This window comes from Weizmannia agrestimuris (assembly GCF_943193165.1).
Lineage (GTDB): Bacteria > Bacillota > Bacilli > Bacillales > Bacillaceae_C > Weizmannia > Weizmannia faecalis.
Genome location: NZ_CALPDC010000019.1, coordinates 1 through 51,550, shown reverse-complemented (window position 1 = coordinate 51,550; position 51,550 = coordinate 1). Strand labels below are relative to the sequence as shown.

General features: G+C 48.5%; 47 protein-coding genes, 3 pseudogenes, 1 CRISPR repeat array and 2 riboswitches. Of the genes and pseudogenes, 13 read left to right on the top strand and 37 right to left on the bottom strand.

What is annotated here, in order from left to right:
• Nucleotides 1–357 precede the first annotated feature (357 nt).
• The 5 genes from NFR98_RS09175 to mvk form a co-directional block, all read right to left on the bottom strand.
• Nucleotides 358–549, bottom strand: coding sequence for a hypothetical protein (locus NFR98_RS09175; RefSeq protein ID WP_017550691.1), 192 nt, complete (start codon nucleotides 547–549; stop codon nucleotides 358–360).
• Between the two features lie 195 nt (nucleotides 550–744).
• On the bottom strand, nucleotides 745–1,389 hold the full coding sequence (locus NFR98_RS09170; protein WP_251459983.1) for an SDR family oxidoreductase: 645 nt from the start codon (nucleotides 1,387–1,389) through the stop codon (nucleotides 745–747).
• A 147-nt stretch (nucleotides 1,390–1,536) separates the two neighbouring features.
• Nucleotides 1,537–2,637, bottom strand: a complete 1,101-nt coding sequence (locus NFR98_RS09165) for a phosphomevalonate kinase (protein ID WP_251459981.1) — start codon at nucleotides 2,635–2,637, stop codon at nucleotides 1,537–1,539.
• A gap of 342 nt (nucleotides 2,638–2,979) precedes the next feature.
• On the bottom strand, nucleotides 2,980–3,960 hold the full coding sequence (mvaD, locus tag NFR98_RS09160) for a diphosphomevalonate decarboxylase (RefSeq protein WP_061577367.1): 981 nt from the start codon (nucleotides 3,958–3,960) through the stop codon (nucleotides 2,980–2,982).
• A 342-nt stretch (nucleotides 3,961–4,302) separates the two neighbouring features.
• On the bottom strand, nucleotides 4,303–5,247 hold the full coding sequence (gene mvk, locus NFR98_RS09155; protein WP_225620944.1) for a mevalonate kinase: 945 nt from the start codon (nucleotides 5,245–5,247) through the stop codon (nucleotides 4,303–4,305).
• Between the two features lie 609 nt (nucleotides 5,248–5,856).
• On the opposite strand from mvk, the gene NFR98_RS09150 reads away from it, so the two are divergent.
• The 3 genes from NFR98_RS09150 to NFR98_RS09140 all read left to right on the top strand — a co-directional run bounded on the left by NFR98_RS09150 (nucleotide 5,857) and on the right by NFR98_RS09140 (nucleotide 10,062).
• Entirely contained in the window at nucleotides 5,857–6,513 is a 657-nt protein-coding gene (locus NFR98_RS09150) for a hypothetical protein (protein ID WP_017550697.1), read from the top strand.
• 477 nt (nucleotides 6,514–6,990) lie between these two features.
• Nucleotides 6,991–8,826, top strand: coding sequence for a glutamine--fructose-6-phosphate transaminase (isomerizing) (gene glmS / locus NFR98_RS09145; protein ID WP_026684856.1), 1,836 nt, complete (start codon nucleotides 6,991–6,993; stop codon nucleotides 8,824–8,826).
• Nucleotides 8,827–9,120: 294 nt separating this feature from the next.
• Nucleotides 9,121–10,062, top strand: coding sequence for a cation diffusion facilitator family transporter (locus tag NFR98_RS09140; RefSeq protein WP_026684857.1), 942 nt, complete (start codon nucleotides 9,121–9,123; stop codon nucleotides 10,060–10,062).
• On the opposite strand, the gene NFR98_RS15815 is transcribed toward NFR98_RS09140, so the two are convergent.
• Together NFR98_RS15815 and NFR98_RS09130 are read right to left on the bottom strand one after the other, a co-directional pair.
• Nucleotides 10,054–10,344, bottom strand: coding sequence for a hypothetical protein (locus NFR98_RS15815; RefSeq protein WP_326241710.1), 291 nt, complete (start codon nucleotides 10,342–10,344; stop codon nucleotides 10,054–10,056). The two genes, NFR98_RS09140 and NFR98_RS15815, sit on opposite strands and share 9 nt — an antisense overlap.
• A gap of 478 nt (nucleotides 10,345–10,822) precedes the next feature.
• Nucleotides 10,823–11,716 (bottom strand): NERD domain-containing protein, encoded by an 894-nt coding sequence (locus NFR98_RS09130; RefSeq protein ID WP_026685148.1) that lies wholly within the window; start codon nucleotides 11,714–11,716, stop codon nucleotides 10,823–10,825.
• Between the two features lie 220 nt (nucleotides 11,717–11,936).
• On the opposite strand from NFR98_RS09130, the gene NFR98_RS09125 reads away from it, so the two are divergent.
• Complete coding sequence (locus NFR98_RS09125; RefSeq protein ID WP_026685147.1) at nucleotides 11,937–12,866, top strand: DMT family transporter; 930 nt, start codon at nucleotides 11,937–11,939, stop codon at nucleotides 12,864–12,866.
• Nucleotides 12,867–12,990: 124 nt separating this feature from the next.
• Nucleotides 12,991–13,215: a hypothetical protein gene (locus NFR98_RS09120; protein WP_026685146.1), complete on the top strand. Its 225-nt coding sequence runs from the start codon at nucleotides 12,991–12,993 to the stop codon at nucleotides 13,213–13,215.
• 290 nt (nucleotides 13,216–13,505) lie between these two features.
• On the opposite strand, the gene NFR98_RS09115 is transcribed toward NFR98_RS09120, so the two are convergent.
• The gene (locus tag NFR98_RS09115; RefSeq protein ID WP_026685145.1) at nucleotides 13,506–14,546 is read right to left on the bottom strand and encodes a GGDEF domain-containing protein; all 1,041 of its coding nucleotides are present in this window, start codon (nucleotides 14,544–14,546) and stop codon (nucleotides 13,506–13,508) included.
• A gap of 78 nt (nucleotides 14,547–14,624) precedes the next feature.
• Nucleotides 14,625–14,710, bottom strand: a riboswitch (cyclic di-GMP riboswitch).
• Nucleotides 14,711–15,193: 483 nt separating this feature from the next.
• Nucleotides 15,194–16,786, bottom strand: coding sequence for a long-chain-fatty-acid--CoA ligase (locus tag NFR98_RS09110; protein WP_026685144.1), 1,593 nt, complete (start codon nucleotides 16,784–16,786; stop codon nucleotides 15,194–15,196).
• A 232-nt stretch (nucleotides 16,787–17,018) separates the two neighbouring features.
• Between NFR98_RS09110 and NFR98_RS09105 the strand changes: the two genes are divergently transcribed.
• A complete protein-coding gene (locus NFR98_RS09105; protein WP_017550705.1) occupies nucleotides 17,019–18,122 on the top strand; it encodes a glycerol dehydrogenase in 1,104 nt (367 codons plus the stop codon).
• Between the two features lie 776 nt (nucleotides 18,123–18,898).
• On the opposite strand, the gene NFR98_RS09100 is transcribed toward NFR98_RS09105, so the two are convergent.
• From NFR98_RS09100 to NFR98_RS09080, 5 genes are all read right to left on the bottom strand, one after another.
• Nucleotides 18,899–19,429: a YbaK/EbsC family protein gene (locus NFR98_RS09100; RefSeq protein ID WP_017553198.1), complete on the bottom strand. Its 531-nt coding sequence runs from the start codon at nucleotides 19,427–19,429 to the stop codon at nucleotides 18,899–18,901.
• 153 nt (nucleotides 19,430–19,582) lie between these two features.
• Nucleotides 19,583–20,194, bottom strand: coding sequence for an NAD(P)-binding protein (locus NFR98_RS09095; RefSeq protein ID WP_026685143.1), 612 nt, complete (start codon nucleotides 20,192–20,194; stop codon nucleotides 19,583–19,585).
• Nucleotides 20,195–20,510: 316 nt separating this feature from the next.
• A complete protein-coding gene (locus NFR98_RS09090) occupies nucleotides 20,511–21,251 on the bottom strand; it encodes a sirohydrochlorin chelatase (RefSeq protein WP_026685142.1) in 741 nt (246 codons plus the stop codon).
• Nucleotides 21,252–21,257: 6 nt separating this feature from the next.
• The gene (cobA, locus tag NFR98_RS09085) at nucleotides 21,258–22,016 is read right to left on the bottom strand and encodes a uroporphyrinogen-III C-methyltransferase (protein ID WP_017553195.1); all 759 of its coding nucleotides are present in this window, start codon (nucleotides 22,014–22,016) and stop codon (nucleotides 21,258–21,260) included.
• Nucleotides 22,017–22,143: 127 nt separating this feature from the next.
• Complete coding sequence (locus NFR98_RS09080) at nucleotides 22,144–22,869, bottom strand: phosphoadenylyl-sulfate reductase (protein ID WP_026685141.1); 726 nt, start codon at nucleotides 22,867–22,869, stop codon at nucleotides 22,144–22,146.
• A gap of 91 nt (nucleotides 22,870–22,960) precedes the next feature.
• Nucleotides 22,961–23,065, bottom strand: a riboswitch (SAM riboswitch).
• Between the two features lie 139 nt (nucleotides 23,066–23,204).
• Between NFR98_RS09080 and NFR98_RS09075 the strand changes: the two genes are divergently transcribed.
• Nucleotides 23,205–24,635: a glycosyl hydrolase family 28-related protein gene (locus tag NFR98_RS09075; RefSeq protein ID WP_230951712.1), complete on the top strand. Its 1,431-nt coding sequence runs from the start codon at nucleotides 23,205–23,207 to the stop codon at nucleotides 24,633–24,635.
• Nucleotides 24,636–25,067: 432 nt separating this feature from the next.
• On the opposite strand, the gene NFR98_RS09070 is transcribed toward NFR98_RS09075, so the two are convergent.
• The 15 genes and pseudogenes from NFR98_RS09070 to NFR98_RS09000 all read right to left on the bottom strand — a co-directional run bounded on the left by NFR98_RS09070 (nucleotide 25,068) and on the right by NFR98_RS09000 (nucleotide 40,199).
• Entirely contained in the window at nucleotides 25,068–25,790 is a 723-nt protein-coding gene (locus NFR98_RS09070; protein ID WP_017553192.1) for an amino acid ABC transporter ATP-binding protein, read from the bottom strand.
• A complete protein-coding gene (locus tag NFR98_RS09065) occupies nucleotides 25,787–26,443 on the bottom strand; it encodes an amino acid ABC transporter permease (protein ID WP_017553191.1) in 657 nt (218 codons plus the stop codon). Before NFR98_RS09065 ends, NFR98_RS09070 begins: the two co-directional genes overlap by 4 nt.
• Nucleotides 26,444–26,535: 92 nt before the next feature.
• A complete protein-coding gene (locus NFR98_RS09060) occupies nucleotides 26,536–27,339 on the bottom strand; it encodes a basic amino acid ABC transporter substrate-binding protein (protein WP_026685138.1) in 804 nt (267 codons plus the stop codon).
• Between the two features lie 184 nt (nucleotides 27,340–27,523).
• Nucleotides 27,524–28,942: an NAD-dependent succinate-semialdehyde dehydrogenase gene (locus NFR98_RS09055; RefSeq protein WP_026685137.1), complete on the bottom strand. Its 1,419-nt coding sequence runs from the start codon at nucleotides 28,940–28,942 to the stop codon at nucleotides 27,524–27,526.
• Between the two features lie 264 nt (nucleotides 28,943–29,206).
• Nucleotides 29,207–29,631: direct repeats of the CRISPR family, unit length 30 nt; unit sequence GTTTCAATTCCTCATAGGTAAAATACTAAC.
• Nucleotides 29,632–29,969: 338 nt separating this feature from the next.
• Complete coding sequence (locus NFR98_RS09050) at nucleotides 29,970–31,028, bottom strand: phosphotransferase family protein (protein WP_017550718.1); 1,059 nt, start codon at nucleotides 31,026–31,028, stop codon at nucleotides 29,970–29,972.
• A 42-nt stretch (nucleotides 31,029–31,070) separates the two neighbouring features.
• Nucleotides 31,071–31,476, bottom strand: a pseudogene (locus NFR98_RS09045) (acyl-CoA thioesterase).
• 248 nt (nucleotides 31,477–31,724) lie between these two features.
• Nucleotides 31,725–31,937 (bottom strand): hypothetical protein, encoded by a 213-nt coding sequence (locus NFR98_RS09040; RefSeq protein WP_017550720.1) that lies wholly within the window; start codon nucleotides 31,935–31,937, stop codon nucleotides 31,725–31,727.
• 265 nt (nucleotides 31,938–32,202) lie between these two features.
• Nucleotides 32,203–32,766, bottom strand: a complete 564-nt coding sequence (locus NFR98_RS09035; RefSeq protein ID WP_017550721.1) for a TetR/AcrR family transcriptional regulator — start codon at nucleotides 32,764–32,766, stop codon at nucleotides 32,203–32,205.
• A 68-nt stretch (nucleotides 32,767–32,834) separates the two neighbouring features.
• Nucleotides 32,835–34,449 (bottom strand): annotated as a pseudogene (locus NFR98_RS09030) (long-chain-fatty-acid--CoA ligase).
• Between the two features lie 85 nt (nucleotides 34,450–34,534).
• Nucleotides 34,535–35,308, bottom strand: a complete 774-nt coding sequence (locus tag NFR98_RS09025) for an SDR family oxidoreductase (RefSeq protein ID WP_026685136.1) — start codon at nucleotides 35,306–35,308, stop codon at nucleotides 34,535–34,537.
• Nucleotides 35,286–36,530, bottom strand: a complete 1,245-nt coding sequence (locus NFR98_RS09020; RefSeq protein ID WP_251459979.1) for an acyl-CoA dehydrogenase — start codon at nucleotides 36,528–36,530, stop codon at nucleotides 35,286–35,288. Before NFR98_RS09020 ends, NFR98_RS09025 begins: the two co-directional genes overlap by 23 nt.
• Nucleotides 36,531–36,716: 186 nt before the next feature.
• Nucleotides 36,717–37,736 (bottom strand): STAS domain-containing protein, encoded by a 1,020-nt coding sequence (locus NFR98_RS09015; protein ID WP_026685134.1) that lies wholly within the window; start codon nucleotides 37,734–37,736, stop codon nucleotides 36,717–36,719.
• A 198-nt stretch (nucleotides 37,737–37,934) separates the two neighbouring features.
• The gene (locus tag NFR98_RS09010; RefSeq protein ID WP_014096371.1) at nucleotides 37,935–38,654 is read right to left on the bottom strand and encodes a YebC/PmpR family DNA-binding transcriptional regulator; all 720 of its coding nucleotides are present in this window, start codon (nucleotides 38,652–38,654) and stop codon (nucleotides 37,935–37,937) included.
• A 398-nt stretch (nucleotides 38,655–39,052) separates the two neighbouring features.
• A complete protein-coding gene (locus tag NFR98_RS09005; RefSeq protein ID WP_014096372.1) occupies nucleotides 39,053–39,640 on the bottom strand; it encodes a DUF2238 domain-containing protein in 588 nt (195 codons plus the stop codon).
• Nucleotides 39,633–40,199, bottom strand: coding sequence for a DUF2238 domain-containing protein (locus NFR98_RS09000; RefSeq protein ID WP_235430871.1), 567 nt, complete (start codon nucleotides 40,197–40,199; stop codon nucleotides 39,633–39,635). The genes NFR98_RS09005 and NFR98_RS09000 overlap by 8 nt, the downstream gene beginning before the upstream one ends.
• Before the next feature lie 1,054 nt (nucleotides 40,200–41,253).
• Here NFR98_RS09000 and NFR98_RS08995 point away from each other — a divergent pair.
• Nucleotides 41,254–41,892 (top strand): YgaN family protein, encoded by a 639-nt coding sequence (locus NFR98_RS08995; RefSeq protein WP_017550727.1) that lies wholly within the window; start codon nucleotides 41,254–41,256, stop codon nucleotides 41,890–41,892.
• A 151-nt stretch (nucleotides 41,893–42,043) separates the two neighbouring features.
• Here NFR98_RS08995 and NFR98_RS08990 read toward each other — a convergent pair whose 3' ends face one another.
• From NFR98_RS08990 to NFR98_RS08980, 3 genes are all read right to left on the bottom strand, one after another.
• On the bottom strand, nucleotides 42,044–43,081 hold the full coding sequence (locus tag NFR98_RS08990) for an NAD(P)/FAD-dependent oxidoreductase (protein WP_026685132.1): 1,038 nt from the start codon (nucleotides 43,079–43,081) through the stop codon (nucleotides 42,044–42,046).
• Nucleotides 43,082–43,112: 31 nt separating this feature from the next.
• Nucleotides 43,113–43,928 carry an ABC transporter ATP-binding protein gene (locus NFR98_RS08985; RefSeq protein WP_014096376.1) on the bottom strand — a complete coding sequence of 272 codons (816 nt, stop codon included), beginning with the start codon at nucleotides 43,926–43,928 and terminating at the stop codon, nucleotides 43,113–43,115.
• Between the two features lie 328 nt (nucleotides 43,929–44,256).
• Nucleotides 44,257–45,219, bottom strand: a complete 963-nt coding sequence (locus NFR98_RS08980) for an ABC transporter substrate-binding protein (RefSeq protein ID WP_014096377.1) — start codon at nucleotides 45,217–45,219, stop codon at nucleotides 44,257–44,259.
• A gap of 156 nt (nucleotides 45,220–45,375) precedes the next feature.
• Between NFR98_RS08980 and NFR98_RS08975 the strand changes: the two genes are divergently transcribed.
• The 5 genes from NFR98_RS08975 to NFR98_RS08955 all read left to right on the top strand — a co-directional run bounded on the left by NFR98_RS08975 (nucleotide 45,376) and on the right by NFR98_RS08955 (nucleotide 49,118).
• Nucleotides 45,376–46,422: a FecCD family ABC transporter permease gene (locus NFR98_RS08975; RefSeq protein WP_014096378.1), complete on the top strand. Its 1,047-nt coding sequence runs from the start codon at nucleotides 45,376–45,378 to the stop codon at nucleotides 46,420–46,422.
• On the top strand, nucleotides 46,422–47,447 hold the full coding sequence (locus tag NFR98_RS08970) for a FecCD family ABC transporter permease (protein WP_014096379.1): 1,026 nt from the start codon (nucleotides 46,422–46,424) through the stop codon (nucleotides 47,445–47,447). Before NFR98_RS08975 ends, NFR98_RS08970 begins: the two co-directional genes overlap by 1 nt.
• A 139-nt stretch (nucleotides 47,448–47,586) precedes the next feature.
• Nucleotides 47,587–48,369, top strand: a complete 783-nt coding sequence (locus tag NFR98_RS08965) for a TSUP family transporter (RefSeq protein ID WP_013858187.1) — start codon at nucleotides 47,587–47,589, stop codon at nucleotides 48,367–48,369.
• A 93-nt stretch (nucleotides 48,370–48,462) separates the two neighbouring features.
• The gene (locus NFR98_RS08960; RefSeq protein WP_014096380.1) at nucleotides 48,463–48,804 is read left to right on the top strand and encodes a DMT family transporter; all 342 of its coding nucleotides are present in this window, start codon (nucleotides 48,463–48,465) and stop codon (nucleotides 48,802–48,804) included.
• Complete coding sequence (locus NFR98_RS08955) at nucleotides 48,804–49,118, top strand: DMT family transporter (RefSeq protein WP_014096381.1); 315 nt, start codon at nucleotides 48,804–48,806, stop codon at nucleotides 49,116–49,118. Before NFR98_RS08960 ends, NFR98_RS08955 begins: the two co-directional genes overlap by 1 nt.
• A 13-nt stretch (nucleotides 49,119–49,131) precedes the next feature.
• Here the strand turns inward: NFR98_RS08955 and NFR98_RS08950 are convergent, their stop codons facing one another.
• The 5 genes and pseudogenes from NFR98_RS08950 to NFR98_RS08930 form a co-directional block, all read right to left on the bottom strand.
• A complete protein-coding gene (locus NFR98_RS08950; protein ID WP_302466713.1) occupies nucleotides 49,132–50,073 on the bottom strand; it encodes a DMT family transporter in 942 nt (313 codons plus the stop codon).
• Between the two features lie 131 nt (nucleotides 50,074–50,204).
• A pseudogene (locus NFR98_RS08945) lies at nucleotides 50,205–50,703 on the bottom strand (PaaI family thioesterase).
• Between the two features lie 132 nt (nucleotides 50,704–50,835).
• Nucleotides 50,836–51,099 carry an Rpn/YhgA-type helix-turn-helix domain-containing protein gene (locus NFR98_RS08940; protein ID WP_014096384.1) on the bottom strand — a complete coding sequence of 88 codons (264 nt, stop codon included), beginning with the start codon at nucleotides 51,097–51,099 and terminating at the stop codon, nucleotides 50,836–50,838.
• Entirely contained in the window at nucleotides 51,096–51,332 is a 237-nt protein-coding gene (locus NFR98_RS08935) for a hypothetical protein (RefSeq protein WP_014096385.1), read from the bottom strand. Before NFR98_RS08935 ends, NFR98_RS08940 begins: the two co-directional genes overlap by 4 nt.
• A gap of 1 nt (nucleotide 51,333) precedes the next feature.
• On the bottom strand, nucleotides 51,334–51,550 hold a 217-nt coding region (locus NFR98_RS08930; RefSeq protein ID WP_496197721.1), incomplete at its 5' end, for an Rpn/YhgA-type helix-turn-helix domain-containing protein.

Genomic DNA, 51,550 nt, shown 5'->3' with positions numbered 1-51,550 from the left:
TTGAAAAAATGCTTCTGAATTTTAAGGAACTCGAAAAAATAATTTGCTTCTTTTTCACGATTTCTTTTTTCTTTTCTAGTAACCAAAATAAAAACCCCCTCAAAACAGCCAAGTTTAATTAGGGCTTGCTGAACGAATCAAATTTTAGCTTGTATTCGACTTGTCACTAAGCCATGCCAAAATATTCGTCCAGCAAGCTCTAATTATTTAAATTATTACATATTTAGCCGCATTTTTTGGGGGGGAATAGTTAAATTATCACGAAAAATTTTTACTCCTCAGAGCTGTTTCTTATTGTACTTTTTCCGCTTCCATTATTCCCCGCAAACACATAAAACATGGGGCTATGCTTATGCATTATGACTCACCATTATGCTTTAATGGGACTATATCTCCATTAGGATATTCCTTTACCAACTTGCCGTTTTTCTCGTACACAATATAAGTGTTATTTACTTTTGCATCAATTCTTGCTCGCTCGCCAGTCATCTTGATCCATTTGTCTGCCCAAGCAAATTTTCTTTTTGGAATATGATTTTGCTCTCCCAACTAGAAACACCACCTTCATATAAATCATTGATAACAAATGGATGCTACTGCGCTTCATCCTGCATGGCAAATATTGAAGCAGGGCTTGCTGAATGCATGTATCCAGCAAGCCGAACCTTTATGAAACCCCCTTCTTCTATGAAGCAGGGGGTAAGGGGTTTTTTACAAATCGCTGCTTTTTTGATTTGCCCATTTCTATAAGCGTTTCAGCTCTTCCTCAATCGGTGTATCCCCCGAAACGAGGTCGAATGCTTTCCGGTATGTTTTCGGTTCATCGAGGCTTGCGAGAATGGTGCGTGCGACGTCTTCACGCGGAATGGTGCCGCGTTTTAAGTTTTCCGATGCTTCGATTTTTCCGGTGCCGGGATCGTTCAGCAAACCGCCCGGCCGAATGATCGTATAATTCAGCTTGGTTGACTGGAGCACGCGGTCTGCATAATGCTTGGCAACATAATACGGCTTGATGGCCTCGCTCCAGTTTTCGCGGTGGTGGGCCTGGAGCGCACTCACGATAACAAAACGGCTGATGCCTGCTTTTTCTGCCGCCTCCATCGTTTTCACCGCGCCGTCCAAATCGACAAGTAACGTTTTGTCCGCGCCTGTGTGCCCGCCGGAACCAGCGGTAAACACAATGCAATCGCATCCCTTCGCCGCTTCCGCCAGCTCATCGACAGTGCCTTCCAAATCGGATATGACCGCATCTACCCCTTTTTGCCTGAAAAATTGAACCTGTTCTTCTTTCCGCACCAAGGCGCGCGGAATATGGCGGTCACTTTTTTGTAAAAGGTCCACAAGCATTTTTCCGATCTTTCCGTTTGCGCCTGCAACAAGAACTTTCATCCAATCCATCTCCTTTCGTTTTTTTCTATTATTTCAAAAGGAGTATGGAGAAGCAAATGATTGAGAAAAGTGGGATGCAGCGTACTTGGGGTAGAACTTCCGTTGTTTCCACAGAAAAGCAAAAAATCCGCATTTTTTTGCGGATTTTTACTCCATAATGGACACACCTTGTTCTGAAATATGAAGCGCAAGCGGGATAATGCCTGAAGCTTCCCATGCTGCTTTCAAGGCGGCAGCTTTTTCCTTCCCTGCTACAAAGGCAATGCCGCAGTCTCCGCCACCCGAGCCCGATGATTTGCCGGCACCGAAACGGCTGGCAATGTCTGCCAGTTGCTTCAATGGCGCTGTTTCAATGGTGGTATGGGCTGCTGCTTCAAGTTTCTGCAAAGCACGCCGGTTTTGCCGGATGTGCTCAAATATGCCAGCCATATCTTGCTGCATGAAACTTTCCACCAGTTTATCCACGGCGGTGGTACTTTCTCGTAAAAATGCCGTGTATGTTTCCGTTGCCGCCTCCCGCAATTTGCCGATGCGCTCCACCATTGGCCCGGTTGCCACCGCTTTTCCGGTCCAACCCGCACAAAAAATGAGGCCCGGCGGCAGTACCAATTTGGAAACGGACAAATACGGCCATTTTTCTGCCAGTAATTCCGAAACTGTGCAGCCCGCTTCCAACCGGGAAAAAATCCAATCCGGCCTGAATGCGGCATATTTCAACATGCCGCCGTACACGGAAGCGGCAAGATCCGCGCCGGACCCGTTGCCCTGTGTTTTCAGATGGGCCACGGCGGCCAGTTTAAAAATGACTTCCTTCGTTTCCGGCAACCCTTGGTGGGCGTGCAAAAGGGCGGTAAGAACGGCAGAAAGAATCGCAGCACTGGAACCGAGCCCGTATTTTTGCCCTGTTGCGGGATCATCCAGTTCACTCGTTACCGTAATGTGAAGCGGGCGGAGCGGAATCGATTTTTCCATAAGCAGCTGGTTAAAAACGGCGAGCGCATTTTGGATAAACCGGAGTTTCGGGTCATCGCGGTCAAAGCGGACTTCCCCGTTCTCCACACGCCACGCTGCATGCGGAATGCCAATCTGCGGCAAAGAAAAAAGGTTTTCCGTGCTTTCTTTTACCTCTATTGTGATGTATCGGTCTACCGCGGCAACCATAGCAGGGCAACCGGGTTCAATGACCGCATATTCGCCGGCAATCATCAGTTTACCCGGCGCCTTTACTTGAAATTGCATCCCGTTCATCTCTTTCAATCCTTTTTAGGTCGGTGTACCCGTCAAATCTGCAAGCATCACATCCAATGCCTGCTGCACCGCTTTTTCGGATAGATCCCCCTGACCAACTAGCGGACGGGGGTTGCGTTTCCCGCGTCAAAACAAGTTCCATGGCACTTCCATGCTCATATTAAAAGGAATCAGCCCAGAACCCGTTACGGGCATGGTGCCGTTAAATAGCGCGAAACAGCCAGTGACGCCTAAATGGTTTTTTCAGCAACGGCTGCAGAAGGAAAAACGGCATTTTTTAAAAAGTGCATCATCTGGATGTTTTGGCGCCTTCCTGCCGGGGTTCCAGCGTTTCGAAAAGCATTAAAACGGGCCGTATTGAATGCCCGGACCTGGATGGCAAACCAGCACTTCGCGGACGGACGGGATGGCAGAAAGCGCATGATATACCGTCTCTTCATCTTTTCGTTCGCACAGCACTTTCACATTCGGGCCGGCGTCAATTGTAAAATAAGCTTCAATCCCGCGTTCGCGCAAAAGCGCCACTTCCTGCATGACATCGAGCGTTGCACTTTGCCAGTATAAAAAAGGCGGGTTGGCGCTGATCGTTGTCGCATGCATTTTTAACGCATTTGCTTCAAGCACGCGCCCAAGCATCGTAAAATCGCGCGCTGCAATCGCGGATTTTGCGGCGGCCAAATCTGTTTCCACAGTTTCGAGCCAGGCTTTATAAAACGGCGACGTGCTGACAGTCCGTTTCATCCCTTCCCTGCTCGAAACTTTTTTCTGCTTTGATTCCACCAGGCAGGATAAAATACTGAGATCCCAATCGTCTTCGCTGAGAAGCGGAACCGCGTGTGAATCGGAGCCATCCGCTTTTTCACCTTTTTGCCACTCGACGAAACCGCCGTAGATGCTGCGGCAGGCGGACCCGGAACCTTGGCGCGCCAAGATTGACAGTGTGCGCCCGTCCACCTCAAGGCCGAGCGCTTTAACAGCCGCAGCTGCAAGCGCCGCCATACCGGATGCGGAAGAGGCAAGCCCAGCAGCGATCGGCACTTCATTTTGCGATTCTATATAGGCATATCTTTTTTCTCCCGCAAATGCCCTGATCTTATCCATAAAACGAGAAATTTTCGCCGTTTCTGCATCAATGGCCGGTTTTCCGTTCAGAAAAAACACGTCCGCCTTTAAAGCGGAATCAAAAGCCACCTTTGTTGTCGTATAAAACCTGTCCAGCGTAATGGACAGGCTGCTGTTCATCGGGAGAAAAAGCTTTTCGTCCCGTTTCCCCCAGTATTTGATCAGGGCAATATTCGTATGGGCCCTCGCTGTTGCCTCCATCTTTCATCGTCCTTCCAGTAAAAATGCCTTCTTGCTTTGAAAAGGTACTTCCCTGTCAATGCTATTCTCGCTGCCGGACAAAAAGGCTGCCCTGACCAACTATCTCCAAAGGAAAATGCCGCAAACCATTTTATTGCAAGAATCAACTGACCGTGATTCCCCAGCTCAGCAGCTTCGGGGCCCCTTTGCCAGCCGCTTCAACGGAAAATGCCTTCTAATGATTCGCCCGACTTTGAAGACAAGGACAAAAAGAGCTGCCCGCTACAAGCAAAAACAGGGAGCCTCTTTTACATGAAGCATCTCCTGTTTTCGGGGCTGTGCTGCATGATTGCGGAATAACGGTCATCCTTCCAGCGAAAATTGCCATACTTGGGCGGCGCCTGCATTTTGCAGGGCTTGCGCAACTGCTAAAGCCTTTTTCCTGCTTTCGGCGAGCGAAATAATGCAACCGCCCCGGCCCGCGCCGGTCAGTTTGGCACCGAGTGCGCCGGCTGAGCGTGCTGCAGCGCACAATGCGTTAAGCCCTTCGTCGCTAACACCCAAAACGGAAAGTTGTGCATGTGCTTCATTAAATAATCGGCCGAGATGCAGTCCGTCTTTTTCAATCAATGCCCTTCCCGCTTCGTGCACGATTTCGCCTAAACGGTTGATAGCGGACTCCACCGTTTTCGGGTCAGAACCGCTTTTTTCACGGATGCTCCCGACCGCCATTGCCGTATTATGCACGCGCCCGGAATCGGCGACCACCAGATAAAACGGAAGCGAAAACGGAAGCGGCCGGGCCGCCTTCCCTTTTTCAAACCAGATCGGATCATTGCTGATGACCGCCATCATATCGATGCCACTCGGATTCCCGTGGGCAAAATTCTCAGCAATTTGGACAAACCGTTCGAGTTCCATTTTCGTTAATTGTTTTTCAAAAAAAGCATACAGCCCGCGGACAATGGCAACGGCAACAGCGGCACTCGAGCCAAGCCCGCGCCCGATCGGAATGGTCGACTCCAGTTTAATCGCCAAATTTTCGGCCGGCTTTTTTAACGTACGGAGGATTTCTTTGACACATGCTCTGATTCCGTGAAGCCTTTCCGGCGCTTTATCCAGTGCCCCTTTGTAAAACCGGCAGTCAATGGAGAGCGGGCCTTGTTTTTGGATAACTGCCGTTTCAATTTTCACATGATCGAATGGAAGCGCGATCGCCGGTTGTCCGTAAACAACAGCATGTTCCCCCGCTAAAATTAATTTTCCGTGTGCCGTCCCGGTTGCTGTATTGCCGGGAATTTTCATCATGTTTACCCCTCGCTTTCCCTTGCCAGACCGATGTGCGGTTTTCGGGAAAATTTTTTCAAAAAAAGTCCTTCATTGTGCCGGCTCCTTAAACGGTGCCATACAGAAAAAAATCTATGTTATCCAGCGGTGAATGGATCGCTGGCAAATCGTATTCCATCGAGCATCGCCACTTTTCGACAATGCCTATTTTATCGCAACAGGCCGCGTGATGCCAATGGTTGAAGCCTGTTGCATATATATGAAAATATGGGCCGGATTCCCGAAAGTTCCAAAAGAAAACCAGCCGTTGGAAATTCTAGCTTATACCGGTACTGATAGAATTGGGTTCGTGCCTTCACCTCAATGGGCAGCATCCGCTTTTTGCGAGCCGGATGTGGAAAGGTAGTTGTGCCCATTCCCGTTTCTACAGATGATGAAACGGGAGAATGCAATGTTTAAATCTGTGCCAAAAAATAACCGCTCATGGTTGTGAGGCTATCCACAAACAGAGCGATCACAGGATTACTTTCACCGTATCGTGATTCCCCGTCCATTCTATCGAAAATTGATCTTATTTGCAATAAAAGCGCAACGATTTGCATATACTGGAAATGATAAGGAGGATGTTTTGTGAAAGTCAGCGTCATACTTCCCGTTTACTATGTGCCGGAACCGGAGCTGGTGCGGGCGCGCTATTTCTTCCTGCGCAACGGAATGCCGTTTGAATTTGCGGCAACAGCAAGCGTTTCGCGCGGGTATTTGCCGGTAACGCCGGACGGCTGCTTTGATTTCCGCGCCTTTAAAGGAAAGCATGATTTCGACCATCTGCTTCCTGACGCTGTCCGCGTGCCGCCTGGGTTACAACCGAAAAAAGCGGAACTGCTTGCCGGCGACTTATGCAACCGCGCCCTTTCTTTAAAAGGGTTCGGCCAGATCGGCTATTTGCCGCCGCGCTCAAAGCAGGAAGCGGGCATCACGGTGATTTTGCAAAACCGCACCACAAAGGAGGAGCGGCGGATTCCGGCTGTGATCCGGCTGTTGCCGCAAAGAAGGATGCGCTTTGTTGCTGCCGTTGATATTGCGCTTTTAGCGGACTGGCTTGCATTACAGCAGACGGTGGATCTTTTTCTTGAGGTCAAAGCCGGCACTTTGCTGAAAAAACTCCGCCTTCATGCCGATCCGCATGCGAAACTCGGAAACTATGGCAGATGCGGGGAGCTGTCGGTCACAAAGTATGGGAATGTTTCGATCATCCCGGCTGCGACGGAGCAGCGGAAAAGAGCATGATTTCCATATTTTGGTTTGTTTTATTTCGTGCCTGCCGGGAATAGGAACAGTGCAAGGCCAATACATCTTAAAAGAAGGGACTGGTAAAGTTTTTGATGAAAGACTTGACAGCAACTTCATCTTCCGTATTTGGCACTGCATTTGTCCAGCGGGCAAGTGGGACAACCGTCCGGAACCGATATACTTTCGGTGAAGGTTCGTGTCCGCCTACTATTTGAAGCCCCGGACTTATCTGAGGCCAGGTTTGGATAAGTCCGTACTGGACGTCATCTGAATATCAGATTTGGATGAGGCAAAAGGCGCAATCCGATCGGGTTGCGCTTTTTGTCCGTGTGCTCGAATATCCCTCCTGGTATACTTTGGAAATTCTGGCATTGCTGCCTGCAGCACAATCGCTTTATTCCCCGCTCGGTTCATGTTAGCATGAAGATAGGAATACACGTGATAGAAGGAAAGCGATACGTTGAGGTGAAGAAGATGAGTGGAATCGTTGGGTACATTGGCAGACATTCGGCACAGCCGGTTCTGCTCGATTGCCTGAAAAAACTGGATTACCGGGGCTATGATTCAGCAGGCATTGCCGTCTCCGATATGAAAACCATCGGCGTCCGCAAAGAAAAGGGGCGCGTCGAAGATCTGGAAGCTTCCCTCCAGCTCGAACCGATTCCCGCCGGATGCCTTGGGATCGGCCACACAAGGTGGGCATCACACGGGATGCCGACCGTTGAAAATTCCCATCCGTTATGCGATGAAGAAGCACGTTTCTATGTTGTTCATAACGGGATCATTGAAAACTACCAGCAATTAAAAAAATTCCTTATCGCGCAGGGGCATCGTTTACAAACGGACACCGACACAGAAGTCATTCCGTATCTTCTCGCGCATTATGATACCGGCAATTTTGAAGAAACCGTGCGGATCGTCATTCCGCAATTAAAAGGTGCGTTTGCGCTTGCAATCATGGCAAAAGATCACCCGAACCAGATTATCGCCATTTCTTATGATAATCCGCTCATTATCGGCTTTGGCAGCGGGGAAGCGTATCTCTCCTCAGATATCCCGGCGCTGCTTTCGTATACAAAAGAAATTTATCCGATTAAAAACGGCGAAATGGCCATTTTGACCCAGACCAATGTGGAAATTAAGACACTTTCCGGGGAGAAAATTGTGCCGGAAAAGACATCCGTGCGCTGGAACCAAGACGAACTCAACCTGCAGGATTACGGTCACTACATGTTAAAAGAAATCATGGAGCAGCCGGAAGCAATCAAGCGCACGTTAAAAGACCGGCTGACAGAAAGCGGTGTCGTCATTCCGGAAGTGGACGATTTTTTCGCAAAGCGCAAGCTTACAGATCCGGAGAGGATCATCATTGTCGCAAGTGGCACCTCCCATCACGCCGGCATGATCGGCAAAAAGATTCTCGAAACCATGCTTGATATACCGGTTGAAGCCGCGATTGCATCTGAATTCAGATGTGAGCACGGGCGGTTGGACGAAAAAACGCTCGTCATTGCCATCAGCCAATCAGGAGAAACGGCTGATACCATTTCCGCCTTGAAAGAAGCGAAAAAGTCAGGAGCGGCGGTGATCGCGATCAGCAATTACCGGAAGAGCACGCTGGCGCGGAAATCGGATTGCGTGATTTATACGCATGCAGGCCCGGAACTGGCGGTTGCTGCAACAAAAGCCTATACAACCCAGATTACGGCGCTCGTCCTGCTTTCGATTGTTCTGGCAAAAAAACTGCACGGTTCCGGCGAAGGCCAAATCCCTGCCTTGCTCGATGCCCTTCATTCACTCGCTGATGACGTGGAAAAATGCCTGGTGATGACGCAGGATGCCATCGACCAGTTTGCACAGGTCACAAACGACCAGGAGCATCTATTCCTGATTGGCCGCGGGCTCGATTATGTCCTGGCGCTTGAAGGGGCGCTCAAACTCCAGGAAGTCGCCTATCTCCATGCGGATGCCTACGCGGCAGGAGAAATGAAACACGGCACAATGGCTTTGATCACGCCAGGTGTTCCGGTCATTGCCCTTGCCACCCAGGAACATTTGCGCGACAAGGCCATAAACAATATTAAAGAAGTAAAGGCACGTGATGCATATGTCGTCGGGATTACGACCACGGGAGATGACGAAGTGAGCGCCGTCGTGGACGAAGTGCTCTACATTCCGGAAGCACACCCCTTTCTCATGCCGGTCCTGGCCGCCATCCCGCTGCAGCTGCTTGCTTATTATGCCGGCATCGTGCGCGGCTATGACGTTGACCGCCCACGCAACCTGGCGAAGAGCTTAACCGTCGAGTAAAGGGAAATCGTGTTAAACTTTTTCAGGCCGTGCCTTTCACACAAAAACCGCCGGGGAAAAGGATTCTGGCGGTTTTTCTCTTTTAGGGCAGGCTCCTATTTGATTTTTTATCATATAATAAGCATTATAAATGATTCTATTTCTTTTTGTTTACAGCAATAACCCCTAATCCATATTGATTCCCATTCTCAATTATTCAAAAAATTTATATTAATTGAGAATAAACGCTATTCTTTTTCGTTTCTTCGTGCTACAATACAGGTGAAAATAAGTTTATTTAGGAAGAGGTGTGCGATGATGCCGGAATATGATTATCACCACCTTCCCCATGTCAAAGTCCAGTCCGCATCAAAAAAAGCATTATGGGCAACGCTTGTCCTAACCTTGTTTTTCATGTTTGTTGAAATTGCCGGTGGCCTGATTTCGCATTCGCTTGCTTTGCTTTCCGACTCGGCACATATGGCTTCTGATGTCATTGCGCTCCTCTTCAGTATGCTTGCTTTGTTTATGGCGACACGCCCGCCAAACCGCAAATATACATTCGGCTATTTGCGGTTTGAAATCATCGCATCGTTCCTGAACGGGCTTACACTCACGGGCATTTCAATCGGTATTTTTATTGAAGGGATCAATCGCCTCGTCCATCCGCAACCCATTGATTTTAAGTGGATGTTTACCATTGCAGTGACCGGGCTTGTTGTGAACATCATCCTCACCATTGTGCTGCACCGGAGCACAAAAGAAGAAGAAAACTTAAATGTTCAAAGCGCGTTATGGCATTTTATCGGTGACTTATTGAATTCAGCCGGCGTGATTGTTTCCGCCCTGCTCATTTATTTTACGGGAATGAATTTCTTTGATCCGCTCATCAGCATCGTAATCGGCGGCATCATTTTTTACGGCGGTGCCAAAATCATACGCGCTTCCTATTTGATCCTGATGGACACGGTGCCGGAAGGGTTTGATTTAGAACAGATCCGTACAGATATGTATCAAATTGAGGGCATTGAAGACGTCCATGACATGCATCTTTGGAACATTTCTTCCGACCATTGTTCTCTGACCGCCCATGTATTTGTCAAGCATTCATCTGAACCGATGCGCGTCATTTTGGCTGTCAATCAGATGCTCGAACAAAAATACGGCATCCGCCATACGACTATCCAGACAGAGGACCCCACCATCCATGATCATACCGATTATCTCCGGCAGAAAGACCGGACTGTTTCACTGTAGCTGCTGCTCAGCAGGTACAGTTTTTTTGTTTTCCAGCCAGACAACCCATTTGTAAAACCCGGCCACAATGAGCAGGAGGAACGGATTTACAAGCGCCGAAATGGTGAAATCCCACCATCCGTAATGAAAATAGCCCCATGGTGCCGGCAGCAGGGTGATCCACTCATACCCCAGCATCAGCACTTCCCAAACAGCAATATAAAGTATCTTTTTTGGCCATCTTTTTCCAAACGGAAACCAGTTAAGATACAAAATATTCACAGGCGGAAGCAAACAAATCATACCCGGGAGATTCTCCCAGTCCACCCCTTTTGTAAAATACCAGTAGCCATGCTACTTGTAATCGATATATACATCAAAAACCAGGTGGGAAGCTATGGTAAACGTCCAAATCTGTACGATCTGCCCGGGGGAAAGCCGCTTATTGGCACAAAAAACAGCCAGATTAAAAACAATGAGGGAAACAACATACCCAATCATGTTTGATCCTCGAAATCAGCGTTACCGTTTTTTCAATAGCTTATGCACCCGCCGGTTTTCTATACAGCCGCCAAATGGGCAGTGGGGAAACGTATAGATTTGGGCTACTTGTACGCCAGGCCAATGCTTCTTAGTTTATGATTCAGAAACCAAAATTCCTAGATAGTATTTTATCGGGGCAGCCAATAATTATTCTGTTCCCCCGTAACCGGATGAAGATCTTTTTCCGGCGGGCTTCAAGCAAAGTGCCGGTCCTCCGGCTGGCATCACAGTTTACGGACTAATGCGCTGCCTCGCGCACGATTTGTGCCGCTGTTAGTGCATCCACGCGCAAAAAGGAACAAAGCGCTTCATCTGGCGCATCCCGGCCAAAAAGCAAATAGAACTCTTCTATCGCTTTACGGTGCGCATCTTTACTGGCATGCCCGCAAACCTGGCAGTGCCATGCGCCATTGTTAAAATCCATTTCAAAACGGCGGCACAGCGGGCACCCGACCCCCGTATACATTTCGCTTTGGTCAACCGGCCACGGACAGATCCCCGGATTTTCGCGGCATTCCAGCAAATGCTTGTGCCATTTTTTAAAATGCTTGCCGTCCAGGACCAGCTGGCTGTATGTTTCCAGCATCTTTGTCACTTTATAAACAGCCTGGCTTGCTGGGCAGATCCTCAATTCATCTGCTGAATTGGCAACAGGCATTTTCAACTCGGCCCCCTCATGGCAAAGGACAAGCAAATACTCCAGCGGCAATTCGGGTAAATGCCGCATCCGGGCCCATGTACACAAGATTTCTCTTTGTTTTTGCAGGCACGCAAACGGTTCCGGCCAGCCTTTTTCCTTCCCGCCTTTTTGCTGGATAAGCTGGGCAAAAGCCGGATCCGGAAAAATCGCGCCGGATAAATGGGTGTAGCCTATAATCAAAACAAGATTCCGTGTGAGAATTAACCCGTCCAGGCATGTATTTGCAATGGGCAGTGCATGGTAAACATGGAATTGGTCGGACGGAAGAATCTCCAAAAAACGGTCTGCCCGCTTCTCCCTTTTATATTTCGCCCTCCACTTTTTTACATCCTCCGCAATCTGCCCATACAGCGGATGCCTTTTGGGCAGCCTCCCCAGCAACGCCTCTCCCGCCCGGATTTGTGCGGGATATTCCCGCTGTTTTACAATCACGTCCAACTTCCCCTTTTTCATGATTTTATTTATTTTATTCGCTGCGTGGGAGGAATATGTTAAAATTAAGAATATTATAGTGGGAGGTGCTGTTTGTGCGTCTGTATCTTGATCTGTTTGAAAATGACCAGCCTGTTCGTTCCTGATGCGGGGGACGAACAGCCGCTTCAAAACCCCCGTCTGGCTGTTAGATAAAAAATAAAGACGGAGGTTGATGACTGTGAAAAACAAATGGGCAGGTGCACTTTGCCTCGCACTTGCATCCGGCATCTGGGGCGGGATGTATGTGGTCAGTAAATATGTCTTAAACTTCGTACCGCCGCTTACGCTTTTATGGCTGCGGTATATGATCGGTTTTGCCGCACTGTACGCGATATTGCATGCCGGCAGAAAGAAAAAGGAAAAGGTAAGCCTTACAAAAAAAGACTGGCTGCTGCTCGCCTGGATCGGGTTTATCGGCTATTTTGCATCCGTTGCCATGCAGTTTATCGGGACGCAAAAAGCGGACGCCCATACCGGCGCGATCATTACATCCGCTTCTCCGGTTTTTATCGTGATATTCGCGCGCTTCATTTTAAAAGAAAAATTGACCGCGCGCAAAATACTGGCGCTGATTACCGCATCCGCGGGCGTTGTCATCGTGATCGGCTGGGACATTCACGTGCAAACCTATTTTTGGGGCAGCCTGATTCTGGCTGGAGCGATGATTACATGGGCACTTCTGTCCGTTTATGTAAAAGTGGCTTCCTGGAAAATGGATTCGTTAACCATTACAACATATGCCATTTTGTTCGGGCTGCTGTTTACAACGCCTTTTGCCGCCCGCGAAGCCATGATGGCCTGGCCTGTATCATCGGGCGGTTTTTGGGGGATGGCAGGTATTTTGTATCTCGGCGTCATCTCTACAGCCGGCGCTTTCTTCTTGTGGAACAAAGGGCTTGAAATGGTAGAGGCCGGCAGCGGGTCACTGTTTATGTTTTTGCAGCCTGTCACCGGCTCTTTTCTCGGCTGGCTTTTGCTCCATGAAAACCTGAACGGCCGCTTCTTTCTCGGCGGCGCCCTGATTCTGGCTGCAATTGCCATTTCGTTGCTCCCAGAAAGGATGCGCCTCGCACCCCGGATGGAAACGCCAAAAAATATATCGGATTAAAATAGCATCATAAGGCAAGGCCTGTCGCACCGGTCTTGCTTTTTTGTTTCTTTTTTTGCAAATTTGCAGGAATTTTTGCCGCTTTTATCGAAAAGGGAATAAAAAGGTTCCGGGAGGCAGAACAATGGATCGGTACAGTTGCTTGGCATATCTTTTGTTTCAAACGGATGATAACACGGTAAAAGAAGCGGCAATCCGCCTCGTACAGGGCAGCCTTACGCTCGAGGAGGCAAAAAGCGACAGCACGCTCAAGCCGTATTTGGAAGCCTGTGAAAAACGGCTGAACATACAGCCACCGGATGCCGAGCAGGTTTATGCATTTATGGAAAATTATATATACGCCGTATAAAAAGCATCTGGCAGGGCAAACCGGCGAACTTCTAAATGGCAGTCCCCGCTTAGGCTCCGCAAGCGGAAGTGTGCCGCCGCAAACGTATGCCCTGCCTCGCGTAGTGATTTTGCAAATTTTGAGGTTCGTCCGCGGTTATAGGCACTCTCCATGCCAAATCGCATACCCCAGTTTATGAGCAGCAAGTCTGTTAATTAAATGGACTACCGCTGTCATACGGTTTTTTGATTGCAAACCCGCCAGCTAAATGTTCGCCACATGCAATGAAGAAAATCCGCCTTTTCCCTGCCTTACAGCACCGTAATCCGGTTTCTGCCCTGACCCTTCGACTTGTACAGCCCTTCGTCCACCCGCCTTACAATGGTTTCTGCTGTATCCCCCGGTGTATATGCAGTCACACCGAAACTTGCGGACAGCTTTCCCGCATGCCCAAATGAATGGCGGCTAATGCTTGCTTTCAAATATTCCGCCAGTTCCTCTGCCTGGGGCAATTCATCCTTTGTAATGATGATGAATTCTTCACCGCCCCAGCGTCCGATGTAATCATTCGCTGAAATCACCCGGGAGGAAAGACGGACAAATTCCTTCAGCACCTCATCTCCTGTCTGGTGCCCGAACTGGTCATTCACCTGTTTAAAATAGTCGATATCGAAAAAAATCACGGAAAATGATGTGCCGGTTTTGTCCGCGTGTTTAACCGCAGCATCCAGCCATGCCTGCACCTGGCGTCGGTTGGCAATCCCGGTCAACATGTCCGAATAAGCCTTTTTCTTTTCCTCTTCCAATTCTCTAAATACTTTTAAGAGATAATGAGAAATGCAAAAGATGGCGATATAGACGAGATTGGCAAGGTAAAAGATCAGCATGGATATTTTATAGTCAAAGGAAAAATGGCGGAACCGCGGCATTCCGATCAGAAGCGTAGTCACGAACAAAGCGAGCGAATAAATGATCCCGTTCCGCTTTTTCAACGTGATAAAAATATAGAGAAATAGAAGCGGGCTCCAAATGATCGAAATTCCGATGGCTCCCTCTTTTCCCGGAACCATGTATTGAAAAACACAGTCCATCACGATGGCAAGATAATAAACCGTGAGGATCACGAGATTCACATAGTCAAACAAGCGGAAATAACGCTTGAAAACCATGCAGATGAGAAACAGAGCGTTCCAGGCAATCAGGATCCGCGTCGTGGCGAGATAAAATAAAGCTGTACGGGTGCCTGTGTGAGGGACCAAATTGTAAATCGCAAGGGCAGCGATCAAAAGCGGGCTGATCCAAAGATAAAGGATTCTTTTAAAATCTTCCAATGTCTCGATTTTCCTGCCCATTTCCGCCCCGCCTTTCTGATCAATCTCCGGGGAACTTGCAAACGAAAACAAAGGCCAAACTTCGGCTTTTCACTGCGCATTAGCAACTGGCTGGCATGGTTAGAAAACCGGTAGCCCCTGTAGTTTTGCGTCTCCATTTTTCAATGGATTTGCCCCTTTGATATAGGTCTTTTATCCTATTATACTGTATTTCTGTCCAAAAGAAACCATCAGTCAAAGGATAAGAAAGGGCAATTCGGTTAAAATTTGCCGTCTGCAGCTGCTGAAATCGTTTATGGCGATTCCTCCAACGCCCCCCGCCTCATCGCTGAAGCAAGGGGCATGGATGTGAAATGTTTTCCTCTGTTTTACGCCGAAATGTAACGCGTTGTCCTGTGCTTTTCGGCGGCCTTGCGTTTTGCCGGATCTGTTTCAGACATGTTCATTAGGGCTTGCTGAGTAAGCAAAATTTCTAAATTGGAAAGGAGGCTGACAACTTTATTCAAAATTTAAATGCAAGCGTTTTATAAAAAATCGAGGGAAAAGCTTGCACTCGAAAGCTGATTCAACGTATTAGAGAAGACAGAATCACGCATTGTCGTAGATAGATTCTTCTGAGCTTGCTGATCAATTGGGACAAACGCAGAATCGGATTCGTTCAGCAAGCCCTAATTTACAAACCGCTCTGTTTTCCCGAGCTTTTCCCAGTATTCATTGCGCAGGCGGACTTTCTGGATTTTGCCAGATGCCGTTTTCGGCAACTCATCCACAAATGTCACACCCGTCACGGCTTTGAAATGGGCAAGCCTTTCCCTTGAAAAACGGATGATGTCTTCTTCTGTTGCGGCCGCATCTGCTTTCCGGACGACAAACGCATGCGGGGTCTCCCCCCATTTTTCATGTGGAACAGCAATCACCGCTGCTTCAAGGACAGCCGGATGCTCATACAGCACTCCTTCCACTTCTATAGAGGATATATTCTCTCCGCCACTGATAATAATGTCTTTTTTACGGTCGACGATATCGATATAGCCGTATTCATCAACGGTCGCCATATCCCCTGTATAGAGCCGCCCGTTCCGGATCGTTTTCATCGTTTCTTCCGGGTTTTTCCAGTATCCGAGCATAACACCATGGCCTCTTACCGTGACCTCGCCGATTTCTTTCCCGTCATGGGCCACTTCTTCGTCATTTTCCCGTAAAACCCGGACATCGCTTCCGATCATCGGAAACCCGGCTTTCGCCCGCAACCGCAATTGTGTATCACGGTCCAGCCCGCCAAGCTGCGAACGAATGACAGATACAAGGGTGAGCGGTGTTGACTCCGTCATGCCGTACACCTGGATGAATTCCCAGCCGAGTTCTTTTTCCACGCGTTCCACAAATGCGGGCGGCGGTGCAGCTCCGGCGATGACAACACGCACGTCCTGTTCAATAGCGGGATGGTGTTCCGCGTTGTACTGCAACAGGCTGTTCAGCACAGTTGGCGCCATATGCACCACCGTCACATTATGCCTGATGATTTCCGTGAAAATGGCTTCCGCCGACGGTTTGCGGAGGCAGACATGGGTCGCCCCGTTTGCTGTATAGTAAAACGGCGAGCCCCATCCGTTTACATGGAACATCGGGAGCACATGCAAATAGACATCGCGGTCCGTAACGCGCAAATGGTGCATCGCGCTTAATGCATGCAAATAATTATTGCGGTGGGTAAGCATCACGCCCTTAGGATTTCCGGTCGTCCCGCTCGTATAAAGCAGGCTGCACACATCGTTTTCATCGAGGCCGGCACGCGGGAACGGATCCGGCGGAAATCTGTCCAGCCAGCGGTCATAATCAATTTCAGCACAGTTATCCTCTTTATAGTGGATAATAATTTGCTCCACCGTTTCAAGCTCATCCTTTACCGGCTCGATCAAATGGTACATCTCCTGGTCCACAAACAATACTTTCGATCCGCTGTGATTTAAAATAAACCGGTAGTCTTCCGGGGTCAGCCGGATATTCAGCGGCACCATCACCGCCCCCAGCTGGAAAATCCCGTAAAAGCCTTCCAGCATTTCCACTGTATTCGGCGCGAGATAGGCCACCCGATCCCCTTTTTCAATGCCAAGATTTTTTAACCCGTACGACAGCCGGTTCACCCTTCCGTTCAGCTCCCGGTATGTAAACGCCCGGTCCCCGCAATACACCGCTGTTTTCCCGCCGTACAAAAGCACCGCGCGATCCAGAAATTCCGTCAACACCAATGGCACGTTCATGGACTCCCCTCCCATTTTCATTTTCTCCCTGTTTCCCCTTGCTGTTTAAAAACCAGCACTGTTGTATAACAATATTATAAAATTTTTTGAACGCGTTTTCAATCATCATATTTATTTGTTTTTTTATAACATCGGATGATCTTATTTTCACATCTTTTACCTTGGTTTCCGCTTACATTTTTAATATAATGAGAGTGTAGAAAGAAAAAAATTTTAGGAGGCAGTACATGTTATGAAAATTCCTGTAAAATCCGTTACATCGCCGAAAAAGTTTATCGTAGGGAACGGCCTGCTTGCCAATTTATATGCGTACATAAAAGATTTGGGCGACAATGCCTATGTGATTTGTGACGAATTCATCCTCGGCCGCGCAAAAGAAGAAGCCGGAAAATCTGTCCGGGAAGGCGGCGGGAAAGCAACTTTCGAACAGTTCAATTATCAAACCACCCAGGAAGAAGTAGACCGTAACCGCCGGCTTGCACGTGAAGCAGGCGCCAATGTCATTGTCGGCATCGGCGGCGGAAAAACGCTTGATACCGCAAAAGCAACCGCTTATTATGAAAAACTTCCGGTTGTCATTTTTCCGACGATTGCCTCCACTGACGCACCGTGCACGGCCCTTGCCGTTCTTTACAAAGAAGACGGCGCTTTTGACCGTTACTTGTTCCTGCCGAGCAATCCGGATGTCGTGCTCGCAGACACGGAAATTTTAGCTGCAGCACCGGTCCGCTTTTTCGCCGCCGGGATCGGGGACGCGCTTGCCACTTATTTTGAAGCGCGCGCCTGCTACGCGGCAAACGGCGACAACCTTGTTTTAATGAAGCCATCCCTCACCGGCCTGGCCATTGCCCGCACTTGCTACGAAACGATTCTCGAAAACGGCGTAAAAGCAGTGGAAGCCGTGAAAAACAAAGTGCCAACCCGTGCAGTGCAGGATACCATTGAAGCGACCATCTATTTGAGCGGTGTCGGGGCGGAATCCGGCGGCCTTGCCGCAGCACACGCCATCCATAACGGCATGACCGCTGTCCCTGCCCTCCATCGTGCACAGCACGGCGAAAAAGTGACATTTGGCCTGCTCGCACAGCTCGTCCTTGAAAATGCACCGAAAGAAGAGCTTGAAACTGTCATCCGCTTTATCAAAGCAGTCGGCCTGCCGCTAACACTGAAGGACCTCGGCGTGGAAGAATTTGTAGAAGCCGAATGGCGAAAAGTGGCGGAAGATGCTTGTGCCGATGATGACACAATGGGCAACGAACCATTCCCGGTTACGCCTGAAGATGTGTACAATGCCATTGTTGCCGCCAACGCCATTGCCGAAAAGTACCATGATTAAATCAAAGCAGCATATGTGAATCCACCACAAAAACGGCGGGAAAACACGATCGTGTGTCCCGCCGTTTTTGTCTATATCATATGAACTTAAGTTAGGACTTGCCGAACAAATCCAATTCTGCGTTTGTGCCCAATTTGTTAGTAATCTCTAGAAAAATTCATCTTTGAAAATGCGATTCTGTCTTCTCTATATATTGAATCCGCTATCAAGCTTTATTCACATAGAGTACGTCTACGTTAAGGAAGCACGGAAAATTGAAGGTCTTTCTTCACATAGAACGCGTCTACGTTAAGATAGCACGAAAAAAGACGGCCTTCCTTCACATAGGGCGCGTCTACGTTAAGATAGCATGAAAAATTGACGGCCTTTCTTAACATAGAGCCCGTCTACGTTAAGGAAGCACGAAAAAAAGATGACCTTTCTTCACATAGAGCCCGTCTATGTTAAGGAAGCACGGAAAATTGAAGGTCTTTCTTCACATAGAGGGCGTCTACGTTAAGGAAGTACGAAAAATTGACGGCCTTTCTTAACATAGAGCCCGTCTACGTTAAGAAAGCACGAAAAAAAGATGGCCTTCCTTCACATAAGGCGCGTCTACATTAAGAAAGCAAGCAAAAACGAAGGCCTCGCATTAAATTTATGCCAAAGCTGTCAGCATCCTTGCCAAATCTAGGAATTTTGCTTATTCAGGAAGCCCTAATTATATATCAAGCATTTTCCGGCGCGTACCCGGGACCCCTTTCCGTCTCAAAGGCAAGTCTGAAGCGGCAAGCAGATTATTGCGGATCCGTTAAGGCGCCGGTCCCGGCTGCATGCTGGTAATCTTCCGCCGGTTCCCATCCTTTGCAGACGTCCACCCATTTTTCGGCCTTCCCGTATGTATACAATTCTTCGCAGGTCAATTCAATTGCCGAGTTGCCGCTCCCGCATGCCGGAAATACGGTCGTGAACCGTTTGAGTGAGACGTCCATATAGACCGGCAAATCTTTTTTCAAACCGAACGGGCAGACGCCGCCGACAGCATGGCCGGTATGCTCAAGCGTTTCTTCCGGTGACAGCATCCGCGCTTTCCCGCCGAATGTTTGCCGGAATTTTTTATTGTCGATTTTCGCATCTCCCGCGGTGACAACAAGAAGGGCTTCTTCCCCACCGGTACCCCTGAACGCAAGCGTTTTTGCAATCCGTTCCGGTTCCATGTGCAGCGCCTCAGCTGCAAGTTCAACCGTTGCGCCTGATGACGGCAGGACGAGCACATCTTCTTCCCGGTCCCACTGCTTAAAATAAGCTTTGACATCTTCCAATGACATGAAGGCGACACTCCTTTTTGTGAAAATTTTAACCCTATTGTAACGGAAGCCATTCCGGGTTGCAAACGGGCTTGCCAAGTTTTTCGCCGGGCACACCGGCTGATTTCCCAAAGATGCGCGCTAATCTTCATTCGTTTTTCAGCGGGCAGTCCCTTACATGCGGCTGCGAAAGAAAGACAAGGCTTCCTGCTGTTTTTCAGGCTTGCGGTATGCTTCTCCAAGCAGCTTTTCCAGCCACTCGCTTTTTTCCGATGCAGAAAACTGCGGCTGCTTCAGAAGCTGGCGGCACTCGTATAAAAAATCCACATATTGGGCGTAGTTCGTATCATAATGCCCGGATAATTCATTTACAATGCGGGAAGCCAGTTTCGGGCTTGCCCCGGCTGTAGAGACACTGATAGAAAGCCTGCCCTTTTGGAAAAACGCCGGAAAAGCAAGGTTGCCGCTTCCCGCACGGCCGGCATCGTTCACGAGGGCTTGGGCCGGGGCATGGGCAACAATCCGGCTGTTTGTCTCCGGATCATTTGTCGCTGCAACAACCACATCGGCTCCCCGGATGTCTTCCGGTTCGAATGTTTTCTGTTTCCAAATGAACGCGTGTTGTTGCGCCAAAACCTGCAATTCATCGTTCAGGTGCGGGCTTACGACTGTAACGCATGCCCCCGCTTCCTGCAAGAGCCGGAATCTACGTGCCGCCACTTTTCCGCCGCCGATGACCACAGCCTGCTTCCCGTCTAAATTGACCATAACCGGTACCCAAACCATTCCTGATCTCCTTTCCAGTTTATCCGGTGCAGAAACGCCTCGTGCTTCCTGCCATTTTCGTGAATGTGCCCGTACGCTCCCTTTCCAGCGTTTCCTGGGGAGCCGGAACCGGGCAAGTGCCGGCATGCGCAATGGAGCGCCGGACCGCGGGCATCTTTCAGGCTGATCGGGCCCAAAAAAGTGCCGGTACGCACATTGAAACACCGCACCCAGGCATTTTTTAAACTGCATCTCCCCCAAATAAGGGAGGGGTTCACAATAGAAAACGCCGCAGGCTTCCCCCAGGCTTTCCGGGGGCAAAAAAGGTCCCGGAATCTCAAATAAAAGCCTCTGCACCCAACGCTTCCTTTGCCCGGGCGGCCAATGCGTCCGCCATATCCGGGTGACAGCCGAGATACCGTGCCAGCCGGATATCATATCCTTCCCGCTTCAGCATGCCCACTTTCTTTTCCAGCGACCGGACGAGCACGCCGGTGAACCAAAGATATGGGGCCACAACCACCGGGCGCCCGGCCACGGCCAGCTCCTTCAGCGCCTCATCAAAACGGGGCTCAAGCACCGCCAAATAAGCCGTTTTGATCTGTTCTGCCCCCAGTTGCACGCGCAGTCCGTCCGCAATTTTTGCAAAATCGCACAGTGTTTCCGGATTGCGGCTGCCGCGTCCGACCAGCAGAATCCAGGCACCCGGAGGCATGCCGGTTTCCAAAATATTTTCCGCCAGAATTCCGGTGATCCGGTCCCCGACGCCGAGCGGGCGGCCGTACGTAAACACAATATGCGGATAACGTCGTTTCGCTTCCCGGATCGCACGCGGGATATCCTCATAATAATGCCCGGCACTCAGCAGCAATACCGGCACAACGGCGATTCGCCCTGCGCCGCCCCGGACAAGCGCATCAATCCCTGCTGCAATATCCGGTTCCGCAATTTCCAGATAACAAATTTCCTGGAGATCCGCATCCACCTGTGCCATCGCTTGCCGGATTGCCGCTGTTGCTTCCCGGGCGGTTTCGGGCACACGGCTGCCGTGGCTGACATATAAAACACCTTGTTTCATACCCGTTCACCCGGTACAGGCCGGAGCAGCGGAAAGCTGTTCAAACCATTTCAACTCATCGCGCAGTTTTACCACTTCTCCGATGATCAAAAGCGATGGGTTGCGCAGCCCGTCCGCCTTTTCACTTAAATTTCCAAGCGTGCCGACCGCGGTTTCCTGTTTTTCTGTCGTGCCCCAGCGGATAAGTGCAGCCGGCATATCCGGCGATTTGCCGTGCTTTATCAGTTGCGCACAGATGAGCGGCAGATTTTTCACGCCCATATAAATGCAAAGTGTATCAATTCCCGCATATTTGGACCAGTATGCATCAAGGTCTTCGCCTTTTTTCGTGACGCCCGCGATAAAAGCAACGGATGTACTGAGCCCGCGGTGGGTGAGCGGAATGCCGGCATAGGCGGGCACGGCGGAACCGGACGTAATCCCCGGAACGATTTCAAACGGAATATGCTTTTGCACCAGTACTTCCGCCTCCTCCCCGCCTCTGCCGAATATAAACGGATCGCCGCCTTTTAAACGGACAACAGTTTTGCCTTGGTTGGCAAACTTCACAAGCAGGTGGTTGATCGTATCCTGCGACATCGTATGGGCGTCCGGCTTTTTCCCGCAGTAGACGAGTTCCGCATCCGGCCTTGCTTCTTTTAACAGATCCGGATTCACCAGGCGGTCATATAAAATGACATCCGCTTCCCGGATCATGCGCAATCCTTTCACTGTGATCAGTTCCGGATCGCCGGGCCCTGCCCCGACTAAATATACTTTTCTCATTTCTTCACCTGCTTTAAACTTAATCGGATAACTGGTTGGTTTGGTTTATGCGCCCACTTCTCCCGGAGTGGCTGTAGCAGCGGCTTAGAAGGGATGGCCGTTTTTGCCGCAGCACCACCTGGCAGCCTTATTTTTTCTGAACCGTATGCAGCCCGCATTCGGTTTTATGAAAGCCCGCCCATCTTCCTGCTCTTGAGTCGCTGTTTCCAGCAGCACGTGTGCACGGGAAACAGCCGATGCTCGGATATCCCTGGTCATGCAATTCGTTATACGGAAGATGATGGGACTTGATATAGTTCCAAACGTCATCCCATGTCCAATGAATCAGCGGGCAAATTTTAATCGAATGGAACCTTTCATCTTTATTGACAAAATTCGTTTTCGCCCTTGTCGGCGATTGCTCCCGCCGCAAGCCGGATATCCAGGCCGCCGCTCCCTGCAGCGTTTCTTCAAGCGGCTTGATTTTCCGGATATAGCAGCATTGGTCCGGATCCCTTTTCCAAAGGGCAGATCCGTATTGCGCCGCCTGTTCATCAAGCGTAAGCGACGGTTTTTTCATTTGGATATTTAAAGCCGGATATTTCTTTTTCACTTTTTCAATCAATTCGTAAGTTTGCGGAAAGTGCAGGTCCGTATCCAAAAATACGATATCCGCATCTTCTCTGACTTTCGAAATGAGATCAATCAGCACCATTCCTTCTGCGCCGAAGCTGCACGCATATACCACTGATTTACCGTACGTGCCATATGCCCACTGCAAAATTTCCAATGCACCCTTTGTTTTATCTTCCGGCACGAACGCTGCAAACGGATCCGACGTAAACTGTTCATATGTGAGCCGCGTTTGCTCCACTCTATTCCCTTCTTTCTTATTCGATTACTAAGGATTAAACGACAAAAATCTTCTTACCCTGAAGTAAGAAGATATCCATTCCCGGGAAATCTTCTTATCTTTCAGGCCACCACCTGCAGGAATTGGCACAGTACCCGTTTTCGGACCTGCTGCCGAGGCTTCACAGGGCCCTTCCCTCCACCTCTCTTGATAAGAAAATAACAACATATAAGCTTGAAGTTTATTGTATACCTTCTTATGCTATTCGTCAACGAAAAATTCAGACAAGGAAAAAAAGACCCATTCTTTTGACCGGATGATGCAGAAAATTGACATAGGGAGGAAAAAATGGCTGAATGGAAGCAAGACGAGGTGAAAATATGATGCATTTGGACAAACACCACGAACCAAGAACAAACGGAACATTACTGCGGCAACTCTCCCGCCGGCCGTTTCAACTGAACAGGCTGATTGAAGAAAACCTGCAGCTTTTTCAGATGTATTGCAATCCCAATTTTCCAAAGCCGTTTTCCTTCTCGCACCTGCTCTTGAACCGGAAATACCCTGTTGGACCATGCAAGACCTTCGCAGACGATAGCGGACTTGTTTACCCTGAATGGAAAACGGAACTGGACAAGGAATACAATAGGCTCCTTGAAACGGCCAATCGCGAAGTGAACATCCTTGACTTCGGCGCGATCGGGGACGGAAAAACCGACAGTACAACGGCGTTTCAAAAAGCAATCGGCAGCGGGCGGGTAAAAGTGATCGTGCCCGCGGGTACTTTTCTCGTCAAATGGCTCAAGCTTCCTTCATGGACATGCCTGATCGGCCGCGGGAAAGGTGTTACAACGATCAAATTCCACCCGGGTGCGCCGAAAAAAACGCGGCTCGTCCAAAATGCCGACTTCCGGTACGGCAATGACCATATTCTCGTAGAAGGCCTGACGCTTGATTGGAATGTGGAAAGGCTCGGTCAAGCAGAAAAAACTTCGGCCGGAAACAACCGGTCGAGCTGCCTTACTTTTGCTCACGTCACGTACGGCTGGGTGAAAAACGTGGAAGCTGTCAATGCTGGCCTGCACGGCTTTGATGTGTCATCCACCCGCTATCATTATTTGGGCGACGGGTTCCTTGCCCCCGGGAGAAGCCGTTATATATGGCTCGACGGCATCACTGCAAGCGGGTTCGGAGATGATGGCATCACAACCCACCACAGCGACTATATTTTTATTTCAAACTCGTACTGCTTCCATCCGAGCGGCAGGGCCCATACGGAAGGTTTTTCCAACTCCAACGGCATTGAAATTGATGACGGCTCCCGCTATGTGTGGCTTTGCAATAACGCCACAACCGGTTGCTTCGGCGGCGTGGAAATCAAAGCCCACCACAATGCATCGGCCGCTTCCCATGTCCATATTTACGGCCATCTTTCGGTCCGGGACAACCGTTCTTTTAATTTCCGGCACATCGGCCACCATAAAGGGAAAGATGCCAATTCGAAAAGCGCCAACCATATTGTCGCGGCAAATCTTGTCTCTATTGCACCGGTTTTTACCGATTTATATAAAGATTCCACACCGCGCAGCCTCGTCGTTTCCGCATACCAAAATGTTGTAATCAACGGGCTCACCGCAATCGGCGACCCGGATTACGATTTTAAAGGTAATCCCGTGATCGCCATCCAATACCGGGCAAAAAACGTTGTCCTGAAAAATATTAACATCAGCGGGTTTAAAAATGCAAAACGGATAAAAGGCAAAGACAGATGCGTGTTGGTAAAGTGACTGCAGGGAGTTTCCGACATTTACGCTGGTCATTTGGCTTATCAGGTATAAATTTTTATTTTTTTAAGCTGTGAATGGGATAATTGGTCCTAATAGGGCTTCTATGAACCATAACTCGCTTTTCGTTCTTGGTTAACGGTCTTGATGAGGCATCTCGGAACCATCACACGGCTTTCATTTTTTGCTAATGGTCTTGTTGTGGCGTCTCAGAACCATTACACCATTTCAATTCCAAGCTTTCGGTCCCGAGGCGGATTCTCGGAATCATTACACGGCTTTCATTTTTTGCTAATGGTCTTGTTGTGACTTCTCAGACCATATCATGGCTTTAATTCCGGGTTAATGATCCGTAGTGGTAAGCATGCCATTCTTCCCACTATGCAAAAAGGCTGCTCCGAAAGCCTCGGATCCTGCTTTCGGGGCAGCCCCTTTTTACAGCACCTTGCTCAAGAATGCTTTTGTCCGTTCTTCCTGCGGGTTTTCGAACAGTTCCTGCGGCGTGTTTTCTTCGACAATATAGCCGCCGTCCATAAACAGGACGCGGTCCCCGACTTCTCGGGCAAAGCCCATTTCATGCGTGACGACGACCATTGTCATGCCGTCTTTTGCCAGGCTCCTCATGACTTCGAGCACTTCCCCGACCATTTCCGGGTCAAGCGCAGACGTCGGTTCATCAAACAACATGATTTTCGGTTCCATCGCAAGCGCGCGGGCGATCGCAATCCGCTGCTTTTGCCCACCCGATAACGAATCCGGATACGCGTCCGCTTTTTCTTCGAGCCCAACTTTGCGCAAAAGTTCAAGCGCCTTCTGCTTTGCTGCTTCTTTTGAAAGCTTCCGCACCTTGATTGGAGAAAGGGTAATGTTTTCCAGAACGGTCATATGTGGAAAAAGATTAAACTGCTGGAACACCATGCCGACTTCTGTGCGGATTTTATTGATATTCGTCGACTTATCCGCGATATCAACACCTTCTATGTATACATGGCCGTCTGTGATCGTCTCAAGCAGATTGATGCAGCGCAGGAAAGTCGATTTCCCCGAACCGGACGGGCCGATGACGACGACCACTTCCTGCGGTTTGATCTCGACATTGATGTTTTTCAGCACCTCGTTATCCCCGAAAGATTTTTTCAAATTCACCACTTTGATCATTCTGTTGCCAACCTTCTTTCTATGAAGCGTAAAAGGAAGCTGAGGGAAAGCGTCAAAACGAGATAAAGGAAGGCAGCTGTCAGATACGGCTCCCAAACCCGGTAATACTGCGTTTCCATCGCCTGCGCCCAATATACAATTTCAGGTGCGGCAATAACGGATACGAGCGATGAATCCTTAATGAGTACGATAAATTCATTGCCAAGCGGCGGGATCATCCTTTTAAAAGCCTGAGGCAGAATGACATAGCGCATTGCCTGTACATGGCTGAGCCCAAGCGAACGGGCTGCTTCCATCTGCCCTTTTTCGATGGACTGCACGCCGCCCCGCAAAATTTCCGCCACATACGCGGCTGAGTTAAGCGAAAGGGCAATCACCCCGGCGACAATCCCGTTCGTTTTCCCTAAAAATAGCGGCACAGCGCCGAAGTTGACGATCAAAATTTGCACAAACAGCGGCGTTCCGCGGAAAAACCCGACATAGCACAGGAACGGGAGAGCGAGGATTTTATTCCGTATCATTTCCCCGAGCCCGATCAAGAGCCCTAAAAGCATACCGAACAATATACCCGCCACGGAAAGCCCGATCGTTAAAAGCGTTCCTTTCAACAAATACGGCAAATATTCGATGATGATATCAAAGCGAATATCCATGTGTTTCCTCCCTAGGCCAAAATTGCGCAACCTTAAGTTACGCAATATACAGTTTATGAAGCAGCCGGCGCGCACCGGCTGCACTTGAAAAATTATTTCTGCTGGGCTTTCAGTTTTTGAATATCCGGTTCGGTTTTGAACCATTTTTTATAGATTTTGGTGTAGGTGCCGTTGTCGTAAATTTTATTGATCGCTTTGTCGAAATCCGCTTTCAGTTTGCTGCCTTTCGGGAACATCAGGCCGTAATATTCGGCAGGGAACGCCTTCGTATCTTTGATGACTTTCAGCTTTTTGTCCGGGTTGTTTTTCGCGTATTCCTCCACAACCGTATTATCCGCAACGACCGCATCGGATCCGCCTTCGACCAAATCCATGATGGCCGTTGTGTTTTGCTTGAACTTTTTAATGTTTTTGTTATTTTTTCCAAACAAGCCTTCCAATACTTCCTGGGCGGTCGTTCCGCTTTGGACGGCGACAGTCTTGCCTTTTAAATCCGCCGCGCTTTTAATATCGCTCTTTTCCGGTACTAAAATTTCGTTCGTCGACAGGAAATACGGCACCGAAAAATCATACGTCTGCGCGCGTTCTTTCGTGATCGTAATCGAGGAAATGGCCATATCCGCCGATTTGTTTTTCACTTCGACAAACAAAGGATCCCAGCCGATGTTTTTCAACTGGACCCTGTAGCCGGATTCTTTGGCGAGGGCATTCATGACATCGACGTCAAAGCCGATAATCTGCCCTTTATCCATGTATTCAAACGGCGCATACGCAGCGTTCGTGTCGACTTTGATCGTTTTTTTCGTCTCCGTGCCGCTGCTGGTTTTGCTTAATCCGCATGCCGAAAGTGCCAAAACAAGAATCAATGCAAGCACGGATGCCGCAAATTTCTTCATCTTTTTCCCCCCTGTTTTTTCAATTTTCAAATCTACTCAAATAATAGCATAATGTTGTATGTATTTACAAAATTTATTATAACATTAAAATTTGAATTGTTTTTTACTTTTGTAAGATTTTCTGACTAAAATTTTTTGATGTGTAAAAAAAGCGGCGGGCCTGCACCCGCTGCTTTTTTGAAGATTACAATCCAAGTGAAATATATTTGACTTCCAAAAATTCTTCGATGCCGTAGCGTCCGCCTTCCCTGCCGAGCCCGCTCTGCTTGAAACCGCCGAATGGAGCCTGCGGGGTGGACGGGAGCCCGTCGTTCAGCCCGACAATGCCATACTCCAGCCCCTCTGCAATTTGAATGCCTTCCGAAATATTTTCCGTAAATACATACGCAGCAAGACCGTAAATGGAATCATTGGCACGCCGGATCGCTTCATCAATATCCGTAAATTTCGTTACCGGTGCAAGCGGCCCGAATGTTTCTTCTTTCATGCATATCATCTCATCGGTAACATTGGAAATGACAGTTGGTTCAAAGAAAAGCCCATCTTTCGCGCTGCCGCCTGTTTCCACGGTAGCTCCCTTTTCCACCGCGTCTTTGACGTGGTGTTCTACTTTTTCAACCGCATTCCGGTCAATCAGCGGCCCGATATCCGTACCTTCTGCAAGTCCGTCCCCGACACGGAGCGCTTTCACTTTTTCTGTGAATTTCTTGGTAAAAGCTTCATACACTTCTTCCTGTACATATATGCGGTTCGAGCATACACAAGTCTGGCCGGCGTTGCGGAATTTTGCAGCGACCGTGCCCTCAGCAGCTTTATCGAGATCCGCATGTTTCGTGATGATAACCGGTGCATGCCCGCCAAGTTCCAGCGACACTTTTTTCACCGTGTCAGCTGAACCGCGCATCAGCTCTTTCCCGATTTCGGTCGATCCGGTAAAAGTAAGTTTGCGGACACGCTCATCGGCAAGCCACGTGTCCCCGATTTCCTTCGCACTCCCGGTTATCACATTCATGACGCCTTTCGGAATGCCGGCTTTTGCAGCAAGCTCAGCAAGCTTCAAGGCAGTAAGCGGTGTCTGCTTTGCCGGTTTGATGACAACGGTGCAGCCGGCAGCAAGCGCAGGTGCAACTTTGCGGGTAATCATGGCAGCCGGGAAATTCCACGGGGTAATTGCCGCGACAACGCCGACCGGCTGTTTATGGACAAACAGGCGTTTATTGGTAGCGGATGCCGGAATCGTTTCGCCATACACACGCTTTCCTTCTTCGGCAAACCACTCGATAAAGCCATTTGCGTAACGCATTTCCCCGAGTGCTTCCTTGAGCGGCTTGCCCTGTTCAATGGTCATCGTCCTGGCAAGCTCGTTTTCATGTTGACGGATCAGTTCAAACCACGTGCGGAGGTAGGCACTTCGTTCATAGGCAGAAAGCGCCGCCCACGCCGGAAAAGCCGCATGCGCCGCGTCAACAGCGAGCTTAGCTTCCTTTTCCCCGCCTTTTGGAATCGTCGCAATCACTTCGCCGGACGCAGGGTTGTCCACTTTGATTTTTGGCAGTCCTTCCCCCGTCCATCCACCATTCAAGTACATCAAATAGTCTTCCATAGCTCCATCTCCCTTCGAGTAATAGTTTACGATTTTTCAGATGATTTTTCCTGTTTTACGATTGCAAAATTTGTTTCGCATGACAGGTGTGTTCGTGATTTCAGAATTAAATTTGATTCAGCGGAATAGACTGTGAAAGTGACTTATTTCTTATTCAATTAGAAGCCCGTGCCGCAGTGAACGCGACACCAGCGGGTGAATGAAAATCAAGTCGGCACATATTTTCAGAATAGAAATTAAATTCCGACTGGATATATTGAGTGTTTTTCAATTCCTCATAGGTAAAATACTAACTTTGATTTTTAACTGCGTGATCGAGAGACCCAAAGGTTTCAATTCCTCATAGGTAAAATACTAACTACCGGCACATTAGCCCATCCGGTCGGTGATGTATGTTTCAATTCCTCATAGGTAAAATACTAACCAAAATCTGTCCGCTATGGTAAATGACCTAAACACAGAGTTTCAATTCCTCATAGGTAAAATACTAACGCGAATTGAGAGGTAAAGCCCTGCCAGTGTAGGCGGTTTCAATTCCTCATAGGTAAAATACTAACGATCTCGGTCGAGTCGGGGAATTGGTTGCATACGAGTTTCAATTCCTCATAGGTAAAATACTAACGGAAATTAAAGATTTCAATCACATTGAAAATAGACAGGTTTCAATTCCTCATAGGTAAAATACTAACCCCAAAAACTCACTGATATTATAACATTTCTCCATGACTGCTGGAATTTCCTGCTTGCGCAAAAAAATCTCTTCAACATCTAATGGAATCCAGGCAATACCAATAGTGTCAAAGACTTGCCCGTTTTTACAATTTGTCGTCGATCCCCCGGGTTTTCTACGCTAATGGAGGTCGACGACATTTTTGACGAGCATCTTATTTAGGGCTTACTGAACGAATCAGATTTTGGCTTGTATCCGATTTGCCAGTAAATGCTGTTTCAATATTATAGAAGAATCCATCTGCGAAAATGCTAGATTCGCCTTCTTTTACGTTAAATCAGCTATGGAGCGCTTGCGTTAAACCCTCTCCGCCACTTCCACCGCGTGACGGATCAGGCTGCGGACGACGTTGCCGAAATGGGCGAAACGCTGGTCTTGTGTCTGGCCGCGTTTGTAGCGGTAGTAGATTTGCTGGCAAATGCCGGCGAGCTTAAAGTAACCGAAAATCAAGTAATAATCGATGTTCGAGACGTCGCGCCCGCTTTTTTTCGCATAGGCTTCGACAAACTCGCGGCGTGTCATAAAGCCGTCCAGCGTCGTGACGGACGGTTCACCGAGCCCATTTTTGATCAAATCCGGGTCATCTTTTTCCGTCCAGTAGCTGAGCGCAGCGCCAAGATCTGCGAGCGGGTCGCCGATGGTCGCCATTTCCCAGTCAAACAGGCCAGTCATTTCCGAAAAATCTTCGTTAAACATGGCGTTATTCAGCTTATAATCATAATGAATCACGGCTGCACCTTGTTGCGGCGGAATATGATCACGCAAATAATGGATGAGCGGCTCTGCTTCCGGAATTTCATCCGTCTTCGCACGCAGGTAGCGCTCAATCCAGCCGTTCACCTGGCGTTCGAGAAAACCATCCGGCTTTGACATGGAAAGGAGCTCTGTCTTTTCATATGGGATCGCATGCAGTTCCACAAGCCGGTCAACCATGATACCGGAAATCCGCCGGCACGTCTCCTTTGTCGGCTCCACTCCCGGCGGAAAAGCGGTGTCAAGCACAATACCATGCTTTCTTTCCATGAGAAAAAACGGAGCGCCGATCACAGACGGGTCCTCCTCGAAAAGCAACACTTCCGGCGCCGGTGTGAAAAATGGCCGGAGCGCCTTCAGCACGCGAAATTCGCGCCCCATGTCATGCGCTTTCGGGGCAACCGGGCCAAGCGGCGGGCGCCTGAGCACTGCTTCCCACGAACCTGCTTTTAATTGATAGGTCAAATTCGAACGGCCTGCTGAAAATTGTGCGATTCCAAGCGGTACATTCGGCATTTGCGGAAACTTCTTCTGCAGGTATTCCTGCAGCCTGGTTAAGTCCAGTTCTTCCCCTTTGCGGACCGGAATTGTGTCTGAATGCATTTTTCCTCTCCCCCTTGTATCCCGTAATAGGCAGATCGTTTTTCACATCGCCGTCTGCAAATGCTTTTCCAGGATGCCCCTTATGTCATCTGGAATCGGGCGGGATTGCTGCTTATCAAAGTCAAAAAAAAACGACAACCGCTTTCCCCCTTGCGATCATGCGGCCGGTTTCTGCATCCAGAATTTCATGAGCCAGTTCACAGCTCGTATTGCCGAGCTTTGCCACACCGGTCCTGATCGTGAGTTCTTCATTATAAAACGCCTGGCTGACAAAATCGCATTTTACTGAAGCTAAAATAATATTGAAATCTTTTATTTCTACGCTTGCACCAATGCTTTCAAAAAATTTCAAACGGGCATCTTCCAAGTAGATGAAGTAACTGGTGTTGTTAATATGTCCGATAGCATCTGTTTCGCAAAAGCGTGTCCGTAATTTCAATTCATGCAAAAAAATCCCTCCCTTTTGCTTGAACACCATTACGGTAGCTGTAGATTTACAACCTTGCAAGGTCCTGACCATGATTGATCCGTTGCTACAATCCCTTTTTTTCCCAAGACCATTTCTTGTCACAGCTGCCGCAATGTGATGCGCTTTTTCATCCCGTGCAGTCTGCTCATCACAAGGCCGTCCCCAATTCCAGCTGCCGCATTGTAATGCACTTTTTCGATTTCGTGCAGTCCCGCAATACAATCTCATTACAGCAGTTGTACGGTTTTACAACCTTGCAAGGTCCTGGCCATGATTGATCCGCTGCTGTAACCCCTTCTTTTCACAAGGCCATTTTCTGTCAGCTGCGGTAACGTGATGCGCTTTTTCATCCCATGCAGCTCGCTCAATACAAACTCATTGCGAAAGCTGTAGGGTGTTGCACCTTCCAAGTCCTGGCCATGATTGATCCGCTGCTGCAATCCCTTCTTTTCACAAGGCCATTTTCTGTCAGCTGCGATAACGTGATGCGCTTTTTCATCCCATGCAGCTCGCTCAATACAAACTCATTGCGGAAGCTGTAGGTGATGCACATCCCAGGATCCTGGCTATGAATAATTCCGATACTAAACCTCTATTTCTCAAAGCCATTCTCAAATACAGCCGCCGTAACGTAATGTGCTTTTTCAATCCGTTCAGCCCGCTTGCTCGATCTCAAAACAACACCATTACGACAGCTGCATGGTTCTATGCTTTTTCAATCCCGTGCAGGACGATATCCATGAACAGTTCTGCCACTTCTGCCGCCGATTTCCGACCTTCCGGGTTAAACCACTGGTAGCTCCAGTTCACCATGCCGAGAATGGCAAAGGAAGTAAGATTCGCGTCCAGATGCTCCGCAAACTCGCCGATCTCAATGCCTTCCCGGATCAGCTTTTCAACCCCGAGGCGGAAAGCTTCGCGTTTTTGTAAAATCAGTTCGAGCTTTTCACCGCTTAAATTTTTGATCTCCCGGAAAAAGATCAGGGCTTTTGCTTTTTCCGTTTTGATGCTTTCAAGCAGCATCAGGACAAGCGCATGCAGTTTTGCCTTGCACGATGCGTTTTCCGAGAGAATGGCCTTCTGTTTTTCCAAAAGTTTCGTAATATAGTCCATATGAATGTCCATCAAAAGTTGTTCTTTGCTGGAAAAATAATAGTAAAACGTGCCTTTTGTCGCGCCGATGCTGTCGACGATGTCCTGAATGGATGTCTCCGTGAAGCCTTTTTGTTCAAACAAGCGTATGCTGTGTTCCGTAATCTTCGCTTTCATGCCGGTCCTCTCCATCTATTACTATATTAAGAAAATTATATCACATGCCCGGCTTCACGTTTCTGCTCTTACTCGCGCACTTTCTTTTCTTCTTCGCGCAGCTTGCGGCGCAAAATTTTCCCGACATTTGTTTTCGGTAACGCATCACGGAACTCTATGATCTTCGGGCGTTTATACGGGGCGAGATGGGCGCTGCAATATTCGCTCAGTGCTTCTTCCGTCATCTTCTGCCCTTCTTTTAACACGACAAACGCCTTGACCGTCTCACCCCGGTATGGATCCGGCACACCGATCACCACTGCTTCCTGGACGGCGGGATGCGCATACAGCACCTCCTCGACATCGCGCGGGTACACGTTATAGCCGCTTGCAATGATCATATCTTTTTTGCGGTCAACAATATAAGCGTACCCTTCCTCATCCATTTTCGCGATATCGCCGGTGTACAGCCAGCCATCCCGAAGTGCTTCCGCCGTTTCTTCCGGCATGTTCCAATACCCTTTCATCACTTGCGGGCCTTTTACAATCAGTTCGCCCACTTCGCCCGGTTTCAGTTCCTCCGTGCCGGTTGCAACATCGACGATTTTATAATCTGTTGATGGTATCGCGATCCCAATGCTGCCCGGCTTGCGTTTTCCGAAAACCGGATTGCAGTGTGTAACCGGGGAAGCTTCCGAAAGGCCATACCCCTCGACAATGACGCCCCCCCGTTTTTTCTTCAAACTGGCGCAAAAGTCCGAGCGGCATCGGTGCACTCCCGCTGTTGCAGGTCTTAATGGAATCCAGCCCGTACTCCATCGCTTTCGGGTGGTTCGTGATGGCAACATACATCGTCGGGACACCCGGAAAATAGGTTGGCTGCGTTTCCTTGATGGTCTGGAGAACTTCTTCAAGATCAAAACGCGGCAGCATGATCGATTCCGAACCGGTGTAGATTACATAGTTCATGGCACATGTCATGCCAAACACGTGGAAAAGCGGAATAACGGTCAAAATCCGTTCTTCTCCCGGCCCCATGACCGGTTTGAAAAATGCATAGGTTTGCACCAGATTGGCAAGAAGGTTTCGGTGGGTCAGCCTCGCACCCTTTGACCGGCCAGTGGTGCCGCCCGTATACTGGAGTACGGCAATATCCTCCCGGGGGTCGAGCGCAGGAGGGTTGTAATCCGTGCCTGCCTGTAAAAAGGCCTCAAAGGGTTCAGCATCATCCAAAGGGCCGGCTGCCGGCTTAAAACTGGCTGTGACAACATTTTTCAAGGATGTTTCCGGGCGGACGGCCTGCACTTTCGGGTACAAATCATCTAGGACAATGATGGTTTCTGCGCCCGAGTCATTTAATATATGCCTGATCTCCGGTTCGACAAGCATCGGATTGATCTGGACAATCACAGCACCTGCCATTAGCGCACCGTAATAGGACACGACATACTGCGGGCAGTTCGGCAGCATGATCGCCACTCTGCTGCCTTTTTGCACGCCTCTTTTCTGAAGGGCGGAAGCAAAGGCAAGCGATGCTTTGTAAAGTTCCGCATAGGTCGTCTTTCTGCCGTAAAAAGAGAGGTCAGTCCGGTCCGGGTGCTTTTCGGCTGCAGTAACAAGTATTTGGTACAGCGGCGTATCCGGCACTTCAATTTCTTTCGGAATCTCATCGGTATAGACAGCATGCCATACTTTGTTTTCCATTCCAAATCCCCCTTGTTTTTCATTGCCAAATGGACTGTTTCCCTAGGCTTAATAAGGCACCGATTACCGTCCGGCATGTCGGTTTTTAAAGCACATGCATGCCGCCATCGACGAGCAGCACATCCCCTGTCACATAGTCCGAAGCTTGGGATGCTAGAAAAACAGCTGCACCTTTTAAATCCTGATCATTTCCGAATCGGCCGAGCGGCGTTGCTTCCAATATCGGATTTTTGCCGCGTTCAATGATGACTTTGGCCATTTTTGTCGGGAAAAAGCCCGGCGCAATCGCATTCACATTGATGCCGTATCTGCCCCATTTGGCAGCGAGATCTTTTGTAAACGTGATGACCGCCCCTTTACTTGTGTTGTAACCGATCGTGTCCATGATGCGCGGATCGACGCCGCCAAGCCCGGCAATGGAGGCAATATTGATAATCTTGCCGTGCCCCTGTTTGATCATGACTTTTCCGGCTGCCTGGCTCATATGGAAAGTGCCGGTCACATTCGTGCTGATCACTTTTTCCCATGCCTCAATCGGCATCTCTTCGGCAGGCGCCCCCCAAGTTGCGCCGGAATTATTGACGAGGATGTCGATTTTGCCAAACTGCTTCACGGTTTCCGCGACTACTTCATCAACCTGGGTGCGATTTGTAATGTCACACTCCATTGCAAGCGCTCTCACCCCGAGCGATTCGATGCGTGCAGCCGCTTCTTCGCATGCCGCTTTTTTTCTGGAGCAGAGCACGACATCCGCCCCCGCTTCCGCAAATGCCCGCGCGATTTGTTCACCGAGCCCCCTACCGCCGCCTGTCACGATGGCGGTTTTTCCTTTTAAACTAAACAGTTCTAACACGTTCATCGGCCGATCCCCTTTCCTGGTATGGTTTTATCTCAAGCCTTGCAATCTGGTCGAGGTGGACTTCATCCGGGCCGTCTGCAAGCCGCAATGTGCGCGCGTTGGCCCACAGCCGGGCGAGCGGAAAATCGTCCGAAACGCCGGCGCCGCCGAACGCTTGGATGGCACGGTCGATCACAGCAAGCGCCATCCGCGGTGCCACTGCTTTAATCATTGCAATTTCCTTTCTCGCCACTTTATTGCCGACCGTGTCCATCCTATACGCTGCTTTCAATGTCAGAAGCCGTGCCTGCTCGATTTCAATACGCGACTCGGCCACCCACTGCCGGATGACACCCTGTTCGGCGAGTGGCTTTCCAAACGGCGCACGGTTTTGTATGCGCTTGCATAAAAGTTCAAGCGCACGCTCTGCAGCTCCAATCAGCCGCATACAGTGATGGATTCTGCCCGGCCCAAGCCGCCCTTGCGCAATCGCAAACCCTTTTCCTTCCCCCCAAATGATATTTTCAGCCGGCACCCGCACGTTTTCGTATGTAATTTCCGCATGGCCGTGCGGGGCATCATCATAACCTAAAACCGGGAGCATCCGCTCAATCTTCACGCCGGGTGTATCGAGCGGTACGAGAATCATAGACTGCTGTTCGTGCCGCGGTGCATCCGGATTGGTTTTTCCCATGACAATCGCAATTTTGCACCTCGGGTCGCCGGCGCCTGATGACCACCATTTCCGCCCGTTCACAATATATTCATCACCGTCACGTACAATACTGCATGAAATATTGGTCGCATCACTCGAAGCAGCATCCGGCTCTGTCATAGAAAAACACGAACGGATCTCGCCGTTTAAAAGCGGTTTCAGCCATTTTTCCTTCTGCTCATCACTTCCGTACCGGGCAAGCACTTCCATATTTCCTGTATCGGGTGCGTTGCAGTTGAATACTTCGGGGGCGATGATGGATCTACCCATGATTTCGCAAAGCGGGGCATACTCGAGGTTCGAAAGCCCAGCCCCGTATTCATTGTCCGGCAAAAACAAATTCCAAAGCCCATCCTGCTTTGCTTTTGCCTTCAATTCTTCCATAATCGGCGGAACAGCAGCCCACCGTGTTTCCTGTGCATTCAGTTGTTCCTCAAAGATCTTTTCACCCGGATAGACGTTTTCTTCCATAAAACGCTCAAGCTTCGAAATTAGTGCCTTCACTTTTGGTGAGTAATCAAAATCCATATGATTCATCCCCTCCCCGTTGACTAACCGGTTAGTATGTTGATTTCATTATAAACAATCATTTGAAAATTTCAAGAAAAAATAAGCTGAATTTCCTCGCATTGTGTTCAATCTTCCCGGTAAAAAATAAAAAAAGCGGGAAACAAATCTCCCGCTTTTTGAAACAGATTTTTCAGGCCTTGCCAATCAGAGTATTTTCCTCCCCAATTGTCCGAGCGCATAGTGGATGCTGTGCTGCAACGTCTGGAAGCAGTCAAACTGGCTGAAATCAAGCCCGGAAGAAGAAATGGTCATGCTCATCGACGGCGATATACCGACAAGGATCGTTTGCGTGCCGATTAAGGAAGATGCTTTTCCGATATTTTCAATAAACTGGATGCTGTGCGGATCGTCTTCCACATCGAGTGCCGTTAAATCAAGCACCAAATACTTTGCTTTGTACTGCGGCAAATTTTTCAATGTTTTTTCTACCAGCTCTTCGGCACGTTCATCGTCATATTTCCCGATTAAAGGCACGACGACAATGCCGTCTAAAATCGGAATAATCGGTGAGGACAGCTGCTTGACGAGTTCTTTCAGCTCCCGCGTCTTATCTTCGACGAGCGCCTCCAGCTGAATAATCTGCTCAGCTTCTTTTTTCCGCGCCAGCTGGTGAATATTATGTGACACCGTGATATCCGACGGGAAATACTCAATGATCGTGGAGTCGTGGCCTTCGATCTGATACCGGACGACTTTATACCATATATTTGTATGGAACAGTCCGGTAAAAATACCAGCGTAGTGGGCAGGCAGAAAATTGCTGCCCGTTTTCTTTCCCTGGGCCACATTGATTTTATGCTCCCAGCTGTCTTTCAGCTCAATCGTCAATGTCTTCTGATCAAAGTTCATGTCTTTCATCACGGCTCTTCCCCAGCCCGCTGATGCGTAAGTAGTGGTAATGAGTTCAGACGCCTTTTTCACATCGAAATCTTTGATTCTATTAAAATAGTTGGCAACGAGCAATCCTTGACGGAAACCCGCTGTTTCAAAGACAACATTGGATGCTTCTTCCCCGGATATTTCTTCAATTGTAGTAAACAGATCGCGCATCGCGGTTGGAATCCAGAAAAGGACTGCATCCTCCCCTTCGAAAATGAATCTTCCTTTTTCCAATTCCCATTCAAATTGAAGACCGCCCACATGTATATTCGGATGTTCGCTCACAGAATATCCCCTCTATTATGTACAATAAATTGTATTCTTATTATACCGGTTCAGTTTTCTTGCGTCTATTGATACGAGTTTTGTAATGTGACAAAATTCGCGTGCTTGCAGGAAAATGTGCTCACACACCAGGGCCTTACTTTCAAAGAAATTTGCTTATACGAAAAAAAGGCGGGATCACCCCGCCGTCCATCTTAATTAATCATCTAAATTGACATTATGGTAAATTTGCTGGACATCTTCCAGGTCTTCCAGCACATCAATCAGTTTTTCGAATTTCTCCCGGTCCTCATCCGGTAATGTGACTTCGTTTTGCGGCAACATTGTCAGTTCGGCAACGGTAAATTCCGTAATGCCGGCATTTTCAAAAGCTTCCTGAACCGCATGAAACTGGTCCGGTTCCGCGTAAACAATAACGGCACCGTCTTCTTCAAAGACATCGCGGACATCAATATCAGCTTCAAGCAAAAGTTCCAGCACTTCATCCGCTGTTTTCCCTTCAATGCCAAAGACTGCCGTTTTATCAAACATATACGCGACTGAACCGCTCACCCCCATATTGCCGCCGTTTTTCCCGAAAGCGGCGCGCACTTCGGAGGCGGTCCGGTTGACATTGTTCGTTAACGTATCGACAATGATCATCGAGCCGCCCGGGCCGAAGCCTTCATAACGCAGCTCGTCATAGTTTTCATCAGCGCCGCCTTTTGCTTTTTCAATCGCGCGGTCAATGATCGCTTTCGGCACGCTGTATGTTTTGGCACGCTCGAGCACCATTTTTAATGCGCTGTTTGCCACCGGATCCGGCACACCCTGTTTCGCAGCAACATAGATTTCGCGGCCGAATTTCGCATAAATGCGGCTCGTATTGGCATCCCTTGCTGCTTTTTTATCTTTTATATTATTCCATTTGCGTCCCACGGGGATCACTCACTTTCAACAAAAATTCGAATGCTTCCGTACTTGCCCATTGTTGAATTATACACCAAAAGCTTTCCGGTGGGGGAAAATAATTGAAAAAACATCCCGGCTGACAGTATAGCCGGGATGTCCCGGCATTCTTGATATGCCGGTTTTTTCGTTCTTTTCGCTGATGTCCCGGATGACCTTTCCGCAGTTTTGCCATTTTCCATTGGTTTTTGGAAAATGGCTGGTTTTTCAGATCCGCTTTCCATTGATTTTTGGTTCCGCTTTATTTCCTCAAGCCATTTCTATTTCGCCGGTTTCTTGAAAACCGCAGATTTTTTTAAAATTCCACCATTCTTAAAGGTCCAGAAACACAGGGCTCCACACGCATGCGGCATGCTGGTTTTTGTTTCTCACTTTCGTTTCGTTCGTATCCCGGACCCTGTTGCCACAACCAGGCCGCCGAGCACATCTGCAATCAAATCGGTCATCGTATCCTTGTTTCCGCCGCCCTGCAAAGTAGTGCCAAAAAATTGGTCACCCGAAAACTCATAGATCTCCCACATTACACCGCCAAGCGCGGCAAACCCAAGCACAAATAAAAATACAAACCATGCGGAGATCGCCTTGCCCGCATCCCGGTGCACAAGCCGTTCATAAAGTGCGATCGCGGCAAATCCAAGAAGAAGGCCACTCACGAAATGCAGGAAGGTGTCCCACCAGCCTAAGCCGTACCAGCCACGGATCGATCCGAAATATTGGGAGCCGGTTAAAAAAAGAAAATAAGAAATGACAAGGGGCAGGTGGAACCGAAGGCGCGGAACCCACGAAAGGATAAGCGGAATTGCGCCCGAGATCACCCCGCCCGCAGCGACCGCAGCCTTCCAGGACGCGCCGGCCGTATATTGCATGGCGCATAAAACGGCCATCCACAGTACATAAACCAAGCTGATTCCAAACACAATTTTCCGGTCCATATTTCCACTTTCTTTCTTATACATTTTGTTTCCTGAATCCAGTATATATCGCAATCAGCACCCCGCCAAAAAATCCGGCCAGCAAGTCCACCATCGTATCGGTATTGCCGCCACGCTGCATCGTATGGGAGGCAATTACATCCCCCAAAAATTCATACATCTCCCAAAGAACGCTCCCTGTTATCGCAAGCCCGAGGGCAAACAATGCGGGAATCAAGCGCGACATGCCCCGCCTTGCCGTCTCCGGAACCAGTATTTTATACAGCGTAACGCCGATACAAGCTGTAAAAATGCCCTTATAAAAGTGAACGGACGTGTCCCACCACGAAAAACGCCCGTAAAATCCGGCGATCGAACCGAGGCAGATGGAACAAATCACGAAAATATACCAGCCAATAATCGAGGGCGTATTGATCCGGTTATGTTTTAAAAATAATAAGCCGAGCGGCAGCGCACTTAACACAATCCCGCCGGCCGCAATTCCCCACCGCAATGTATCATGCTTTATAATAAAATAGACCATAAGCCCGGCCAAAAGCAACATCATGCCGGTACTGAGCAGTATAATGATGATGCGTTTCACCTTTCCACCCCGTTCTGTTCTTTTCCAAAAATAGGATACCCTTTCTTTTTCCATTTCATCCTATATAAAATGAACATAGGGTTTGCTGAACGAATCCAATTCTACGTTTGTACCCAATTTGTCAGCAAGATCTAGAAGAATCCATCTGCGAAAATGCGATTCTGGTGCAAGCTTTTCCCTGGATTTTTTATAAAATCCTTGCACCTTGCATTAAATTTTTGCTTAAGCTGTCAGCATCCTTGCCAAATTTAGGAATTTTGCTTATTCAGCAAACCCTATGTTAAGGAAGCATGGAAAAAAGACGTTGCTCCTTTACATAGAGCTCGTCTACGTTAAGAAAGCACGAAAAAACGAAGACCTTCCTTCACATAGGGCGCGTCTAAGTTAAGAAAACACGGAAATTCGATGACCCTCCTTCACATAGAACCCGTCTACGTTAAGAAAGCGCGGTAATACAAAGGCCTTCCTTCACATAGAACCCGTCTACGTTAAGGAAGCACGGAAATTCGAATGCCTTCCTTTACATAGAGCCCGTCTATGTTAAGAAAGCGTAGAAAAATGACGTTGTTCCTTCACATAGAAGGCGTCTACATTAAGAAAGCACGAAAAAACGAAGGCCTTCCTTCACATAGAACCCGTCTATATTAGGGTTTGCTGAACCCCGGATCCAATTCTGCGTTTGTACCCAATTTGTCAGCAAGATCTAGAAGAATCCATCTGCGAAAATGCGATTCTGTCTTCTCTATACGTTGGATCAACTTTTTCATGGGTCTTTCATAAAACCCTTGCATTTAAATTTTTTCCTAAGCTGTCAGCATCCTTGCCCACATCTATGAATTTTGCTTATTCAGCAAACCGTACATAGATTTTTCTCGTCAAAATTCAAGGTTAGATATGGCTTTTGGCAACGCATAAGGAGCAGGAATGTTAAGCCCAACTTATATAGCCGACAAACCGCTGATCGTAAAAACATCCGTATGAGCGGCGTTTTCTTTTCCAAAAAGTATTTAAAACATTTCAATTTTAATGATAAAATAAGCTAGGGAGGTGTTTTATGAAAAAAGTTTTGTTTGCATGCTTGGCCCTGCTGTTGCTCTGTGTTCTCACCGGATGGAATCTGCTTGGGAAAAGCGGGAAGCCTGCCAATGCCAACACATTTAAACCGGCAAAACTAACGGCAAATGAAGAAGCCATTTTACACGCTTCAACGGACAACTCTTTTCTTTATCAATACCGTGTCGACCCTAACAAGTATAAATCCGTTAGAATCTGGCTGGAAGAATACAAATACGGAAAATTGGTGAATGACCATCTTTTTGAACTAGAAGGGGAAGCGGGGAAGAAAGGGACAATTATGTTCACAGCCTCTCCGGTAAGCGAAAACAGCAAACGTTATAAGGTCATCGAAGGCATCTATACGGGTAAAGGCAATACCACTTTCAGCACATTTAAAACTTTCCCGGCAGCAGGGGATAAAGACATCAACGCGTTTTCCTTGAGCGGCGTTGACAGCGCGGAATCGGCAAGCGGCAAAAAGATTTTAGGAGCCATTGGTTTTTCAAAAGATGATTCTGCCCCGGCCCCTCCGCTTCATGACTTTGAAGACCTGAAAAAACACAAAAAGGAAATACAATCTTACGCAACCCTTTTAGTGGTGCGGTGCGAATTTAAAAATAACAAGCGCAGCGCATGAACAGACGGCGGGTCATGATATCCGCCGTTTCCCTGTAATTACCGCCATGTGCGGACAGAAAGGAGCGGATGCGCATTTTGCTGCTTTTCAGTGCACACAAAAAAGACGCTGAGACACATCTCAACGCCCTTATGATTTGTTCGGAGCTTTTTCAGCGTGCCTGTGGTTCTTTTTCGCGGCCGTTTTTATCTACAAAATCTTCGTGGTGCGTAGAATACATGGCCATCGGTTCTGCATCCGGGCACATATAGCGGACGGCGCTGTTTAAAGCAACCGGGCCTTCCGCAAACCCCCCGGCAATCAATTTTAATTTGTGCGGGTAAATTGCCGCATCCCCTGCCGCGAAGATCCCGGGTATATTCGTTTCCATCGCGCCATTGACCTCGATCCGCTCGTCTTTCATTTTAAGACCCCAGTTTAAAATGCCGCCATAATCACCCTGAATGCCGTGGTTCACGACAACTTCATCGGCTTCAAGCCATATTTCTTCGCCCGTCCCGACCTGTTTCACCGCAACGCGTTCGATCCTATTACCAGTCCCGTGCAGAGCTGAAATGCAGTAAGGGGTAAAAAGGCGTGCATTTTTCACCATTTCGGACACATCGTATTCATGCCCGCTGAATGCTTCCCGCCTGTGGACGATCGTAATGCTTTCGGCGATCCCGGCCAGTTCGTTTGCCCAGTCGACTGCCGCATTCCCGCCGCCAGAAATCAGCACCCGCTTGTTGCGGAAACGATTCAAGTCATCAACGGCATAATGGAGATTGCCGGATTCATAGCGCTCTGCCCCCGGAATATCAAGCTTAATCGGTTTAAAAATGCCCGCCCCGACAGTGAGGATAACCGTTTTGGTCAAGTGAAGGCCGCCATTTTCCGTACTTAACATAAAGATACCGTCCGGGCGCCGCTGTAATCCGGATACATGCTGATGAAAAAGGATCGTTGGCGAAAAAGTTTCCGCCTGCCGGATCAGTTCCTTAACAAGATCCCCGCCTGTTATTTTCCGGATCCCGCCAATATCCCGCAATGTTTTTTCCGGATAAAACATCGTGATTTTTCCGCCCAGCTGGCCGCTAGATTCCAGCACTTTCGTCTTTAATTTTCGCATGCCGCTGTAAAACGCCGTAAACAAGCCAATCGGCCCGCCGCCAATAATGGTTACATCGTAGATTTCATGGTCCAATGCCAAGATCCTCCAATCCCGCTCATAAAAAAAGTGGCTACGCCATTTGTGCGCGTACTTCTTTATACGGTTTAATCAAATCATAGGAAAGGCAAACCGGTTTTTTGCACCTCGGATCAAGCGCAATTTGGGCATCCAATCCGAAACATTCCCGCATCATTTCCGCTGTCACCACAGCTTCGGGGCTGCCCTCGTAAAGGATTTCGCCATCTTTCATGGCAACGATATGGTCCGCAAAACGGGCGGCCTGGTTTAAATCGTGCAGCACCATCACGATCGTGCGGTGCTCCATTCTGTTCAGCTCCTGCAAGAGTTCCAGCACTTCCAGCTGATGGGACAGGTCCAGATAGGTTGTCGGCTCATCCAGTAAAATCATTTCGGTATCCTGCGCAAGTGCGAGCGCAATCCAGACCCGCTGCCGTTGCCCGCCCGAAAGCGCATCCACAGGACGGTCTTTCAATTCTTCCGTCCCGGTCATTTCAAGGGCCCGGTGAATGGCTTTCCAATCTTCACGATTCAGCTTTCCAAACCTTTTTTGGTGCGGGTACCTGCCATAAGATACAAGTTCCGAAACCGTCAGTCCTTCCGGCACACTCGGAGACTGGGGCAAAATCGCAAGCTTTTGCGCAATTTTCTTTGTTGATTGTCTTGCCAGTTCTTTTCCATCCAAATAAACGGACCCGTTTTTCGGAAAGAGAATGCGCGCCAATGCCTTCAGCAAAGTGGATTTGCCGCATCCGTTCGGGCCGATGATCGCCGTCATTTTTCCGGCTGGTATATTTAAATTTAAGTTTTTAATAATTTCATGATCTCCATAGGCAACTTTTAAATTTTCTGCACAAAGCTTTGGCATCTCAGTTCCTCCTATGAATCTGGCATTAAATGAAAATGATTCTTAATATCAATTTCATTCTATAAGGTTTCCAAATAGGTGTCAAATCGATTTTTCACCGGCAATCTCCAGGTTTTTCCGCAATTTAAGCATTTCCTGCTGCCCTTCCTGTACTTTTGAAATTTTGCAAATTTTTTTCGGAGGAAAGGCTCTCCTTTTTTGGGCCTTTCCAGTTGGAATAAGGGTGTTCTTCCCCCGTATCCGCATGATGCCGGGTTTGGAAACATCAATATGTTCTTCCCGCAGCCAAAGCCGTCCATGCAACATGGACGGCAGGCCGCGAAAAGGATTATTTGATCGTTTTTAATACATCCCGGATCATCTCTTTGTTTGCAATCGCGCCAGAGTAAAGCCAGCCGGTATCAGCAGAAAATTCAGCTACATGGTGTTTCTTGACGGCAGGAATGCTTTTCCATAATGCATTGTCCAGCTCTGTTGCGTGGGTTTTATCGCTGTTAATCAAAAAAATATAGTCTGCATCCAGCTCGGTTAATTTTTCAAGCGAAATAGCATTCCAGTTGCTGGTTGCTTTTGCAGAAATTTCATTTACAACAGCCGGCACCTTCAAACCTAAATCATTGTACAGGACGTCCCCACTTGATACATTTTTCGATACGATAAAAAATTTATTGTTCACAAGCCAGATTGCAGCAGCAGAAGGCGCTTTTCCGTTTTTCGCCAGTTGTGCTTTTGCTTTCTTGGCTGTTTTTTCATAATCTGCGAGCACTTGTTTTGCCTTTGCTTCCTTGTTCAACACTTTCCCAACAGTAAGCAGTTCTTTTCTCCAGTCACTGTTTTGCTTTTTGCTTACGACAAAGGTCGGAGCGATTTTGCTGTATTGTTCATACTTCCCGCCTTCCACCATACTGGCATCGTCAATCAGGATTAAATCCGGCTTGAATTTTTGCACTTGTTCATAAGGCAGGTCGTAAGAAATAGCCGGTACCCCTTTCAGTAAATCGTCCTGCAAATATTCCTGAATGCCGTTGCTGACACTCCATTGTGCGACAGGCTTCACCCCGAGTGCAACAAGATGGTCTTCCAAATAAGTCGCAATGACGCGTTTCGGATGAGCCGGCACTTTTACTTTATGCCCCATCACGTCTGTTACCGTCCGGGTTTTTGAACCGCCGGCAGGCTTGTTTCCGTTTCCATTTCCGGACTGGCTGTTCCCGCAGGCAGCAAGGGCAACGGACAGAAAGACAATCCCGCATATTTGGAAAATCTTTTTTAATTTTAGATTGTAAGACATTTTCATCCCCCTGGCATTATGTTAAAATATTGTAGACAGATAAATGATAATGATTATCAACATCAATTAAAGCGAAAATTTTTCATTCTGTCAATCTTTTTTCTTTTTGAATCATAAATTTTTAACCGTATCGAAATAGAAGGAAGGAAGTCAGGGATGGCAAAAGCGCACACAAGTAAAGCGGCACACCGCGTGCAGGATCAACCGTATAAAAAACGACTGGCTTATTTTATCCTCGGCTTCGGGTGGATTTTTATCATACTTGCCGTCGCGGGTTCCATTCAATTGGGTGCATCGAATGTCGGCTATACAACTGTATGGAAAAGTTTGTTTTTTTATGATGCAAACAACCCGGCCCATGTCGTCATCCATGAATTGCGGCTGCCGCGTGCCATTGCCGCTTTATGCGTCGGTGCCGGGCTGGCCGTTTCCGGTTCGGTCATGCAGGGAATGACGCGAAATCCGCTCGCATCCCCGTCTATTTTGGGGGTAACCTCGGGATCCCTTTTTCTTATGGCGATTGCCTATGCTTTTTTTCCGGGCATTTCTTACAAGAGCCTGATTTTCATATCTTTTGCCGGAGCCGGTTTGGGGGCGGCCCTCGTTTTTTTAATCACAGCTTTATCCAGAGGCGGGAACACCACTGTGAAGCTGGCGCTTGCCGGATCAGCCGTTACTTCTCTGCTTAGCGCCTTATCTACGGCGATCGGGCTTCGTTTCAACATATCAAAAGATTTGAGCTACTGGTATGCAGGCGGCGTGAGCGGTGTGCAATCCAGCCAGCTCAAGTATGTCATTCCGGCCATCATTGCCGGTGTGATTATCGCCATTGCCATCTCGCGCGCCGTCACCATTTTAAGCCTCGGGGAGGAAATCGCAAAAGGACTCGGCCAAAATACGGTATTTGTTTATATCGCAGGCATTGTGGCCGTTCTTTTGCTGACAGGGGCGGCTGTATCCATTGCCGGGATGATCGGGTTTGTCGGATTGGTCATCCCGCACATTACCCGCTTCCTTGTCGGATCGGATTATAGTTTGATCATCCCTTGTTCAGCGATTCTGGGCGCCCTTTTGTTGATCATTGCCGATGATGCTGCAAAAATGATCAATGCCCCTTTTGAAACACCAGTAGGCGCAGTAACCGCCATCATCGGCGTCCCATTCTTTCTCTATTTGGCACGAAGAGAAGGGGGCGGATTGTAGTGGAAAAACGGCTTGCAACCGACAAACGGAAATTCAGCATGCTTTGCACTATCCTACTTGTTTTGCTGATCGTCCTCTTTTTTGCCAGCATCCGGACGGGCACGATGAACATTCCGTTTCCGCAAATATGGTCTGCCTTTTTCGGCAGTGATGTTGGCAACCAGCGGATGACCTTGTTTGAATTCCGTCTGCCCCGGATCGTGCTCGCGATGCTGATTGGCGCCGGAATTGCCGTTTCAGGCGGCATTCTCCAGAGCATTTCCAGAAACCCGCTTGCAGATCCCGGCATTATCGGCGTGAATGCAGGGGCAAGCTTTTCCGTTGTATTATATACATTCTTTTTTAAAGGCACGGCCTTTCTTGCCGGGGTAGTTTCTATTTTTGTCATGCCGTTTTTCGCATTAACCGGCGCCTTTCTTTCGGCGATCCTCGTCTATTTGCTTGCCAAAAAAGGCGGAAGCGTGGCGCCCGGTCGTCTCGTTCTAACAGGTATTGGATTAAATGCGGCTTTTAATGCGGCAACAACAGTCCTGCAAATGAAAATGGATCCCCAAGATTTTACAAAAACGCTGACCTGGATATCCGGAAGCATTTGGGCAACAAACTGGGATTATGTCCTTGTCACTTTGGCCTGGCTGGTTGTTCTGCTCCCATTTGCTATATACAAAGCCCGTTACTTGAATATTATGCGTCTGGATGAGCCGGTCATCACAGGGCTCGGGGTGCCGCTTGAAAAAGAAAGACTGAAACTTCTCGGGACCGCGGTCGGGCTGGCCGGATGCTGTGTAGCGGTCGGGGGCGGGATTACGTTTCTCGGCCTGATTGCGCCCCACATTGCCCGCGGGATTATGGGGACAAAACATGAATTTTCCCTGCCCTTAACGGCGCTGATTGGGGCAAACATTTTGCTTTTGGCTGATACAGTCGGGAGAGTCGTGATACCTTCCATGGAACTGCCGGTCGGGATTGTCATTTCAATCCTCGGCGCACCATACTTTATTTATCTGCTGATACGGACAGCATAATGCATAATAGTAAAGCACACGGAAGTCCCTTATTCATTCCGTTGGAAAAATTTTGCACATGCCCAGAGCGGAAAGATATTTACAATTTTTAAATTTTTCGCTACGATAACAACAGTGATAAAAAAGGAAGGCTGATTTTATGATATTCGGGCTCGATCCATCCATGTTGGCACTGTTAGTTGGTTTTGGGTTTTGTGCAGCTTTTATTGATTCTGTTGTCGGCGGGGGCGGCCTGATTGCCCTGCCTGCCCTGCTGTTTACTGGGCTTTCGCCGTCTGCAGCGGTTGCTACCAACAAACTCGCGGGGACAATGGGGTCATTTACAAGCACATTTGTATTTTATCGTTCCGGGAAACTTGATTTATCTTCCATTTATAAAATGTTTCCGCTCACCTTTTTCGGTTCGATGCTCGGCGCTTACACCGTCCATCTCATGGATCCGGATGTGTTAAAACCATTGATGCTGATCATGCTTGCCGCAGTCGGCATCTATACGGTGACGAAGAAAGACTGGGGAAAAATCATGGCGTATAAAAAGTTATCCGTCCGCCGGCTGATTTTGTTTACGGCACTCATTTTTCTGATCGGTTTTTACGACGGATTTCTCGGCCCGGGCACCGGTTCCTTTTTAATGTTTGCCTACCTCATGATCGGGTTTGACTTTTTAAAAGCAGCCGGAAACGCGAAGTTTTTAAATTTTGGCAGCAATATCTCGGCCCTCCTTATGTTTATTTTTTTAGGGCAGGTTCATTATGCCTACGGGATTCCGATGGGCCTTGGGCAAATCGCCGGCTCCATCATCGGCTCGCGGTTCGCGATCAAAAAGGGGAGCGGCTATGTGCGCGCGCTGTTTATCGCCGTCACATTTTTGCTGCTTGCCAAAAATACATATGATTATGTACACGCGTTTCTTTTCGGCTGACAAAAAGGTTAGATGAAGGATCACGTTTTTGCCATGCAACCCGGGGGATGCTTTTTGTGCAGCTCGCCGGGATTTTTTATGGAGGTGTTTGAAATGAACAAGTCCTGGCTCATTGTTCTTGTTGGTGCTTTTTTCGAAGTCTTTTGGGTCATCGGGCTAAAGCATGCGGATAATTTGTTAGAATGGGCGGGCACGCTGGTTGCCATTACTGCAAGCTTTTACGCACTCATTGCGGCAAGCAAGGATTTGCCGGTCGGAACGGTGTATGCCGTTTTTGTCGGGCTCGGCACAGCCGGAACGGTTTTTTCCGGAATCGTATTTTTCGGCGAGCCGTTCAGTTTCATAAAAATTGTTTTGATTTTCATTCTGCTGGCGGGCATTATCGGCTTAAGGATTGCGGAAAATGAAAAAAGCAGCGGGGAGGCGGATTCTTGATGGCTTGGGCTTCTCTACTCATTGCAGGGTTATGTGAAATGCTCGGCGTGGCCGCCATGAATATGGTAAACCGCCGCCGCAATCTGCAGTCTGTGCTGCTCATGGTGCTTGCTTTCGGCGGAAGTTTTTTGTTTATGTCGTTTGCGATGCGGACATTGCCGATGGGCACGGCCTACGCCGTCTGGACAGGAATCGGTGCAGCAGGGGGCGCAATTGTCGGCATGTTATTTTTTGGAGAATCAAGAGACTGGCGGAGAATTGTTTTTATCACGATGATTTTAGGCGCAGCGGTCGGGCTGAAGCTGGTATCATGACCGCCACGCGGTGTTATGCATGTTTTCCTTTTAACGCCAAAATGAAAATGGTGCTGATAATCATCAGCGCACCGGCCCAGTCAAAAAAACCGAGCGGAACATGGAGCCACACCACAGTTAAAAATGCGGCGGAAAGCGGCTCTGCTGTGGCAAGTACGGTTGTTTCTGATGCACTTAAATATTTCAGCCCTTCCAAATAGCAAAGAAAGGCAACCAGCGTTCCAAATAAAATGACAAAAGCAATCCCCGGCACCGCGGCCGGAGAAAAGTTCCCAGCTGCATGCCACGGCGGATGAATGAAACTTAAGACCGCGCCCCCAATTAGCATCCCCCAGCCGACGGTTACGTCCGCACCCCATTGGTGAAGGAGCTTTATCGGCTGGAGTGTGTAAAAAGCAGCGGTAAAAGCCGTTAAAATACCCCAGAAAAGCGCTTTTCCCGAAATGGATAGCGTCGTAAAACTGCCGTGTGTGACAAGCAAAAATGTTCCGGCAACTGCAAGAAAGACGGCAAATAACGTACGCCGGCCAGGCATTCTCCTGAATCGGGCGGCCAAAAAACACGGCACAATGACACACTCGAGGCTTTGCAAAATGGTTGCTGTTGCTGCATTGCCGTACCGGATAGCGGCAAAATAGGTGTACTGGACGCCGAGCATGCCGAAAACCGCAAAAAAAATCAGATCTCTCCGTGAAGCCGGGTCTTTCCATACCCCTGTGACACGATTTCTTTCTCTTCCGTAACAAAATCCGAGCAAAAGCAGGCCGGATACAAGCAGCCGCATGACCGTGAGCCATTGCATATCCATTTGCAAATGCTGGAACAAATATTGCGCAATCGTACCGGATACACCCCATAGTACCGCGCCTGATAAAACAAGCGCGATTCCTTTCGCTCGTAGTGTATGCGCTTCTGTTGCAAGCTGCTGGACAACTTTTTCCAATCTATTCCCCATCTTTCTATTCTGTTTGGCTGTCTTGTGGAAATGGCGGTCCGCATCCGTGCCGGTTGCCCGGAAGATGCTTTCCATGCTGCTTGATTGTTTTTACCCGGCGCATCTTTCAAGGACCGATGCCGCGCTAGGCTTTACTGCTGTTTTACTTTCTCCCTGAATTTTTCCGGCATCATCACCATGATAACTTCCCCTGTTACGACCACTTTATCTTCCGCAAATACTTCTGTGTTGATCCGGTACTTTTTGGGATGGATCTCGGTAACGGTTCCTATTGCCTTAAGCGGCACACCAAGCGGGGTAGGGTGTTTATATTCCACTTTTAATGTGCCGGTTACAAACCGCGGCGGCTCTGTCCCGTCGCCAAGTTCGTTGCCGTTTTTCCGGAGCACATACAGCGATGCGGAACCGGCGCTATGGCAGTCAATCAGCGATGCTACGATCCCTCCGTAGGCAAACCCCGGGATCCCCCCCCATATATTCAGGAAGCGGCGTATAAATCGTGATGGTTTTGTCCCCCAGCCAGCCCGTGCGAAAATGATGGCCTTTTTCATTCAGCCGCCCGCAGCCGTAACAAGTTGCAAATGAATCGGGATAGTAATCCTGAACTGCCTTTGTAACACTTTCCTCCATTTCCTCACCCCTTTTTTATTCTATTTAAAATTATAATACATTTTGCACGAAATTTTAACAGCTGTATTTTTAGAAAGTTTGGCCATATAAAAAGCACCGGCAAACAGATGTCCGGTGAAAATCTTTTTTTACTTATAAATTTTCCAGTTGCTGTTTTATTTTTTCCACTTCTCTCTGGCTCAGGCCAGTTTTTTCCACAATTAATTGAAGCTCCATACCCTCTTGCAACATTTTGATGGCAATTGGAATCGTTTGTAACATTTCTTTTCTCTCTTCTTCTCTTCCCTTCTCTACTCCTATTTCAATTCCTTCCTCTTTCCCCTTCTTATACCCGCGGTCAAAATAGGAATTCGGCAGCTTCAATACTTGCTCTGCCTCGTCATAACTCGGGTTCAAGGCTTTTCCCCTTCTATCTGCCTTTTGATCTTCATGATCTCGTCTTCACTCAAGCCGGATCCCTGGGCAATGACCTTCACATCCACTTGATTTTTTAGAAAATTGATAATCAATCGTTCTCTTTCTTTTTCTCTGCCTTCCTCTTTCCCCTTCTTATACCCGCGGTCAAAGTAAGAATTTGGCAAGTCCAGGACAACTTCTTTTCCATCCACACCAGGCAGCCTGACTTCCATCTTATGAATGCTCCAATTGTTGTTTTATTTTTTCCACTTCTCTCTGGCTCAGGCCAGTTTTTTCCACAATTAATTGAAGCTCCATACCCTCCTGCAACATTTTGATGGCAATTGGAATCGTTTGTAGCAATTCTTTTCTTTCTTCTTCCCTTCCTTCTTCTCTGCCTTCCTCTTTCCCCTTCTTATACCCGCGGTCAAAATAGGAATTCGGCAGCTTC

Coding starts and splice junctions, on each gene's coding strand:
- NFR98_RS15815 (WP_326241710.1), bottom strand. CDS start 10,344: ATGATTTGTTTGCTTCCGCCTGTGAATATTTTGTATCTTAACTGGTTT.
- NFR98_RS08955 (WP_014096381.1), top strand. CDS start 48,804: ATGGCTTGGGCTTCTCTACTCATTGCAGGGTTATGTGAAATGCTCGGC.
- NFR98_RS09050 (WP_017550718.1), bottom strand. CDS start 31,028: ATGCATTCAGACACAATTCCGGTCCGCAAAGGGGAAGAACTGGACTTA.
- NFR98_RS09035 (WP_017550721.1), bottom strand. CDS start 32,766: ATGAAAGCGAAGATTACGGAACACAGCATACGCTTGTTTGAACAAAAA.
- NFR98_RS09060 (WP_026685138.1), bottom strand. CDS start 27,339: ATGAAGAAATTTGCGGCATCCGTGCTTGCATTGATTCTTGTTTTGGCA.
- NFR98_RS09005 (WP_014096372.1), bottom strand. CDS start 39,640: ATGTATAAGAAAGAAAGTGGAAATATGGACCGGAAAATTGTGTTTGGA.
- NFR98_RS09075 (WP_230951712.1), top strand. CDS start 23,205: ATGGAAGCAAGACGAGGTGAAAATATGATGCATTTGGACAAACACCAC.
- NFR98_RS09070 (WP_017553192.1), bottom strand. CDS start 25,790: ATGATCAAAGTGGTGAATTTGAAAAAATCTTTCGGGGATAACGAGGTG.
- NFR98_RS09020 (WP_251459979.1), bottom strand. CDS start 36,530: ATGGATTTTGATTACTCACCAAAAGTGAAGGCACTAATTTCGAAGCTT.
- mvaD (WP_061577367.1), bottom strand. CDS start 3,960: ATGGAGGCAACAGCGAGGGCCCATACGAATATTGCCCTGATCAAATAC.
- NFR98_RS09055 (WP_026685137.1), bottom strand. CDS start 28,942: ATGGAAGACTATTTGATGTACTTGAATGGTGGATGGACGGGGGAAGGA.
- NFR98_RS09165 (WP_251459981.1), bottom strand. CDS start 2,637: ATGAACGGGATGCAATTTCAAGTAAAGGCGCCGGGTAAACTGATGATT.
- NFR98_RS09110 (WP_026685144.1), bottom strand. CDS start 16,786: ATGAACGTGCCATTGGTGTTGACGGAATTTCTGGATCGCGCGGTGCTT.
- NFR98_RS08960 (WP_014096380.1), top strand. CDS start 48,463: ATGAACAAGTCCTGGCTCATTGTTCTTGTTGGTGCTTTTTTCGAAGTC.
- NFR98_RS09100 (WP_017553198.1), bottom strand. CDS start 19,429: ATGTCATTGGAAGATGTCAAAGCTTATTTTAAGCAGTGGGACCGGGAA.
- mvk (WP_225620944.1), bottom strand. CDS start 5,247: ATGATGAAAATTCCCGGCAATACAGCAACCGGGACGGCACACGGAAAA.
- NFR98_RS08975 (WP_014096378.1), top strand. CDS start 45,376: ATGGCAAAAGCGCACACAAGTAAAGCGGCACACCGCGTGCAGGATCAA.
- NFR98_RS09025 (WP_026685136.1), bottom strand. CDS start 35,308: ATGAACGTGTTAGAACTGTTTAGTTTAAAAGGAAAAACCGCCATCGTG.
- NFR98_RS09105 (WP_017550705.1), top strand. CDS start 17,019: ATGAAAATTCCTGTAAAATCCGTTACATCGCCGAAAAAGTTTATCGTA.
- NFR98_RS09090 (WP_026685142.1), bottom strand. CDS start 21,251: ATGAAACAAGGTGTTTTATATGTCAGCCACGGCAGCCGTGTGCCCGAA.
- NFR98_RS08980 (WP_014096377.1), bottom strand. CDS start 45,219: ATGTCTTACAATCTAAAATTAAAAAAGATTTTCCAAATATGCGGGATT.
- NFR98_RS08935 (WP_014096385.1), bottom strand. CDS start 51,332: ATGGAAGTCAGGCTGCCTGGTGTGGATGGAAAAGAAGTTGTCCTGGAC.
- NFR98_RS08995 (WP_017550727.1), top strand. CDS start 41,254: ATGAAAAAAGTTTTGTTTGCATGCTTGGCCCTGCTGTTGCTCTGTGTT.
- NFR98_RS09115 (WP_026685145.1), bottom strand. CDS start 14,546: ATGGGCAGGAAAATCGAGACATTGGAAGATTTTAAAAGAATCCTTTAT.
- NFR98_RS09140 (WP_026684857.1), top strand. CDS start 9,121: ATGATGCCGGAATATGATTATCACCACCTTCCCCATGTCAAAGTCCAG.
- NFR98_RS08985 (WP_014096376.1), bottom strand. CDS start 43,928: ATGCCAAAGCTTTGTGCAGAAAATTTAAAAGTTGCCTATGGAGATCAT.
- NFR98_RS08950 (WP_302466713.1), bottom strand. CDS start 50,073: ATGGGGAATAGATTGGAAAAAGTTGTCCAGCAGCTTGCAACAGAAGCG.
- NFR98_RS09120 (WP_026685146.1), top strand. CDS start 12,991: ATGGATCGGTACAGTTGCTTGGCATATCTTTTGTTTCAAACGGATGAT.
- glmS (WP_026684856.1), top strand. CDS start 6,991: ATGAGTGGAATCGTTGGGTACATTGGCAGACATTCGGCACAGCCGGTT.
- NFR98_RS08965 (WP_013858187.1), top strand. CDS start 47,587: ATGATATTCGGGCTCGATCCATCCATGTTGGCACTGTTAGTTGGTTTT.
- NFR98_RS09065 (WP_017553191.1), bottom strand. CDS start 26,443: ATGGATATTCGCTTTGATATCATCATCGAATATTTGCCGTATTTGTTG.
- NFR98_RS09170 (WP_251459983.1), bottom strand. CDS start 1,389: ATGAAAGTTCTTGTTGCAGGCGCAAACGGAAAGATCGGAAAAATGCTT.
- NFR98_RS09095 (WP_026685143.1), bottom strand. CDS start 20,194: ATGGTTTGGGTACCGGTTATGGTCAATTTAGACGGGAAGCAGGCTGTG.
- cobA (WP_017553195.1), bottom strand. CDS start 22,016: ATGAGAAAAGTATATTTAGTCGGGGCAGGGCCCGGCGATCCGGAACTG.